The sequence below is a fragment of the Roseivivax sp. CAU 1753 genome (genome assembly GCF_054482575.1).
The window spans coordinates 110,949-165,183 of the sequence record NZ_JBTLRF010000004.1 but is presented as its reverse complement, the minus strand read 5'-3'; the positions used below and the strand labels follow the sequence as shown (position 1 = coordinate 165,183).

The window sequence follows — 54,235 nt, the reverse complement described above, 5'->3', positions numbered from 1 at the left end:
AGCCCTGCCTGGAACGCCCCCTCTGTCCCGGTGCCTGAGATCGTTATCCCTTCGGCGGACACGGGCCGGGCAATACCCGCCGCGCCTCTCTCCAGAGTTTTTGCCCGCGACGGTCCCTTGGGCCTGAGAGTTTCCGGGGCGGTTGCTCCTTCGGCACCGGCATCTCTGCCGGTTCTCCCATCGCGTGCGATATGGTTAATCGAGTGGTGCCGCCTCTGCAAGCGAGGCAGACGGCCCGTCGATGCCAAGAACCCGCGACAAGGGCGCGTTGTCCAGCACCAGGTCGTCCAGCGTCACCTCGTCGAGCGCGCCATAGAAGGCCTCGGCGGCGGCGGCCAGGGTGTGGCGCAACCGGCAGACATCGATCAGCGGGCAAGTATTGGTCACCGAGTCGAAGCATTCCGCCAGCGGCGCGCGCGCCTCGAAGGCGCGAAACAGCGGGCCCAGCGGGATCAGGTGCGGCGGTCGCGCCAGCTTGAGTCCGCCATGCCGCCCGCGCCGCGTTTCCAGATAGCCCAGCTGCGCCAGCTGGTTCACGATCTGGCCAAGGTGATGTTCGGACGCATTGCAGGTGCGCGCAATCTCGGCCTTGGTGACAAGGTGCGGCGCGTGAACCGCGCAATACATCAGGACGCGCGCCGCTATATTCGTTCGCTTGGTGACGCGCATCGGTCCGCCTTCCGGATGACGCAGAGGTTTTGCACACCTGTCCTGCGATGGGCGACAGGTTATTGATTTTTGCCATCATGCCCGCACATAGGGGGGGATGACCACACCTTTCTTTTTTGGATACGGGTCTCTGGTGAACCAGAGAACCCATGAAAACCGCCCGGCGCACCTTGCCACGGCGCGTGGCTGGCATCGTGCCTGGGTCGCCGTGGACGCGCATCCGCTGGCCATTCTGACCGCTGTGCGGGCACCGGAGGCGCAGATCGACGGGCTGATCGCGGCGGTGCCCGGTCATGACTGGGGCGCGCTGGACCTGCGTGAAAAGGCGTATGACCGGATCGAGGCCACCGCCGAGATAGCACATCCGGTGGACGAACTGCATTCCATCGCGATCTATTCGGTGCCCGAAACGCGCCGCGTCGTTCCGCATGGCGACAGTCCGATTCTGCTCAGCTATCTCGACGTGGTGCTGCAAGGCTATCTCGAGGCGTTCGGCGAAGACGGCGCGAGACGCTTCTTCGAGACGACCGAGAACTGGGACACCCCGATCCTGAACGACCGCGCGCAGCCGCGCTATTCGCGCGCGCAATCCCTGAGCGCGAAAGACATCGCCTGGATCGATGCGGAACTCGCGGCGCGGGGGCTTCGGGCAAAGGCCTGACCGGGTCTTCGGGCACGGGTTCTGGGGCACGGGTTCTGGGCACGGGGCCGATCCGCGTGCCAGGCGCTGACCTGCCCCGGACCCGAACCGGGGTCTCGCCGGTTGCCTCAGCCGGACCGGGCGCGCACCACCTGCATCAGCGGCATCACGTCGGCCATTTCCGGACCGCGATCCATGCCGGTCACCGCGCGGCGCAGCGGCATGAACAGCCCCTTGCCCTTGCGTCCGGTCTTGGCCTTGACCGCCTGCGTCCAGCTTGACCAGGTGTCCGCGTCATAGGGCGGGTCCGGCAGCAGCGTCATGGCCTCGGCCACAAATGCCGCATCTTCGGCGTCGATCCGGGGTTCGGCGCCTTGCGAAAACAGCGTCCACCACCCTGGCAGATCCGCCCGGGTGGAGATGTTGTCGCGCGTCACCTGCCAGAACAGCTCGGCCTTGTCGTCCGGCACGCCCAGCGCGCGGATCTCATCGGCCATCTCGGCATAGGGCAGCCCGTGCAACTTGCGCGCGGTCAGCGGATAGAGGTCGTTGACGTCAAACTTCGTGGGGGCCGCGCCGAATTGCGACAGCGCAAAGCCCTCGGCGATCTCGTCCAGCGACAGGCGCAGCTCGATGGGTTGCGACGACCCGAGCCGCGCCATCAGCGACAACAGCGCCTCGGGCTCGATTCCCGCCGCGCGCAGGTCCTTCAGCGCCAGCGTGCCCAGCCGTTTCGACAGGCTTTCGCCCTGCGGTCCGGTCAGCAGCGAATGATGCGCAAAGACCGGATGGCCCGACCCGAGCGCGGCCATGATCTGGATCTGCGTCGCGGTATTGGTGACGTGGTCCGACCCGCGCACCACATGGGTGACGCCGAATTCGACGTCATCGACCACCGAGGCCAGGGTATAAAGAAACTGCCCGTCGCCCTTGATCAGCACCGGGTCCGACACCGAGGCGGCGTCAATCGAGATCGGCCCGAGGATGCCGTCCTCCCATTCGATCCGCTCCTGGTCGAGCTTGAAGCGCCAATGGCCGTTGCCCCGTTCGTCGCGCAGGCGGGCCTTGTCGGCCTCGGACAAGGCCAGTGCCGCGCGGTCATAGACCGGCGGGCGCCCCATGTTCATCTGCTTCTTGCGCTTGAGATCCAGTTCGACCGGCGTTTCGAAACACTCGTAAAACCGGCCCTTTTTGCGCAGCGCATCGGCGGCGGCGTGGTACTGGTCGAGCCGTTCGGACTGCCGTTCGACCCGGTCCCAGCCCAAGCCCAGCCAGTCGAGGTCGCGCTTGATGCCGTCGACATATTCCTCTTTCGACCGCTCCGGATCGGTGTCGTCGATGCGCAGGATGAAGGTGCCGCCCTCCTGCTTCGCGATCAGCCAGTTCATCAGCGCGGTGCGCAGATTGCCCACGTGGATATAGCCTGTGGGCGACGGGGCAAAGCGGGTCACGGTCATCGGGGGGTCCTCGGTCTGGATTGGCGGATCGTCTTTCACAAAGCCCCGCACTTGTCCATATGGCCCCCCTTGCAGCTTCGGTCCGACGCGGCCAGCTTGGGACCGGGCGCGACAGACCCGCCCGTCCCAGACCCGACCGCCACAGACCCGGTGCCCCGATGCGCGCCTTCATCGCCCTGCCGATCCCCGCCTCCGATGCCGAGGTCCTCGAGGCGATGGCCGACCGCCTGGATGTGGGCCGCGCGGTGCCCAGCGAGAACGCGCATCTGACGCTGGCCTTTCTGGGCGACGCGGAAGAGGCGCTGCTGCGCGAGGTGGCGGATGCGCTCGAGACCCTGTCGCCGCCGGAATTCACCTTCGACCTCGCCGGGATCAGGAGTTTCGGGCGGGCGCTGGCGCTGCAGGCGCATGGCGGTGCCGCGCTGATCGACCTGCAGGCGCGGGTCAGATCCCGGCTCCACGGTGCGGGCCTCGCGCTTGAGCGGCGGCGCTTTCGCCCGCATGTGACCTTCGCGCGGCTGCCCGAGCGTCTGACGCTCGAGGACGAGGCCAGGCTCGCGGCGTTTCTTGCGCGCGAGAACACCATGGCGCTGCGCGGCATTCCGGCCCGCGAGGTGGTGCTTTACGAGTCGATCCTGACCCGTGACGGCGCGGTGTATGTACCGCTGGCGGAGTTCGCGCTGTCCTAGCTGGGACGCACCGGCCAGCGCGTCGCAAGATCGTCCAGCCCGGCGCGGATCAGTTCGGCCAGCACTTCCTCGTCGATATCGGCCAGCCTGTTCACGTAAAGGCAGGACTTGCCGGTCTTATGCTTGCCGAGGCGCGACAGGATCGCGCTGAAATCGGTGTAGCCCGGCAGGATATAGATCGACAGCGCGGCTTTGCGCGGCGAAAACCCTGTCGCCAGAAACCGCCCCGACCGACCGCTGTCATACGTGTAATCGTAGGTGCCATAGCCGATCATGGTGCCGCCCCACATCACCGGCGACCACCCGGTCACGTCGCGAAACAGCGCATCGAGACGCTTGCCATCGGCCCTGCGCCGCTCGGGCGTGACCCGATCAAGAAAGGCCGTGACAGAGGCGTCGTTGGGCTGGGTCTTGTTGTCGGTCATGACTGCGCCATCCTGCACCGGGACCCCGGTTTGTCCCAAGCACAAGTTTTACATGGGGGTGCTTTCCTCTGGGGGGCCGAGGGGCCATATCCCCCGCATGACAGAGATCAGCCTGACCGAGATGGAGGCGCTTGCCCGCCAGACCATCGAAACCCTGCCCGCGCCCTTCGCCAAGGGGGCGGCGGGCATCGTGCTGCGGGTCGAGGACTGGCCCGATCCGGACATGCTGCGCGATCTGGGTATCACCGATGCACGCGAGTTGACCGGGCTGTATGACGGTATTCCGATGACCGAGAAAAGCTTCTCTGACCCCGCCCCCTGGCCGGACACGGTCTGGCTGTTCCGGCAGCCGATCCTGGCGGAATGGCACGACCGGCGCAACGTGGAGATCGCCGACCTGGTGGCGCATGTCACGGTGCATGAACTGGCGCATCACTTTGGCTGGTCCGACGATGATATCGCGACGATCGACCGGTGGTGGGAATAGCACAGGGCCCGGTGAGGCCCCGGATCGGGTCCGGGGCACGGGGCGGCCCCGCAGGGCGCGACGCAACGCGCGTGGGCCGAGGTTCAGGGCTGCCGGGCGGCGCCGATTGCGTCCCAGAGCGCCCTGGCGGTTGCCGCGGTATCGAAATCGCGTTGCGCCCGCGCCCGCGCGGCAACGCCGATTCGCTGTCTCAATCCGGCATCCACGCAAAGCCTGCGTGCCGCATCACCGATGGCATCCACGTCGCGCTGAGCCACCAGAAGCCCGTCCTCGCCATCTGCGATCATGTCCGCGGTGCCACCGATGCGCGAGCAGATGACCGGCAGGCCCGCGGCCATCGCTTCCATCACCGCGACCGGCGCGGCCTCGCCATGGCCGAAACTGGTCAGCACGAAGACATCGGCCGCCTGCAGGGCGTCCCGCACCGCGTCCTGTGACAGCGGCCCCACCATCGCCACATGGTCCTGCAGGCCAAGCCGCGCGATCTCGGCACGGATGGCGCCTTCCGCCGGGCCCGACCCCGCGATGGTGTAGCGCAGCGCGTGTCCCTCATCGACAAGCCGCCGCAGCGCCTGCAGGAAAAATACGTGCCCCTTCACCGGGTTGAGCCGTGAGACCGACAGGAATTCAACCGGTGCACCATCGGGCCGGTCAGTGCGATCCGCGGCAAAGCGCGCCGTCTCGACCCCCATGGTGATCACCGGGACATGCCGCCCCGGCGCCACCGCCAGAACCTCGTCTCGCAGCGGGCGCGTGACCGTCGTCACCAAGGTGGCATCCGCAAATTTTGCTGCATGATCAAAGCCGTACACGTCGAGATTGCCGTGGACGGTGATGCTGTAATCCGGCCCCCCGAGCAAGCGCGCCAGCGCCCCCAGATGCGCGGCATCGGCGCAGGAATGGATGTGCACATGGTCGATCCCCTGCGCGTCGCAGGCCGCACAGAGATCCGCCGCCGAGGGCAGCAGCGCCGCCACCCGCACGCGATCCTTCACCCCGCCCCGTTCGAGCCGACGCAGGTAGGACAGCGCCGTCGCCACCTGCCGGGGGCGGCGCGCCAGCCAGCCGGCAGCTGCCGTCGCGCGGGGCGGGAAGACGTAATGCGTTTCGGCGCGGGCGGCCTCGGCGAAGGCGTGGGGGCATTCCTCGGGCGCGGGCCTGCGCGATGAAAACAGCCGCACATCGACGCCCAGCGCGCGCAGCGCCTGCACCTCGCGCCAGAAAAACGCGTGGGTCTGGGTCGGAAAGGCGGGCACGAAATAGCCAAGGCGCGGTGGTGTCGTCATGGGGCGTTCCTGCCAGAGATTTGCGCCAAGACTATGACCGCCGCGCGGCGTCAGGGTCGCTGCGCGCGCTTGCCGTCGCGCCAGCGGTTGACGATGGGATAGCGCCGGTCGAGCCAGAAGGCCCGCCGCGTCAGCCGCGTGCCCGGCGCGGACTGGAAGCGCTTGTATTCGCTGATATACACCAGATGCTCGACCCGCACCGCGTCGTCCCGCGAAAAGCCCGCCGCGACGCAATCCTCGATCGAGCCTTCGTCGTCCACGAGGATCTGCAGGATCGCGTCGAGCACCGGGTAGTCGGGCAGCGAATCGCTGTCCTTCTGGTCTTCGCGCAACTCGGCCGAGGGCGGCTTGGTGATGATCCGGTCGGGGATGACCGCGCCGTCCGGGCCCATCATCCAGGGGCGGTGATTGGCGTTGCGCCAGCGGCAGGTCTCGAAGACGCGGGTCTTGTAGAGATCCTTGATCGGGTTGTAGCCGCCCGCCATGTCGCCGTAGATCGTGGCATAGCCGACGGCGACCTCGGACTTGTTGCCGGTGGTCAGCAGCATCTCGCCGAACTTGTTGGACAGCGCCATCAGCAGAAGGCCGCGCAGGCGGGACTGGATGTTCTCTTCGGTGACATCCGGCTCGGTGCCCTCGAACAGGGGGGCGAGCGTGGCCTCGATGGCGGCGCGCCCCGGACCGATCGGCACAAAATCGTAGCGGCAGCCCAGCGCTTCGGCGACGGCCCGAGCATCCTCGAGCGAATGCTCGGACGTGTATTCCGACGGCAGCATCACGCAGCGGACGTTTTCGGGGCCAAGCGCATCAACGGCGATCGCCGCGACGATGGCCGAATCGATCCCCCCCGACAGGCCCAGCAGCGCCTTGCCGAAGCCGGTCTTGCGCATATAATCGCGCACGCTTTCGACCATGGCGCGGTAATCCTGCTCCCAGGCGTCGGGATGGGGCACGAAACGGCCCTTGTCGGCGCGCCAGCCGTCGGGGGTGCGGGTCAGGGTGACGTGGGCGATCTCTTCGTCGAAGACCGGCAGCTGCACCGCCATCTCGCCGCCCGGGTTGAGGATGAACGAGCCGCCGTCGAAGACCTGATCGTCCTGACCGCCCACCATGTTGAGGTAGATCAGCGGCAGGCCGGTCTCGACGGTGCGGGCGACCATGTGGTTGAGCCGGATTTCGTACTTGTCGCGGTGGTAGGGCGATCCGTTGGGCACCAACAGAAACTCGGCGCCGGTCTCCTGCAGCGCCTCGGCGACGTCCTCGTACCAGGCGTCTTCGCAGATTGGGCTGCCGATGCGGACATCGCCGATGGCATAGGGTCCGGTCAGCGGGCCGGGGGTGTAAAGCCGGACCTCGTCGAACACCGCCTTGTAGGGCAGGTTGTGCTTTTGCACCGCGGTGTGGATCTCGCCGTCCTTCAGGATGAGATAGGCGTTGTAAAGGTCGGTGCCTTCCAGCCACGGCGACCCGATGGCGATGGCCGGGCCGTCGGCGCATTCCACAGCCAGTGCGCGCACCTCTTCGATGGCGGCGGCATGAAAGGCCGGACGGCGGACAAGGTCCTGGGTGTTGTAGCCGGTGATGAACATCTCAGGGAAGGCCACGAGGTCGCTGCCCGCGTCCCGGCCCTGTTCCCAGGCGGCACGGGCCCTGGCGCGGTTCCCCGCGAGGTCGCCGACAACCGGGTTGAGTTGCGCCAGCGTCAGTTGGAATGTGTCCGCCATGAGATATGGGCCCTTGTCCAGTCCTGCCGGTGACATAGCAGATCATCGCCCGAGGGGAAGCCGGAGGAACAGAGGCCCGGGCATGCGCGAAGATGCGGGGCTTCCGCCGATTGGGCGAAAGGCGTTGTGTCGCTGCGGTTGGTTGACTAATTTCACACGAACACCCGCGGGGATGCGGCCAACAAGGGCGGGACAGGGCAGGATGACGTTCAACGCACGCAAGACATGGATGGGCACCGCGCTGGGCGCGCTGCTGCTGGCATGGCCGATCGGCGGACAGGCCCAGGACGGCGAGGTCATCTCGAAGCAATACGACGATGGCGGCGTCTACGAGGGCACCTTCAAGGATGGCCTCCAGCACGGCACCGGCACCTACACGCTGCCCAATGGCTATGAATATACCGGCGACTGGGTCGCGGGCGAAATTCGCGGGCGCGGTGTGGCGCGCTTTCCCAACGGCTCGATCTACGACGGCGATTTCGAGGCTGGCAAACCCGACGGCGTGGGCCGCATCGTGTTCGCCGATGGCGGCACCTACGAGGGCACCTGGGTCGACGGCAAGATCACCGGCCAGGGCATCGCGGTCTATGCCAACGGCGTGCGCTACGAAGGCTCGTTCCGCAACGCGCTGCATCACGGGCGCGGCACGATGACCTCGCCGGGCGGCTATGTCTACGAGGGCGACTGGATCAATGGCACCAAGGAAGGCCGCGGCAAGATCACCTATCCCGACGGCTCGGTCTACGAGGGCCGTGTCGCCGACGGCCAGCGTGACGGCGAGGGCACGCTGATCATGACCGACGGGCTGGTCTACGAGGGCATGTGGGACGACGGCCAGATCGACGGCAAGGGCAAGCTGACCCAGCCCAACGGCGACATCTACGAGGGCGAACTGGTCGCGGGCCGCCGCGAGGGCCAGGGCCGCGTGACCTATGCCAATGGCGATGTTTACGAAGGCGCGTTCGTCGCCGATCAGCGCGAGGGTCAGGGCACTTTCCGGGGGGCGGACGGCTATGTCTATACCGGCAACTGGGTCGCGGGCGAAATCGAGGGCCAGGGCCGCGTGACCTATCCCGACGGGTCGGTCTACGAGGGCCAGTTCCGCGGCGATCTGGCCAATGGCAAGGGCAAGATCACCTATCCCGACGGCTCGATCTACGAAGGCGACTGGGTCGATGGCGTGATCGAAGGACAGGGCCGCGCGGTCTATGCCAACGGCCTGATCTACGAAGGCGGTTTCCAGAACGCCAAGAACCACGGCATCGGCGTGATGACCTATCCCGACGGCTACCGCTATGACGGCGAATGGGTCGAGGGCGAGCGCGAAGGCCAGGGCGAGGCGACCTATCCCGACGGCACGGTCTATACCGGCGCGTTTCTCGACGGGCAGCGCCACGGCGAAGGCCGCATCGTGATGCCGGACGGCTTTCAATATGTCGGCGGCTGGGTCAATGGCGAGATCGAGGGCCAGGGCGTCGCGACCTATGCCAATGGCGACGTCTACGAGGGCACCTTCGTCGGCGGCAAGCGCCAGGGTGAAGGCACCATGCGCTATGCCACCGGACAGCAGGCGCGCGGCGAATGGATCAACGGCGCGCTGACCGGCGGCACCGCCACCACCACGTCGCCGGACGCCGAGGAAGAGACACCCGCACCGCCAGCCGCGCCCGAAAACTGAGCCCGCCCGCCTGTCACGGAACCGCAGCGCCCGCCGCCACGTTTCCCTGTCTCACAACAAGGAGCATGACAAATGGGACTGGCGACCGGAGACCGCGTGGAATGGGACTGGGGCGATGGCACCGCCAAGGGCGAAATCGTCGAGCGGTTTACCCAGGATGTGACCCGCACCATCAAGGGCACCGAAGTGAGCCGCGATGCGTCGGTCAACGAGCCCGCTTTCCTGATCGAACAGGACGACGGCGACCGCGTGCTGAAATCCGTCACCGAAATCAGGAGGGCGTGAACGCGGTGAAATGCCGGACGCGGGCGGCGGATCTGTGGCCTACTGCGGCGTGATACCCCACACCCCCACCGCCGCGCCCCAGGGAGACGCATCATGCCGACCGAAAGACTGACGTTCGAGGGCCCGTCGGGCGCAACCCTGGCGGGCAGGCTTGATCTGCCGGACGGGCCGCATCTGGCGACGGCGCTGTTTGCCCATTGTTTTACCTGCGGCAAGGACATCGCCGCCGCGCGCCGGATCGCCGGGCGACTGGCCGCCGAAGGCATCGCGGTCTTGCGCTTCGACTTCACCGGGCTGGGCCATTCCGGGGGCGAGTTCGAACACACGTCCTTCACCTCGAATGTCGGCGATCTGGTTGCCGCCGCCGAGGTGCTGGCAGACCGCGGCATGGCCCCGTCGCTGCTGATCGGGCATTCGCTGGGCGGGGCGGCAGTGCTCAAGGCGGCACCGCGGATCGCGTCGGCCAAGGCCATCGTGACCATCGCGGCCCCCTTCGACCCCGAACACGTGACCCACAACTTCTCGGCGTCCCTCGACCGGATCGAGCAGGACGGCGTCGCCGAGGTCGACCTTGGCGGGCGACCGTTCCGCATCGGGCGGGATTTCATCCGGGACGTGGCCGCCACCGAGCTTGCGCCGATCCTCGGCAATCTCAAGCGCGCGCTTCTGGTCATGCATGCGCCGCGCGACGCCCAGGTCGGCATCGCCAATGCCACGCAGATCTTCACGGCGGCACGGCACCCGAAAAGCTTCGTGACGCTGGACGGGGCGGACCATCTGATCTCGCGCCCCGAAGACGCGGAATACGCAGCCTCGGTCATCGCCGCGTGGGCCTCGCGCTACCTCGATCTGCCGGTCCCCGCACCGCCCCCGGACGCGCCCGAAGGCATCGTGCGCGTGTCCGAAAACGACGCCTCGGGTTTTCTGCAGGACATCATCGTCGGGCGGCATCACATTGTCGCCGATGAGCCGACATCGGTCGGTGGCACCGACCTGGGCTTTACCCCCTACAACCTTCTGGCGGCTGCGCTCGGGGCCTGCACGGCGATGACGATTCGCATGTATGCCCGGCGCAAGGGCATCGATCTGGTGCATGTGGAGGTCGATGTGCATCATGACAAGGTCCATGCCGAGGACGCGGCGGCCGGTGCGCAGAAGGTCGATCATTTCTACCGGACGATCCGGCTCGAGGGCGACCTCGATGACGAAACGCGCGACAAGCTGAAAGCCATCGCCGACAAGTGCCCGGTGCACCGCACGCTGGAACAAAGCGCCGAGATCCGCACCGAACTGGCGGCGGCGGATTGACCGGCTTGCGAATCCGGGGCCTGGGCGAGATCGCCTTCCGCTGTCGCGACCTCGCCGCGATGCGGACTGCTACGGCGGCGTGCTGGGTGCTGCCCCGCTGGCAGACGGGCACCGCCCGATGCGGAATCGGTTCAGACCACCTCGCCCTTCGAAAGCCGGTCGAGGAACGCGTCGGCCTCGCGCAGCACGGTCTCCTTGCGGTCGTCCTTCATCCGGTCCCACGTCGCGTACATCTGACCCATGCGCGGGTTTTCCGCGAAGCGCTCGCGGTGCCGGTCCATGAAGTGCCAGTAAAGCAGGTTGAACGGGCAGGCCCCCTCGCCCGTCTTGGTCTTGGCCGAGTAGTGGCAATCCCTGCAATAATCTGACATCCGGTCGATATAGGACCCTGACGACACGTAGGGCTTCGACGCGACCACGCCGCCATCGGCGAACTGGCTCATCCCGACCGTATTCGGGGCCGTGACCCACTCGAAGGCGTCGAAATAGACCCGCATGTACCACTCCTCGACCTCTGCCGGGTCGATACCGGCCAGCAGCGCGAAATTGCCCGTGACCATCAGCCGCTGGATGTGGTGCGCATAGGCCTCTTGCCGCGTCTCCTCGACGGCCTTGGACAGGCAGCGCATCTTCGTCTCCCCGCCCCAGTAAAGCGCGGGCAGGCCCCTTTGATGATTGAGCGCGTTGCGGCGCGGGTAATCCGGCCCCTCGCGGAAATAGATCGCGCGCATGTATTCGCGCCAGCCGATCACCTGCCGGATGAACCCCTCGGCGGCATTGATCGGCACGTCGCCGGCCTGCCACGCCTCCGCGACCGCATCGCAGACCTCGCGCGGGTCCAGAAGCCCGATATTCATGTAGCCCGAGATCACCCCGTGATAGAGGAACTTCTCGTCGCTCATCATGGCGTCCTGGAAATCGCCGAATCGGGGCAGCGCATGCTTGACGAAATGGGTCAGCGCGCGGCGCGCCTGGCCCTGATCGGTGGCGAACCAGAACGGTCGCAGGTCGCCGAAAGCGTCGCCGAACCTCTCCTCGACCAGCGTCAACACCGCTTCGACGGTGTCATCCGGGGTGAACTGCATCGGACCGTTGAAATCGATCTCGTCCGGCGCGGGCTTGCGGTTGTCGTGGTCGTAATTCCACTGCCCGCCCGCAGGCTTGTCACCCTCCATGAGATAGCCGGTCTGTTTGCGCATCTCGCGGTAGAAATACTCCATCCGCAGGGACTTGCGGCCCTTGGCCCACTCCTCGAACCAGCCCAGGTCGGTCAGGAAGCGGGTGTCGCGCAACTGCCGCACCGTCAGGTTCATTTCGTTCAGAAGCGCAATCAGCCGGAACTCGCCCGGCTGGGTCGCGATGACCTCTTTCGCCCCGGTTTCCTCCGCCCGCCGCATCAGCTCGCCCGGGATGGACCCAGCATTGTCGGCGTCATCGAGCCGCGTGTAGCGCACATTCCAACCGGCATCGCGCAACCGCGCCGCGAACTTGCGCATCGCCGCGAAGATCAGGGCGATCTTCTTGGGGTGGTGCTGCACGTAGGACGCCTCGTCGGCAACCTCGGCCATCACCACGATATCGCTGTCCCTGTCGGCCTCGCGCAGCGCCGAAAGCTCTTCTGACAACTGGTCGCCCAGCACGAGGACGAGGCGGCTCACCACGGGATCTCCTTGAAGGCATAGTCGAAGAACAGCCCCGAATGCTCGGGCTCCAGCGTCGCGAACAGATCGCACAGCCGCTGCGCTGCATGCTCGGGCGTGACGGTCGGATGGCTGTCGGCGTATTTCGCGGTGAACGCCGTCTCGACCGTGCCGGGGTGCAGCGCCACGCAGGCCAACTGCTTGTGCGAGCGGGCAAATTCGATTGCCGCCGTGTGTACCACCTGGTTCACCGCCGCCTTGGCCGTCCGGTAGGAATACCAGCCCCCCAGCCGGTTGTCGCCGATCGAGCCGACCCGCGCCGACAGCACCGCCATCACCGCGCGCTCGCGCCGGGGCACCAGCCCGATCGCGTGCTTGAGCACCAGCGCCGGACCGATCGCGTTCAGCCGGAACTGATCCTGCATCGCCTTTGCATCGAGATCGCGGATCGATTTCTCGGGCACGGCGCCGTCGATCTCGAGCGCGCCGGTCGCGCAGAACACCAGGTCAAACGGTCCCTCCAGCGCGCCCAGATGCGCCGCGACCGAGGCCTCGTCGGTCACATCGAGCCCGCCCTCCGACCGCGACACCCCGGTGACCGCGACGCCGCGCGCTTCCAGTTCCCGCGCCACAGCAGAGCCTATTCCGCCCGACGCGCCGATGATCAATGCATGTTTCATCACCGATGACCTAGAGACCGCGACCGCCGCTTCAAGCCATCCTGCCGAAACTCCCGACGCGCCGCCTGATCCCGCCACGCCGGGCGCGCCGCCGGGCAGGATGCCGGCCCCCCGCAACTTCACCTTTCTGAAAAAACGCAAATCCCGCACTCTGCCTCAGGCGAAAGGGTCGTCCGGATAGTCCACGCCCATCAGGTAAAGCCCCTGCGGCGGCGCCACCGGTCCGCAGGCCGCCCTGTCCCGCGCCGCCAGCGCGCGCGCCACATCGTCCGGCGCCCAGGCCCCGGTCCCGACCTGCACCAGCGTGCCGACGAAGGACCGCACCTGGTTGTGCAGGAACGACCGTGCCCGCAGGCGGAACTGCACCTCTGGCCCGGCATCGGTTTCGACCATGGCGATCTGCAGCGCGTCCAGCGTCTTTACCGGGCTTTTCGCCTGGCACATGGTCGACCGGAAGGTGGTGAAGTCGTGATGCCCGATCAGGGCCCCTGCCCCGTCGCGCATGGCCTCAACGTCCAGCCTGCGCGACACCTGCCAGACGTGTCCGGCCTCCAGCGTGGCCCGCGCGCGCCGGTTCAGCACCCGGAAGAGATAGCGCCGTTCGCGGGCCGAAAACCGGGCGTGCCAGTCCCCGCTGACCTCTGCCGCCGCGAGGATGGCCACCGGGGCGGGCTTGAGATGGTAGTTCAGTGCCTCCTGCAGACGGAACGGATCCCAGGGCTTCGCGAGGTCCGCATGTGCGACCTGCCCGCGCGCGTGCACGCCCGCATCGGTGCGCCCGGCGGCGGCAATGGCATGTGCACCGGGCTCAAGCCGTGCCAGCGCCGTCTCGATCGCCGCCTGCACCGAGGGCTGTTCCTTCTGGCGCTGCCAGCCCGAAAACGGCGCACCGTCATATTCGACTTTGAAAGCATATCGCGGCATGACCGGGGCGATAGAGAATGTGCGGCACCCCGGCAAGGCCCTGCCCACTGGCAGAGCCACGCCCGACCGCCTATCTTGACATGACAGGGCAGCAAGGTCGGGAACAGGCGTGATCATCGGAGAGATTGCAGACAGGCTCACACGGGGCGTGGAAAGCGTTGGCGACACGCTGTCGGGGGCCTTCTTCGAACCGGTGATCCGGCTCGGCGTGACCGGGCTCGCGCGGTCGGGCAAGACCGTGTTCATCACCTCGCTGGTGGCCAACCTGATGGAACGCGGGCGCATGACGCAGCTGTCCGCCGCCGCCGAGGGTCGCATCACGGCGGCCTATCTGCAGCCTCAGCCCGACGATACCCTGCCGCGCTTCGACTTCGAGACGCATCTGGCGGCGCTGACCGCGAAGACCCCGCACTGGCCCGACAGCACCCGCGCCATCTCCGAGTTGCGGCTGTCGCTCAAGGTCAAGCCCACCGGGCTTCTGGGCGGGCTGCAGGGCCCGCGCACGATCCATCTCGACATCGTCGACTATCCCGGTGAATGGCTTCTCGATCTGGCATTGCTCGACACGTCCTTTTCCGAATGGTCGACCGAAACGCTGGCCCGGATCGACACCCGCGACAGCGCCGCCGATTTCCGCGCGACGCTTCAGGGCGAGGACAGCGCGGCCGCGCTGGACGAGCTGCGCGCGCAGGCTCTGGCCCAAAGCTTTACCGCCTACCTGCACGCCGCCCGGGCCGAGGGCTATTCCGACTGCACCCCGGGCCGGTTCCTGCTGCCGGGCGACCTGGCCGGCTCACCGGTGCTGACCTTCGCGCCGCTGCCGCCCAATCCGGGCGCACCGCGCAAGTCGCTCTGGCGCGAATTCGAACGCCGCTTCGAGGCCTACAAGGCCCGCGTCGTGAAGCCGTTCTTCCGCGATCACTTCGCCCGGATCGACCGGCAGGTCGTGCTGGTCGACGCGCTGGGCGCAATCCACAAGGGCCCCGAGGCGCTGAACGATCTGCGCCGCACCATGGCCGATATCCTCGGTGCCTTCCGCCCCGGCCGGAACGCCTTTCTGACCCAGCTTCTGATGGGCAAGCGGGTCGAACGAATCCTCTTCGCCGCCACCAAGGCCGACCACCTGCACCACACCCAGCACGACAGGCTGGCCGCCCTGATGAAGGCGATGACCCGCGAAGCCTCGGACCGCGCCGAGTTCGCCGGGGCCAAGACCCGCGCCATGGCCATCGCCAGCCTGCGCGCCACGGTCGAGGAAACCCGCGACGTCAAGGGCGAACAGCTTGACGTCGTGCGGGGCCGCCTGCTCGGGACCGGTCGCGAAGCGGCGCTCTGGCCCGGCGATTTGCCGCAGGATCCGCGCCACCTCTTGAACGGCAACACCACCGACTGGCTGGCGGGCGATTATGGCATCATGTCCTTCGCCCCTGCCCCCCTGTCGCTGCGCCCCGGCGACGGACCGCCGCATATCCGTCTCGACCGGGCCGCCGAATTCCTGATCGGAGACCGCCTGTGAGCGACCGCAAACGCCCCGTCCTGATCGAGCTTGATGCGGATGCGCCCCCGGCCCCGGGTCCCGCCGACGCGCCGCCGGTGCCGGATCACGGTCTGGATGCCCCGCCCACGGGCGCGGCCATGACCACCGCCGCCACCCTGGCCGCGCGCCGCCCGTCGCGTCTGGCGCGCTGGTTCTGGTCGCTTGCGGGGCTCATCCTGACCACGGTCATCTCGGTTGCCGCGTGGAACTTCGCCACCGGGCTGGTGGCCGCCAACCCGATCCTCGGCTGGGCCGTCGCGGGTCTCTTCGCGCTGTTCCTGCTGGTCACCCTGCTGATCGTGATCAAGGAATTGTCCGCCTTCGCGCGGCTCAGGCGGCTCGATGTGCTGCAACGCGCCGCCGATCACGCGCTGGCCGAGAACAGCCTCGAGGCCGCGCGCGATGTGACCGGGCGCCTGTCCGCGCTCTACGCCGCGCGCGAGGACACCAGATGGGGCCGCGAGAGACTGGCCGAACGCCAGGCCGAGGTGTTCGATGCCGAGGCGCTGTTCGATCTGGCCGAGCGTGAACTGCTGGGCCCGCTCGATGCGCGCGCCACCGCCGAGGTGCAGGCGGCGGCGCGGCAGGTCGCCGCGGTCACGGCACTGGTGCCGCTGGCCTTTGCCGATGTCGCCGCGGCGCTGTCGTCGAACCTGCGCATGATCCGCCGCATCGCCGAGATCTATGGCGGCCGGTCCGGCACGCTGGGATCGTGGCGACTGACCCGCGCGGTGTTCTCGCACCTGGTGGCGACCGGTGCCGTGGCGGTGGGCGACGACATGCTCGAGCCGATCCTGGGCGGCGGCCTGCTGGCCAAGCTGTCGCGCCGCTTTGGCGAAGGTCTGGTCAACGGCGCGCTGACCGCCCGGGTCGGCGTCGCCGCGATGGAGGTCTGCCGCCCGCTGCCGTTCTCGGGCAAGCGCCGCCCCTCGGTGCGCCGCATCGTCACCACGTCGCTGACCGGGCTTTTCGACCGCTCCGGCGACAAGACCGCACCCTGAGGGGAAGCGCCGCCGCCGCGCCGTCATATTCGGCGGGGGCGGCGGGCACGTCGGGTGCCGCGGTCGGTGCGACCTGCCCGGTGGCGGCGTCGGGGCTGGCGGCATCCTCCGGCGCGCCGCTGCCCACCAGACCCAGCACCACCACCAGCAGCACCACCGCCCCGACCACCAAGGCGATACCGCCCCAAAGGCGGCGCGGCGGGTCTGCGGCGCGCAGCGGGTCGCGCCTGTGATCGGTATCCGGACTGCTCTGGCCGTGATCGATTTCGTCGCGATGCGACATTGGACCTCTCCCTTGGATGATGGCATCTGCACTGGTCGTGCCGGCAACGCGGGCGGGAATTGCACCGGCACCGGGGAGCAGGATGCCATCTTGTGCCCGCGGGTCACGCGTCACCTCAAAAGCCGCCGCATCCGGCTGACAGCTGCCAGATCGCGCCGCGGCCACGGGCCGGGAATCGCCGTTCCAAATGCCTGGTGCAGGATCGTGGGCAAACCCGCGCCGATGCCGACCGGGGTCGCGCTGCAACCTGCCGATGCCGGGGCAGAGCACCTTCGCCCCGTCGCCCGTCGCCCGGGGTCGGGCGGGATGGGCGGCACGGACCCGCATGGCCCACAGGGTCGGGTATACCTGTCTCGACAGAACGGCGCTGTCGCGGCATGATACCGGGGTCCGGTCGGGTTTTTTTCGACCGTCACACACTTTTTGACTGACGTTTCATCTGTTGTTTCCACCCCTTGTTTTTAAGGGAAATCCTCATGTTTCTTGCGTTTTCCGACTATACCCTTCAGGACATCTGCAGCGCCGCCGGGCTGCTTGGCGTGGCGACCTACATCGCCAACTACTCGATGCTGTCGCTGCGCATCCTGTCGAGCGAAAGCACCCTGTACTTCGTCATCAACACCACCGCCGCCACGTTGGTGATGATCAGCCTCAGCCAGGATTTCAACATGGCCGCGGCGCTGATCCAGGGCTTCTTCATCGTGCTCGGCACCGTCGCGATCTCGATCCGCCTGCACCGCCACATTCGCAAGCGGATCAACGCCCGGTTGGGACGGGCGCATACCGCGCATGTGCACCCCTCGGGCTAGCGGTCCGGCGGCACTGGACCATCTTTCCCGGCTTGCCTATAACGCCGGACAAGATGACCCGGTACATGACGCTCAATCGAATTACATGCCCGGCGCCGTAGACACGGTTCGCCGGGACAAAGGCGTCTGCCCTGCCGCGCCGCCCCTCGCCCCCATCGCAAGACCACCTGATTCCGAGGACGCCACATATGTGCGCCGAGACCGTGACCGATCAGCCTGACTACAAAGACACGCTGAACCTGCCCAAGACCGACTTTCCCATGCGCGCGGGTCTGCCCAAGCGCGAACCTGACTGGCTGGCCCGCTGGGAAGCCATCGGCATCTACGACCGGCTGCGCGACAAGGCCGCCGACGTTGCGGGCACCGATGCCGCGCGCCAGCCTTTCACGCTGCATGACGGCCCGCCCTATGCCAACGGGCACCTGCATATCGGCCACGCGCTCAACAAGATCCTCAAGGACATGACCGTGCGCGCACAGCAGATGATGGGGCGTGACGCGCGCTACATCCCCGGCTGGGATTGCCACGGCCTGCCGATCGAGTGGAAAATCGAGGAACAGTACCGCGCCAAGGGGCGCGACAAGGACAAGGTCGACATCGTCGATTTCCGCCAGGAGTGCCGCAAGTTCGCCGAGGGCTGGATCGACATCCAGCGCGACGAGTTCAAGCGGCTGGGCGTCACCGGCACCTGGGACAAGCCGTACCTGACGATGGACTTCCGCGCCGAGCGCATCATCGCCGAGGACTTCCAGACCTTCCTGATGAACGGCACGCTTTACCAGGGCTCGAAGCCGGTGATGTGGTCGCCGGTCGAGAAGACCGCGCTGGCCGAGGCCGAGATCGAGTATCACGAACACCAGAGCCACACCATCTGGGTGCCGTTCGAGGTGGTGCATGGCGGGCATGTGACCATGGCCGAGGGCGAGGATGACGACTACGCCGGGGCCGATTCGAACCTTGTGGCCGATGCGATCCACGGCGCCAAGGTGGTGATCTGGACCACGACGCCCTGGACCATCCCGTCGAACAAGGCGGTGGCCTACAACCCCGCCATCTCCTACGGGCTTTATGAGGTCACGCGCACCCCCGATGAATGCTGGGCGGCGCCGGGCGACCGCTATCTGCTGGCCGACACGCTGGCCGAGGACGTGCTGACGCGCGCGCGGCTCGAACCCGGGGCCTGGACGCGTGTGCGCACCGTCACGGCGGACGAGCTGTCGACGCTGCGGCTGGCGCATCCGCTGCGCGGTGCCGACGGGGCTGGTGGCTTCTGGGACTACGATGTGCCGATGATCGACGGCGGACATGTCACCGACGAGGCGGGCACCGGTTTCGTGCACACCGCGCCGAGCCACGGCGCCGACGACTACGAATGCTTCCTCAGGCGGGGCTGGCTGGACCGGATGACGCACAATGTCGGCGAGGAGTCCGAGTTTTTGCCGCATGTGCCGTTCTTCGCCGGGCTGCGCGTGTTCAACCACAAGGGCCGCGAAGACAAGGCCAACAAGGCGGTGATCGACAAGCTGGTCGAGGTTGGCGGATTACTCGCGCGGGGGCGGCAGAAGCACTCCTATCCGCATTCCTGGCGCTCGAAGGCCCCGATCATCTTCCGCAACACGCCGCAGTGGTTCGCCGCCATCGACCGCCCCGTCGGCGACGGGCAGGACGATCTGGGCACCACCATCCGGACGCGCGCGCTGACCGCCATCGACCAGGTGAAATGGACGCCGCAGACCGGGCGCAACCGGCTCTATTCGATGATCGAGGCACGGCCCGACTGGGTGCTGTCGCGCCAGCGCGCCTGGGGCGTGCCGCTGACCTGCTTCACCCGCAAGGGCGCGCTGCCCACCGATCCGGACTTCCTGTTGCGCGACGACGCGGTCAATGCCCGCATCCTTGCGGCGTTCGAGGCGGAAGGGGCCGATGCCTGGTACAAGCCCGGCGCGAAAGAGCGGTTCCTCGGCAACGATCACGACCCTGCCGAATGGGATCAGGTCTTCGACATCCTCGATGTGTGGTTCGATTCGGGCTCGACGCATTCGTTCGTGCTGCGCGACCGCGACGACGGCTCCGAGGACGGGATCGCCGATCTCTACCTCGAAGGCACCGACCAGCATCGCGGCTGGTTCCATTCCTCGCTCTTGCAAAGCTGCGGCACCCGGGGGCGCGCGCCCTATCGCGGCGTGCTGACCCATGGCTTCACGCTCGACGAGAAGGGCAACAAGATGTCCAAGTCGGTGGGCAACACCGTGGCCCCCGAGGACGTGACCCGGCAATACGGTGCGGATATCCTGCGGCTCTGGGTGGCGCAGTCGGATTATACCGCCGATCTGCGCATCGGTCCCGAGATCCTGAAAGGCGTCGCCGACAGCTATCGGCGGTTGCGCAACACGATGCGCTTCATGCTGGGCGCGCTGGCGCATTTCGACGAAGGCGATCGGGTCGATCCGGTCGACATGCCCGAATTGGAACGCTGGGTGCTGCACCGACTGTCCGAGTTGGACGAGAAGGTGCGCACGGGCTACGCCGCCTATGACTATCAGGGTGTGTTCCAGGCGCTGTTCAACTTCGCCACGGTGGACATGTCGGCGTTCTATTTCGACATCCGCAAGGACGCGCTTTACTGCGACGGCGATACCGCGCGGCGGCGGGCGGCGCGCACCGTGCTGGACATCCTGTTCCAGCGGCTGACCACGTGGCTGGCCCCGGTGCTGGTCTTCACGATGGAGGAGGTCTGGCTCGAACGGTTCCCCGGCGACGACACCTCGGTGCATCTGCAGGACATGCCCGAAACCCCCGCGGACTGGCGCGACGATGCGTTGGCGGCGAAATGGGCCGAAATCCGGCGGGTCCGGCGCGTGGTCACCGCGGCGCTGGAAGTGCAGCGCACCGGGAAGGTTATCGGGGCCTCGCTCGAGGCGGCCCCCGTCGTCCATGTGGACAGCGACACCGCACGGGCGGCGCTGGGATCGGTGAGCTTCGAGGATATCTGCATCACCTCGGATGTGACGATCACCGGCGATCCCGCCCCGGACGACGCCTACCGCCTGCCCGAGACGTCGGGTGTCGCGGTGGTCTTCGCCAAGGCCGAAGGGACCAAGTGCCAGCGCTGCTGGAAGATCCTGCCCGACGTGGGCAACCACTCGCATGACGCGACCTGCGCCCGCTGTGACACCGCGCTGAGTTGAGCGCCGGACCCAAGGATTTTAATTAAAATCCTTGGGCTCAATAATCTTGATCAAGATTATTGGGCGGCGACCTCCGGACACTGGACAAGCGCGCCCAGAGACAGGACCATCGCCCCATGAGCGACACAGACACCGCCCCCGCCTATCAGGTCCTGGCCCGGAAGTACCGGCCCGAGACCTTCGCCGATCTCGTCGGTCAGGACGCCATGGTGCGCACCCTGAAGAACGCCTTTGCCGCCGACCGCATCGCGCAGGCCTTCATCATGACCGGCATCCGGGGCACCGGGAAGACCACCACCGCGCGGATCATCGCCAAGGGCATCAACTGCATCGGCCCCGACGGGCGAAGCGGCCCGACGACCGAACCCTGCGGGGCCTGCGAGCATTGCGTCGCGATCATGGAAGGCCGTCATGTGGACGTGCTGGAAATGGACGCCGCATCGAACACCGGCGTTGGCGACGTGCGCGAGATCATCGATTCGGTGCACTACCGGGCGGCCTCGGCGCGCTACAAGATCTACATCATCGACGAGGTTCACATGCTGTCGACCAGCGCGTTCAACGCGCTGTTGAAGACGCTGGAAGAACCCCCCGCCCACGTGAAATTCATCTTCGCCACCACCGAGATCCGCAAGGTGCCGGTCACCGTGCTGTCACGCTGTCAGCGCTTCGACCTGCGCCGCATTGAACCCGAGGTGATGATCGCGCTGTTGCGACGGATCGCCAGAGGAGAGGCCGCCCTGATCACCGACGACGCGCTGGCGCTGATCACCCGCGCCGCCGAAGGGTCGGCCCGGGACGCCACCTCGCTGCTCGATCAGGCGATCAGTCACGGTGCCGGAGAGACCACCGCCGAACAGGTCCGCGCCATGCTGGGTCTGGCCGACCGGGGCCGTGTGCTCGACCTGTTCGAGACGATCATGCGCGGCGATGCGGCAGCGGCCCTGACCGAACTGTCGTCGCAATATGCCGACGGGGCCGATCCGATGGCGATCCTGCGCGATCTGGCCGAGATCACACACTGGATCTCGGTGGTGAAGATCACCCCCGAGGCCGCCGAGGACCCGACCATATCGCCCGAGGAACGCTCTCGCGGGCAGTCGCTGTCGCAGACGCTGGGGATGCGACCGCTGACGCGTATGTGGCAGATGCTGCTGAAAGCGCTCGACGAAGTGGCCGCCGCCCCGAACGCGATGATGGCCGCCGAGATGGCGGTGATCCGGCTGACCCATGTGGCTGAACTGCCCTCGCCCGAGGATCTGGTGCGCAAGCTGCAATCCGAAGCCCCGCCGCAAGCGCCGTCTCCTGCGCCCGGCGGCGGCGGCGGCGGTGGCGGCGGTGCCCATGCCCCGCAGGCATCGGCACCCCCTGCGCAGGGCGTCCCTGCCGCCGCCCATGGCGGGCCCGCGGGACCATCGGCACAGCTCGGCAGCGCGCTGCGGGCGGTGGCGCCGGATGCGGCCCTGTCGCGCTATCCCAGCTTCGAGCATGTGCTGGAGCTGATCCGAGCCAATCGCGACGTGAAGCTGCTGATCGAGGTCGAGACCGGCGTCCGCCTTGCCGCCTATCAGCCGGGCCGCATCGAGTTTACCCCCGCCGCCAATGCCGCCTCCGATCTCGCGCAGCGTCTGGGGGCGGCGCTGACCCGTTGGACCGGCAATCGCTGGGCCGTCACGCTGGTCAATGACTGTGCCGCCGCGACCATCGCCGAGACCCGCGATGCCGACGCACAGGCGCTGCGGGCCAGCGCCGAAAGCCACACCATGGTGCGCGCGGTGATGGATGCGTTTCCCAAGGCGCGCATCCTCAAGGTCACCACCCCCGAGGAAGAGGCGCTCGAGGCGCAGGCCGAAGCCCTGCCCGAGGTCGAGGACGAATGGGACCCTTTCGAGGACGACTGACCTTGTGGGCGGGCCTTCGGGTTCGTATCTCACAGAGAACCACCGACATGCAGGAGATGAGAGATGTTAAAAGGACTTGGCGGGCTCGGCGACATGGGCAAGATGATGAAGGCCGCGCAGGAAATGCAGACCAAGATGACCGCTCTGCAGGAAGAAATGCACAGCATCATGGTCGAAGGTCAGGCCGGCGCGGGGCTGGTCAAGGCGACCTGCTCGGCCAAGGGCGAGCTCAAGACGCTTGATATCGATCCGTCGATCTTCAATGGCGACGACAAGGAAGTGGTCGAGGACCTGATCCTCGCGGCGATCAAGGACGCGCAGGCCAAGGCGCAGGAACGCAGCCAGCAGGAAATGGGCAAACTGGCCGAAAGCATGGGGCTGCCCAAGGACATGAATCTGCCGTTCTGAGCGGGTCAGACCGGTGGCGGACCGCTCCGAGATCGACTCGCTGATCGACCTGATGGCCAAGCTTCCGGGGCTTGGGCCGCGTTCGGCGCGGCGCGCGGTGCTGCACCTGATCCGCAAGCGCGGGCTGCTGTTGCAGCCTCTGGCCGAGAGCATGGCCGAGGTGTCGAAAACCGCGCGGGAATGCCTGAACTGCGGCAATATCGGCATGTCCGATATCTGCGAGATTTGCGCCGATGACCGCCGCGCCACGGGGCTGTTGTGCATCGTCGAGGATGTCGCAGACCTTTGGGCGATGGAGCGCGCGGGCGTATTTTCCGGGCGCTACCACGTGCTCGGCGGGACGCTGTCGGCGCTGGACGCGATCGGGCCGGACGACCTGCGCATCCCGCGGCTTCTGGACCGGGTGAGCAGCGAGGAAATCACCGAGGTGATCCTTGCGCTGAACGCCACAATCGACGGGCAGACCACGGCGCATTACATCGCCGACCAGCTCGAGGGCCGCGTGGCGCTGTCGTCGCTGGCCCAGGGCGTGCCCATCGGCGGAGAGCTGGATTACCTCGACGACGGTACGATCAGCGCGGCCCTGAACGCGCGCAAACGGCTGTAACGGTCCCGGTCGGGTGGCGGCCTCTGCGACAGCGCGGAAACCTGCGCCCCCCCGCCCCGCACCCGATGCGGGGCCTCGTTGCGGCCACGGAAGCCATGCCGGGAACGACACAAGCCGTTGCCACCCGGGCATTGCCGTGAGGTATCGGCGCACGTGATGGGCCCCGATGTCGGCCTGCGCGCCGGATTCCGGGATGCCGCGCACTGCACGACCCGTCGCGGGCGACAGGGGGCGATGCCACAAAAACGCCGGTCGGTGGCTGCCACTCGAACCCGTCCGGGAATGCGTGGCAGCGACCTCTTATTCCGTCGTTTTCCCGTCGAAATGCTCGTGGGATGAGTCCGCGTCCGCCTTGGTTGCGTGAACTGTGCCGTCCAGGTGCTCTGGCGGCCCGTAAATGGTGTAAAGCCGGAGCGGCTCCGAGCCGGTATTGACCACATTGTGTTTGGCTCCGGCGGGCACGATCACGCCGTCATCAGCCTTGACCTTGTTGACGACGTCGTCGATCCGCACCTCTCCGGTACCAGTCTCGAAGCGGAAGAACTGGTCGCGGTCGTCATGGATCTCTTCGCCGATCTCCTCACCGGGCTTCAGCGCCATCAGCACCAGCTGAAGGTTCTGACCCGTATAGAGAACCTGGCGGAAATTATCGTTGTCCTCGGTCAGTTTTTCTATGTTGTCGGCAAAGCCCTGCATGGCGGGTCTCCTCTGGATTGCGATCGGTGCCCAATGGCACGGAGCATCTTTGATATGCGTCGACACATACCCGGCTCAGGGTATTAAATGAGCCTTCCAGGCACAATTTGCAAAGGCGGGAGATCAGATGACCGATCCCGCGGACACAGAACACAGGACGACCATCCTCGAGCTTCCCGAGGCCGTGGGCGCGTGTGACAGCTTCGAGGGCCTCCAGAAAGCCTTTTACGATATGAGGATGGTCGGCTTCGGCCGGTATGACATCCGTCGTCTGGGTCACAGGAGGCGCTGAAGGAAAAGCCGGGTGACAGATACCGGCAGGCATCCGAACTGGCCGACGATCCGGGTGCCCCCCGCGCGGCATTCGTATCCGAAGACGCGATCGGCGTACTGCGCCGGTATCGGCAACAGGTCGGCCAAAAATGTGACAAAACCGCAAGGGTTTTGCCAAGGGTTTGTGTCACAAGAATTTTCAATGTCTTTAGTGGGCAGACCACCAGCGCCAAAAACGGCCTTTTTTGGCGCAATGGTTCTGACAGGGGGTTTATGTCCGGTGTGCGGGACAAAGCACCATTTCGCTGCGGTTGCGCCAATGTCGCCTATTGCGAAACGGGAACCAGTTGAAGCTTTCCCTTCTGCACCATCACTCCTTTAACGTAGACTGTCCTTCAAGATGCTTTCCCAAGCCTGCAACCATTGCGTCCATCAGAGGCTTGTAGTCCGCAAAATACTGTGGCGGCGCGTGCATCGAAGTCTTTGAAGGCTTAAGGAACGCAGGGCCGACGCGAAGCGCATGTGGAAGGCGTGGTATCATGAGGTGACACAAGAAGCCCTGCACCAGCAAAGCGAACGCGAAATGGTTTCCGGGCTTCTTGCCCTTCTTGCTGATCCTGTATGCGTTCACAGGAAGGATGATGCCCGAGACAACCTCCTGTGAAAATCCCCCGTCAGTGGGCGGGCGTTTATCGTAGAGCCTCTTGATGGAACAAGAACAGGATTTCAGCGTATTTTCCCGGCCGCCTAATAAAAGGGCTAAGAGCCGTGCCCTGTCGCGCACACTAACCCTTGCATTCGCATACATACTATTGCCCGTCACGCTCGCCCTCCAGCAGACCGACGCAAGGCACTGGGCAAGGTGATTTGGCGAAAACTCATACCTGACGCCGAGGCCGTCGGCTTTAATCTGCTTGTCCCACGCCTTGAGGGCGTTGGTAAGTGGGCTATCGAAATTCTTGTTGAAATTAGCTTCGCATTCCCGGCAGAGCAATTTTGCCTTGCCGGTGTTCTGACTTAACCCGATCTTACCTTTGCCTTTTGGTATGCTGATAAGTTGCCCGTTATTGCGCCTTGAAATAGCTTTGAAGAACCCATCGGGAATTGAATGCGACGCGCATAGCTCACAATCTCTTTGGCAAAACGCGCAAATCGGCATTTGTCGGCTTTCGATATCAGGGCTCGGGTCGGACGTTTTCGCATACCATGAGTGGGAGGTCGCAAAAGGTTAACTTTCGTATCATTTGAGCGCGCCTTAAAGCCGACTTTGGTACCGGTTGCAGCATCCGTTGGTCTAGGGCTCGTTCCGGACCTTCTCCGCACCGCAGGATGTGCCAAAACTCAACCGTTTCTGTCATCGGCGGAATCGACCGTTTTTGTCCGCGCCACAAAGCGTGCCACTGGCTCAGGCACGGCAAACTTGAGGGTTCTCCGCAAGTCGCCCCCCCATTACCCCGGCACCGCAAACCAGAACACCCGCGCCGGGGCGCGGGTGTGTTGTGTGACGCTCGGGTGGCGAAAGTCGGGATCAGCGCTTGGCTTTGCCGTGACCCTCGTCCTCATCGTCGTCGTCATCGTCATTGCCGCCATCGGGCAGGTTGAAGAAGGATTCCGCGTCGGCGTAGTCGCTGTCGGGCTTTTCCTTTTCGTCGTCGCGCGGATCGGAGAGCGAGAACGTCTCGAGCCCCTCCATGTTCGACGGCAGGCGCTGTTCGGTATCCATGCCCAGCGACTGCTCGGTCGAGACCAGCTTGCGGCGCTCGTCGTCGTTCATCACCTGGTCCACACCCTTGGAGGCCTTGGCCACCGCCGCGTCCAGTTCGGACTGGCGGCAGAGGCCAAGAGCCACGGGGTCGATGGGTTGCAGGCTCGAGATGTTCCAATGCGTGCGTTCGCGGATCGACTGGATCGTCGGCTTGGTGGTGCCCACCAGCTTGGAGATCTGGCCATCCGACAATTCCGGGTGGAACTTCACCAGCCACAGGATCGAGGCGGGCCGGTCCTGACGCTTGGACAGCGGCGTGTAGCGCGGGCCGCGCCGCTTGTCTTCGTCAACCGCGGCGGGGTTGTGCTTGAGCTTGAGCGATTGCGCCGGGTCCTTCTCGGCGCGATCGATGTCGTCCTGCGTCAGCTGATTGTTGGTCACCGGGTCGAAGCCCTTGACGCCGGTGGCCACGTCGCCATCGGCAATGCCCTGGATCTCAAGCTCGTGCATGTCGGTGAAATCGGCGATCTGCTTGAAGGTCAGGGTTGTGTTATCCACAAGCCAGACCGCGGTGGCCTTGGGGTGCAACAGCTTGGCCATGAAACTCTCCTTACCATATCTTCTTCGGCTGACCGGGCCTGGACCCAGCCGCGTCCCGGCTGGCCGGGACAGTCACCATTGTCGGGAAACTTGGCTGCTATATAGTCACGACATGCGAAAGTGGAAAGAGAAAATCAGTCTCGCTTGTCTGGCGGTGTTCGCGGCGTCGGCGGCTCCTGCCGAGGGCGAGATCGCCGGCGCGTTCGACTATTACGTGCTGGCCATGAGCTGGTCGCCGACCTGGTGCGCGCTGGAAGGCGATATGCGCCGGTCGCCGCAATGCGACGCGGACCGGGATGCGGGCTGGATCCTGCACGGGCTCTGGCCGCAGAACGAGACCGGCTGGCCGTCCTATTGCCACACGCCGCACGCGCCGCCGAGCCGTGCGATGACGGCGGACATGGCCGACGTCATGGGCACGTCTGGTCTGGCCTGGTACCAGTGGAAGAAGCACGGCACCTGCTCGGGGCTGACCGCCGAGGCCTATTACGCAACCGCGGAAGAGGCGTTCGACGCGGTGGTCCTGCCGGATGTCTTCACCCGCCTGACGGTCCCCGTGACCCTGCCCGCGTCGGTGGTGGAGGCGGCGTTTCTGAAAGACAACCCGCAGCTTGAGCCGGACATGCTGACGATCACCTGCCGCGAAGGCCGCATCCAGGAGGCGCGGTTGTGCCTGTCGAAGACGCTGGAGCCGGTGCCCTGCGGGCGCGACGTGGTCCGCGATTGCGAGCTGAGCGACGCGCTGCTCGATCCGGTGCGCTGACGGCACGCCGCGCAAGTGCCCCGCTGCCCCTGTTATCGCAGCGCCGGTCGACGATGGATGAGGCACCCGCCGCGACCGTGGAGGCATGGTCCGGGCGTCGGCAAGCGGACGCGGACGGCAAGGGGGCGCTGCCCCCTCTTCGGCCCGAGGGCCGAATTCACCCCCGGCGTATTTCGTGAAATGGAAAGGCAGGGGGGCGCGAGGGGCACGCGATCGGTGTTCCGGTGGTGCGACGGTCGGTGCCTATTGCGAGCGGCAGGCCAGGGCGGCACTGGCGGCGGCGCGGGACCAGGGGCCGCGCGTCCCGGCGGTCAGGCCGGTGCCATCATAGGTGACAGCGACGAGTGTCGACCAATCGCCCCGGGCGAGGATCAGTGCGGGCGGTGTCGCACAGGTTGCGACACCGCCGATGATGTCGTCCCAGCCAATGCGGTGGTTGCTGACACCGCCCAGAGCCGCGATCTCGACCAGCGCGACGCCTTCGATGTGGACCAGCCGCAGTGTTTTCGCGAGATGCGGGCGGTCCACGTAGGCGATCTCGATCCGGCCATCGCCATCGAGGTCGGCGACCCCCGCGGGGGCAAGCCAGCGCCGCGTCTGGCCGATGAAGGCACCGGTGGCGAGATGCGCGAGCTGGGTGCCGTCCCAGCGCCAGATCGCCAGCCGCGCGCCGAGGTCGGCATGGGTCTCGACCGCGATCACCTCGGGCTTGCCGTCGCCGTCCACATCCGCGAGGCGCGGCGCGGTGTCCTCGAAAACCATCGGCGCGGCCCAGTGGGCGGTGACCTGGCGTCCGTCGGACAGCGTCACCACCAGGTCCTCATGCTCGACCGCGTCACCGAGCACGCCGTGATCGTAGCGTGTCGTCGGACCGTCATAGCGCGCGGCCACGATCTCGGACCCGGCGGCACCGGTGGCCTGCGCCGCGGCAAGCATCGCGAGGATCAGTGCGCCGCGCATTCAGATCTGCTTTTCGGGCATCTGCACCTTCAGGCCGTCAAGCGCGTCAGAGACCTTGAGCTGGCAGGTCAGCCGCGAGCGTACCGGATCGGGCGAGAACGCGAAGTCGAGCATGTCTTCCTCCATGTCGTCCTTGGCGGGCAGCTTGTCGACCCAGTCGGGATCCACGTAGACATGGCAGGTGGAACAGGCGCAGGCACCGCCGCAATCGGCCTCGATGCCGGGAATGCCGTTGTCGCGCGCGCCCTCCATCACGGTCAGGCCATTCTTCACGTCGACCACATGTTCTGTGCCGTTATGCTCGATATAGGTGATCTTCGCCATTCATCGCTCTCCTGGGACTGCTGTCCCGTCTACCTAGGGGAGGCTCTGGCAAGGATAAAGGGGGGAGTCGTCACGGGATTGCCTGCGACGGCAAATGTTCTATATTCGTTCTCATGCAGATCCTGTCCTCTTCCGCCCATACCGACTGGCCGCGCCCGCCGTCCTGCCTGACCGCAGAGCGTCTGGGCGTGCCACCGCAGGGCGCGCGCATCGCCGTGGCGGGGCTGGTGATTCTGCGGCAGCGGCCCGGCACCGCGAAAGGGGTGATCTTTCTGACGCTGGAGGACGAGACCGGGGTGGTCAATGTCATCGTCTGGCGCGCCATGTACGAACGCTTTCGCCGCGCGGTGATCTCGGGGCGGATGCTGCGGGTGACCGGGCGGCTGCAGCGCGAGAACAGCGTGACCCATGTCATCGCCGAGCAGATCGAGGATATCTCGGCCATGCTCGACCGATTGCTGACCCCGTCCGAGGCGCTTTCGCGAGGCGGCGAAACAGGGTAGACTTGCCGCAACAGAGGCAGAGCAGAGGCCCGTCCATCCCATGATCCGCATCGCGGCGCCTGTCGCCTGTCTTGCGCTTGCCGTGGCCTGCACGCCGCTGGGCGACGCACCCGAAAAGGATGTCCGACCGGGCTTCAACACGATGGGGCTTGGCGACGACGATTCCCGCCCCGATCCCGCCGGCGGCTGCTATGCCACCGAGCGGACGCCGGCCGCCTATGTCGAGGTTCCAAGCCAGGTTCTGGTGGTCCCGGCCGAGGTCGATGCGGACGGCACCGTGACCCGCGCGCCGATCTATCGCAACACCACCGTGTCCGAACTGGTCCGCCCGGGGGCGGAACTGCGCTTTCCGGCACCCTGCCCGCCGGTCTTCACGCCCGAGTTCATCGGCACGCTGCAACGGGCACTACTGGCGCGGAACTTCTACGGCGGCGCGGTGACCGAGCGCATGGACCCGCCAACGCGGGCGGCGATCCGGGCGTATCAGACAGCCCGGGGTCTGGACAGCGACAAGCTGGCGCTGGAGACGGCCAAGAGCCTTGGGCTGATCGCCATCGATCTGCCGGAGCTTGAGGCCCTGTGACACAAGGGCTGGCCGGACAGGCGGGCCATAACACGCGGTCGGGACAGGAAGCGCAGGGTCGGGACATGAAAAAAGGGGCGCATCACGCGCCCCTTTTCCGATCCCAGTCCGGCAGTCCGGCAGGATCACTGTTCGAGGCCGAGCGCCACGAAACGCGGGTCGCCTGCCCGCCGCACCAGAAGCAGGATGGACTTGCGCCCGGCGTCGCGCGCCTCGGTGATGCGCGCTTCGAGGTCGGCAATCTCGGTCACCGGGGCGCGGCCTGCCTCGGTGATGACATCGCCCGCCCGCATGCCTTTTTCGAAAGCCTCGGTGGCCTCGTCCACGGCGGTCACGACCAGGCCGGACGCACCGGCATCGAAGCCGTATTCCTCGGCCAGTTCGGGTGTCGGCGGCGTCAGCGTCAGGCCCAGGATGTCCGAGGATGACGGCGTCGCGGGTTCGGCCTCGGGCGGGGTGTCGCTGTCGGCGGATTCCGCGTCCTCGCGGCGGCCCAGCGTCACCATCAGCGTTTCGGTGGCCCCGTCGCGGTTGACCACCACGCGCACGGTCTTGCCGACGGCGGTGTTGCCAACCTGGCGGACCAGGCCGCGCGTGTCGATCACGTCGCGCCCGTCGAACTTCATGATGACATCGCCGGACAACATGCCCGAGTCCTTCGCCGGGCCTTCCGGCACGTCGGTGACAAGCGCGCCCTTGGTCGAGGGGAGACCCATCGCCTCGGCCACGTCATCGGTCACGTCCTGGATGCGCACGCCAAGCCAGCCGCGCCGGGTTTCACCGAATTCCTGTAGCTGGTCGACCACGCGGGTGACCACGTTCGACGCCATCGAGAAGCCGATGCCGATGGAGCCGCCTGTGGGCGACAGGATCGCGGTGTTCACGCCGATGACCTCGCCGTCCATGTTGAACAGCGGACCGCCGGAATTGCCGCGATTGATGGCGGCATCGGTCTGGATGTAGTCGTCATAGGTGCCCGAAAGCGCCCGGTTGCGCGCCGAGACGATACCTGCCGAGACCGAGAAGCCCTGCCCCAGCGGATTTCCCATCGCCATGACCCAGTCGCCGACGCGGGCGACATCGCTGTCGCCGAAGCTGACGAAGGGCAGCGCCATGTCGGCCTCGACCTTGAGCAGCGCGATGTCGGTGTTGGGGTCGGTGCCGATCACCTTGGCGGGCAGTTCCAGACCGGAAAAGAACTCGATCAGGATTTCGTCCGCACCTTCGATCACGTGATTGTTGGTGACCACGAAGCCGTCCTCGGAGATCACGAAGCCCGAGCCCAGCGCCGAAGACCGGCGCGGCCGGTCGCCTTCGCCGTTGCGGTCCTGGAACTCGCGGAAGAAGTCCTCGAACGGAGACCCTTCGGGCACGATGCCCTGCGGTCCGGTGCGCCCCGCGACGGTGGTCTCGGTGGTGATGTTGACGACCGACGGGCTGATCCGCTCGGCCAGGTCGGCAAAGCTGCGCGGCGCGTTGCCCTGCGCACTGACGAGGACGGATTGCGCGACGATCAGGACGATCGAGAGGCTGGCAAGCCAGAACAGGCGCAGGGCCGGTCGCGGATCCCGGATCCGGGCGATGGTATGGGCGGTCAAGTGGGGCTCCCTTTCGGTCTTGGACCGGCATTAAACAGCCGATCTGATATCTCTGGGCACAAGATAGGCGGATTTCTCAAGGTCTCAAAGGTCGATCGTACCGGTCAAGGGGATGTGACTTGGGAAATTCCGCGCGCAACACGGCAAGTGACCGCCACGGGGCGTCACGGGGCACCACGTCGGCCCTTGCGCGCGGCGGATAACCGCATCTTGAGGCGGGTCAGCGCCATGCTGGTGCGCGGCAGGAAGACATAGCTGATCAGGATCACGTTGACCGAGATCAGGAGCACGCTTCGCGCCATCGGCGGCACCGCCCCGGGCAGAATAATGTCGGCAAGGTAATCGAGCAGTCCGCCGAGCACGACGATCCAGAAGATCAGGATCAGGACCACCTCGATCTTGCTGACGTGCGACCGGGGGTGCAGCAGGCGCGCCAGATCGTCGAAGGTCGTGTGTTTCGAGCTTTCCTGCGGATGCCGGTCCAGTTCCGCCAGAAACTGGATGCGCAGCGTGCTGCGTTCCCAGCGTTCCAGGTTCCTGCGCGAGTCGAAGGCAAAGACGGTGACCAGCTCGCAGGTGGTCTCGCCTTCCGACAGGCTGTTCTGTTCGCCGAGATAGCCGGGGATCGTGCGCCGCCTGCTGCAGCCGTGCAAGCGCTGCGGTGATGTCGTCCTTCAGCGCGGGCCGGAAGCGTCGGACGATGACGGACAGAACCGGACGCGCATCCTTGGTCATGGGCAGAATTCTTCCTGGTCGCAATGCAATGTCGGGTCCGGGCGGGCCAGCGCCGGGTGCGCAGGGGGCGAAAGCCCCGCGGCGACCAGGCTGGTCAGAGCGCCAGCCAAAGCACGATGACGCCCGTCACGCATGTCAGCAAGCCCAGCGCCCGGCGCTGGTCCAGCGGCATCGCCGACAGCGCCTCGAGCACACGTTCCACAAGCGAAGGGGCCAGCGCATAGGCCAGCCCCTCCACGATCAGCACTCCGGCAAGCATCACCAGAAGCGTTTCGGCCTGCATGGGTCAGTTCCCCACGGCAGCGCCGTCGTCTTCGTTCGCGGCGTCGTCTTCGTTCACGGCGTCGTCCGACCGCTGGCGGATGTCCTGCTCGGCCTCTTCGTTGCTGCGTTCGATCTGGTCGCGCGCGCTGTCCGGAAGGTCCGGAGACAACTCGGACGCGGGGGCCAGCTGGCGCAGCGCGTCGACATCGGTGTTCGACGACGCGACCGCCGAAAGACCCTCGGCCCGGATCGCTTCGAACAAGGGCCCGACAAATTCGCTGTCGGGCGAGATGACCAGCGTCGAGTTGCTGCTGTTCATCGACGTCTCGAGTGCCGAGAGCGACCGGTAGAACGAGAAGAACTCGGGGTTGTCGCCGAAGGCTTCGGCATAGACCCGGTTCCGCACGGCGTCCGCTTCACCGCGCACGATGTCGGCTTCGCGGTTGGCTTGCGACGTGGTCTCGACCACGGTCCGGTCGGCTGCGGCGCGGACCCGCTGGGCCGCCTCGTTACCGCGTGCGATCTCGTCCGCCGCTTCGCGTTCGCGCTCGGCCCGCATCCGGGCGAAGGTCGCATCGAGGTTCTGCTGCGGCAGGTTGGTCTGCTTCAGCCGCACATCGACGATTTCAAGGCCAAGGCTGTCGGCCTGGGTCCGTGCCTGTGCCCGGATCCGCACCGCGAGGCTGCGGCGATCTTCCGACAGGATGGTGTCGGAGGTGACCTGATCGGCACCCAGAACTTCGCGGATCTGCGCGTTCAGGATCGACGACAGCCGGTCCTCTGCGGCGCGGATGCCGCCCACGCCGACGGCCTGCCGGAACTGCACCACATCGGCGATGCGGTAGCGCGCAAAGGCATCGACCACGAGGCGGCGGTCATCCGAGGGCGTGACCTCGATGGTGTCGGTATCGAGCGACAGGATGCGGTCGTCGTATTTCACCACTTCCTGGATGAAGGGCACCTTGAAGCCGATGCCCGGCTCTTCGCGGACCTGCTTGATCTGGCCGAATTGCAGGACCAGCGCCTTTTCGCGTTCATCGACGATGAACAGCGCCGACAGCGTGCCCACCACGATCAGAACGACGACACCGATCAATATGTTGATCTTATTCATCAGTTCGACCCTCCGGTCTGGGTGCGTCCACGGTTCAGCTCATTGAGCGGCAGATAGGGCAACACGCCCTGGCCACTGTCCGGGCTGGCCTCGTCGAGCACGATCTTGTCGATCGCGCCGAGGGTGCGCTCGATCGTCTCGAGGTAGAGACGACGTTGCGTGACCTCGGGGGCCTGGTTGAACTCCTGCGCGACCGAGATGAAGCGCGACGCCTCACCGATGGCTTCGTTGACCACGCGGGCACGGTAGCCCTCGGCCTGTTCGAGCGTCTGCGCCGCCTGGCCGCGGGCCTCGGCGAGGACACGGTTGGCATAGGCGTCGGCCTGCCGCTGAAGCCGGTCGCGTTCCTGTTCGGCGGCCTGCACCTCGCGGAAGGCGTCGATCACCTCGGCGGGCGGATCGGCCTGGTCGAGGTTGACACGGACCACGTTGATGCCCGAATCGTACTCGTCCAGCGTTTCCTGGATGTTCTGCAGCGCGGTATCGGCGATCACGCCCCGGTCCCGGTTGAGGATCGGTGCGAGGTTCGACGCCGCGATGATTTCGCGCATCACCGATTCCGACACCGCCTGAACGGTCAGCTGCGGGTCACGGATGTTGAACAGCAGTTTCGCGGGATCCTTGATGTTCCAGACGACCTGGAACTCGATATCCACGATGTTGGCATCGGTTGTCAGCATCAGCCCGTCGCCATCGCGACCGCGACGCTGGCCGATGTTCTCGGTGCGCTCGGAGGTGACGTTGATCACATCGTAGGTGACGAACGGCCAGGGCGCGATGTTCAGGCCCGGCGATCCGGTCGAGGAATACTTGCCGAGGAACAACTCGACCGACTGCTCTTCCGGCTTGACGGTGTAGAAGCTGGAGAACAGCCAGACACCGGCGGCCACCAGCACCGCGATGACCGCCGTGCCGCGACTGAAGCCGGAGCCGCGACCGCCGCCGCCACCACCGCCGCCGCCGGTCTTGCCATCGTCCTTGCCGCCCATCAGGACGCGCAGGCGTTCCTGCCCCTTGCGCACGAGTTCGTCGATTTCGGGCATCTGGTTGTTGTCGGGACGCCGTCCGCCGCCGCCACCGCCGCCTTGCGGGCGCTGCGAACCGTTGTCGCCGCCCCCTTGCCCGCCGCCGCCCCATGGGCCGCCGCTATTGCCTGCCATGTGGTGTCTTCCCTTCGTCAAAGCAGTCTACATTGGTCTAAAACTGGTAGGCCGGACCCGCAATTCAAGCTGTGCGCGTCGGCTTACGCATTGTAACGATCTCTTCGGACATGGTGGGATGCACCGCGCAGGTCCGGTCGAAATCCTCTTTCGTCGCACCCATCTTGATCGCGATGCCCGCAAGCTGGATCATTTCGCCCGCGTTCGGTGCGACGATGTGACAGCCCAGGATCTTGCGATTTTCCTTCGAGACGATCAGCTTCATCAACACCCGGTCCGGCTTGCCGATGAAGGCCGAGTGCATCGGGCGGAACGAGGTGCAGTAGATCTCGACCTCCTCCTGCTCGGTGGCGTCGGCCTCGGACATGCCGACAGAGCCAAGCTCGGGCTGGGTGAAGACCGCCGAGGGGATCAGGTCGTGATCCACCGGGGTCGGGTTGCCCTTGAACACCGTCTCGACGAAGGCCATGCCCTCGCGGATCGCCACGGGCGTCAGGCTGACGCGGTCGGTCACGTCGCCGATGGCGTAGATCGAGGGCACGGCGGTCTGGCTGTAGTCGTCGACCAGGACGGCACCGCCGCGACCGAGCTTCACGCCGACCTCCTGCAGGCCCATGTCGTCGCTGTTGGGCTTGCGTCCGGTGGCAAACAGCACCGCATCGAAGATCTTTTCGCGCCCATTGGTGGCCTTGACCCAGATCGGGCCCTTGCGGGTCTCGTCCGCCGCCCCGTCACTGCCGCCATCCATGCCGCTGTCGCCCACGACCGCGCCCGCGTCCTTGACCGGCGCGCCCATGCCGTGCGTCGCCGCGTCGTCGTAGTCGCCCGGCTCGGCGCAGCGCATCTCGACGATATTGGAGCCGGTGTGGATCTCGATGCCACGCGCCTCCATCGCCTCGGCGATCAGGCCGCGCGCCTCGTCGTCGAAGCCGTTGAGCACCTGTGCCCCGCGCACGTAGAGCGACACCTCGACGCCGAGACCCGCGAGGATGTTCGCCATCTCGCAGGCGATGTAGCCGCCGCCGATGATCAGGATCGACTTTGGCAACTCGGTCATCAGGAAGACATCGTCGGACACCATGCCAAGCTGGGCATTGGGCAGATCCGGGCGCACCGGGCGGCCACCCGTGGCCACGAGGATGTGCTTGGCGGTCTTCTCGGTGCCGTCGGACAGGGACACGGTGTGCGGATCCTTGATCGTGGCGCGTATGTCGAACCGCTCGACGCCGGTACCGTCGAGCAGCGACTTGTAGACCCCCTCGAGGCGGTCGAGTTCGGTGTGCAGGCGATCGGAAAAGACCGACCAGTCGAAGTCGCCCTGCTGCATCGACCAGCCGTAGCCTTGCGCATTCTCGGCGGCGTCGGAAAACTCGGAGGCGAAGACCATCAGCTTTTTCGGCACGCAGCCGCGGATGACGCAGGTGCCGCCATAGCGGCTGTCCTCGGCCAGGGCCACCCTGGCGTCCGCCTCGCTGGCGGCCACGCGCGCGGCCCGCACGCCGCCGGAGCCACCGCCGATCACGAACAGATCATAGTCGAAATCGCTCATGTCTTACCTCGATGCTGTTTGCTGCCCGTAGACCACACGGGGCCGCGGATGGCCAGACGGTAAGGGCAAGGATCGGGCCGCCGCGGCGCGTGGCCCGCCAATGCGCCATACCGGCAGGTCCGCAGACGGCGGGGCCGGTTGCGCAGCGGGGGCTCTGCCCCCGCACCCCCGGAGTATTTCCGGTCCGATCGTGACAGGTGCGCGCGGATGGGCGGCGCTGCGGGACGCGGCGTCAGATATCGCTGAACAGGTTGTCGTCCTCGACGAAGTCCAGCCGCGTTTCACTGACGGTGCCTTCGTTGATATCGCGCATCTCGCAGCGCCCGTCGCCATAGCCGATGATGACCTTGTCGCAGATGTCGATGAACAGACCGTTCTCGACCACGCCGGGCATCTGGTTCAGAACCAGCGCCATCTGCCGCGCATTGCCGATGCGGCCGAGATGCAGGTCGATGATGTAATTGCCCTCGTCGGTGATGAAGGGGCGGTCGCCGGTCATGCGCAGCGAGGACTTGCGCCCCATCACATCCATCGAGATCAGCAACTCCTCGATCAGGGTCTGGGTGGTCTGCCAGCCGAAGGGCACCACCTCGACCGGGAGGGGGAAATGGCCGAGGGTCGAGACCTCCTTGGCGGCGTCAGCGATTACCACCATCTGGTCCGAGGCGGTGGCGACGATCTTTTCCTGCAGCAGCGCGCCGCCGCCGCCCTTGATCAGGTTGAGCTCGGGATCGAATTCATCCGCGCCGTCGATGGTCAGGTCGAGCCAGCGCGCCTCGTCGAGCGAGATCACCTCGATGCCGACATCGCGGGCCAGTTCGGCGGTGCGCGACGAGGTCGGAACGCCGCGGATCCGGAGCCCGTCCTCGCGCACCATTTCGCCCAGGCAGCGCACCAGCCAGGCGGCGGTCGAGCCGGTGCCGAGGCCCACGCGCATGCCGTCCTCGACCAGGTCGGCGGCGGTCTTGGCGGCGACATACTTGGCCTTGTCGATCGGCGACAACTCTCCGGACATGGGCATCCCCTTTGGTGGCGGCGCGGTCCTTATAGGCGCAGACGCCATGCGGTGCGAGGGGCAAATGCGCGGCTTTGGCCGCGGTTCTGCCCGAGATGCCGTTTTTGAACGCCGGCGCGCGCGGTGTCTTGCTAGGGTGGCCCCGAATCGGGACGTGGAAGTGGATGTGCCGCGATGTTTCTGTCTGTCTTCGAGATGTTCAAGGTCGGCATCGGGCCATCCTCGTCGCACACCATGGGGCCGATGGTGGCGGCGGCGCGTTTCCTGCAGGCCATGCGGGCATCCGGCTACAAGTTCAGCGGGGTGCGCGGATCCTTGCACGGCTCGCTGGCCTTTACCGGCGTCGGGCATGCCACCGACCGCGCGGTGATCCTGGGCCTCGCGGGGTTTGCGCCGGAAACCTATGATCGCGACCGCGCCGGGGCCGAACTTGCACGCATTGCGCAGGACCGGCGTCTGACCCCGGAGGGACTGCCGCCGCTTGCCTTCGATCCGGACCGGGATCTGCGCTTCGACTATGACACAGCCCTGCCCGGGCACGCCAATGGCATGCGGCTCGAGGCGGTGGATGCGCAGGGCGACGTGCTGCTGCAGGAGGTCTATTATTCCGTCGGCGGCGGCTTCGTGCTGACCGAGGCGGAACTGGCCGAGGGGCGCGACACCGATGACGGGCCGCCGGTGCCCTATCCGTTCAAGACCGCCGCTCAGATGCTTGAGATGGCGCGCGCCTCGGGGCTGAGCATCGCGCAGATGAAGCGCGCCAACGAGCTGTCCCGCCGCCATGCCGGGGCGCTGGACACCGGGATTGCCCGGATCTGGGAGGTCATGGCAGCGTGCATGGATCGCGGTCTCGAGGCCACGGGGCACCTGCCGGGCGGGCTCAATGTGCGCCGCAGGGCTGGCGCGATCCGCACCGCGCTGGAGGGCGAGAGGGGCATGAACCTGACCGCGCCGCATACCATCAACGACTGGATCTCGGTCTATGCCATGGCGGTCAACGAGGAAAACGCCGCCGGGGGCCAGGTGGTGACCGCGCCCACCAACGGGGCGGCGGGCGTGGTTCCCGCGACGATCCGCTACTGGCTCGATCATGTGCCGAACGCGGACCGCGCGCGGCTGCCGGATTTCCTGCTGACCGCGGCGGCCATCGGCGGTCTGGTGAAATACAACGCCTCGATCTCGGGGGCGGAAGCGGGCTGTCAGGCCGAGGTGGGCGCGGCGGCGGCGATGGCGGCGGCGGGGTTCTGCGCGGTCATGGGCGGCACCCCCGAGCAGGTCGAGAACGCCGCGGAGATCGCGCTCGAGCATCATCTGGGCATGACCTGCGACCCGGTGCGGGGCCTCGTGCAGGTGCCCTGCATCGAACGCAACGGTCTGGGCGCGATCAAGGCGATCTCGGCGGCATCTCTGGCGCTGCGCGGCGATGGCGCGCATCTGGTGCCGCTGGACGCCTGCATCGAGACCATGCGTCAGGTCGGCGTCGACATGTCCGAGAAATACAAGGAGACCTCGCTCGGGGGGCTGGCCGTCAACGTCCCCAATTGCTGATTGCCGACGCCGATCGCGCGCCATACCGTCGGGCGAGCCACTCGCCGCGTCACCACCCCGAGGATCCGCATGCCCCCCGACAGCGACACCATCGCCACCTGGCGCGACCATTACTGCGACATGCTGCTGATCCGACGCTTCGAGGAAAAGGCGGGCCAGCTTTACGGGATGGGGCGGATCGGCGGTTTCTGTCATCTGTGCATCGGCCTGGAAGCGGTGATCGTCGGCTGTGCGACCGCGACCCGAGAGGGCGACGCGCGCATCGCATCCTACCGCTGTCACGGGCACATGCTGGCCGCAGGGATGGACCCCGGTCGCATCCTGGCCGAGATGACGGGCGCGGCCACCGGCTATTCCGGCGGCAAGGGCGGGTCGATGCACATGGCGTCGCCCGGGCATGGCTTTTTCGGCGGGCATGGCATTCCCGGCGGACATGTGCCGATCGGGGCCGGGCTGGCCTTTGCCCAGCGCTATGACAAGACCGGCGGCATCACCCTTTGCGCCCTGGGCGACGGGGCTGCGCATCAGGGCCAGGTTACCGAGACCTACGATCTGGCGGTGCGCCTGGGGCTGCCGATCCTCTTCGTGATCGAGAACAACCGGACCGCGCCGGGGGTGGCCCCCGTCCCCGGGGGGCAAGGCCTGCTGGATCGCGCCGCGGCGCATGGCATCCCGGGTCGCGGCGTGGACGGGATGGACGTGGTGGCGGTGGCCGAGGCTGCCTGCGCGGCGGCGGCTGAGGTGCGCGCGGGGTTGGGGCCAAGGGTGCTCGAGGCGACGATAATCCGCTTTCAGGGACACGCAATGGCCAGCGCCGACAAGGCGCTGTCCGCTGCGCAGATGCGCAAGGCCCGCACCATGCGCGACCCGATCGCGGCCCTGAAACAGCGTCTGCTCGGGGCGGGCTTGTCCGAGGACACGCTGAAAGCGATCGATATCGCGGTGAAGGAGACGGTCGGCGATGCTGCCGAAATGGCACGTGTCGCCCCAGCGCCCGATGCGACGGGCCTGCGCGCCGCCATGACGGCAGAGGGTTGATCGGGATGGGCCATATCCGCATGCCCGAGGTGGTACCCGGCCTGACCGAGGCGCGGCTGGTGTGCTGGCTGGTGGCGCCGGGTGATCTGGTCGAAGACGGCGATCTGCTTGCCGAGATCGCGACCGACAGGGCGGTGTTCGAGATCGAAGCGCCCGGTCCCGGACGCATCGGCGCGCTGCTGGTCGCGGAAGGCACGCGGGCCGTCGCGGTCGGCACCGCCATCGCGACGCTGCAAAAGGACGACGCGGGCGAGACGGCGGACCGCCCCGGCGCGGAGGCGTCTGCCGCCCGTTCCGACCCCCGCCCTGCCCCCCGCCCTGCCGCCGCGCTTTCCAGCCCCCCTGCCACCGGTGCCGCCACCGGGCCGCTTGTGCCGAACGACTGGCCCGAGGGCACGGCAACCCGGCAGATGTCGGTCCGCGACGCCCTCTGCGCGGCGCTGGACGAAGAAATGCGCCTCGACCCGTCGGTCTTTGTGATCGGCGACGGGGTTGCGGCGAAGCAGGGGTCCTTCACCGTGACGCAGGGGCTGATCGACAGTTTCGGGGACAGGCGCGTGGTCGATGCGCCCCCGGTCGCGACCGCCCTGGCCGGTCTGGCCGTCGGGGCGGCGTTCGCCGGTCTGCGGCCCGTTGTCAGCTTCCCGTCCTTCGGGCTGGCGTTGCAGGCCATCGACCAGATCGTCAATTCCGCGGCCAAGTCGGACGACATGACCGACGGGACGCTGTCGGTACCGGTGGTGTTTCGCGGCCCCCATGGCGGTGGCGCGCAATCCGGTGCCCAGCGCGCGCAGGACGTCGCTGCGTGGTTCGCCCATGTACCGGGGCTTAAGGTGGCGATGCCCTATGCCGCATCCGACGCCAAGGGCCTGCTGAAAGCCGCGATCCGCGATCCGGGCCCGGTGGTCCTGCTGGAAAACGAAAGCCTCTATGGCCGGCTGTCCGAGGTGCCCGACAGCGAGGGTCGGCTGGTACCGCTGGGCCGCGCACGGGTCTGGCGCAGCGGTACCGATGTGACGCTGGTTAGCTTCGGGATCGGCATGGTGGCCACGCTCGAAGCGGCCGATCTTCTGGCCCGCGACGGTATCGCCGCCGAGGTGATCGACCTGCGCAGCCTGCGTCCGCTGGATACAGCGACCCTGATCGCCAGCGTGCGCGACACCGGGCGCTGCGTGACCGTCGAACAGGGCTGGCCGCAGGGCGGCATTGGCCAGCAGGTCGCGGCGGCACTGATGGCCGGGGCGTTCGACCGGCTCAAGGCTCCGGTGTGCAACGTCGCCGCGCTGGACATGCCGCGCCCCTATGCGGCAGGGCTGGAGGCCGCCGCCCTGCCCGCCGCCCGCGACATCGTGGCCGCGGTGACGGCCATGCTGACCCGATGAGCACGGTCGAGGTTCTGGGCCGCGATGTGGCCCGCGAGGCGTATCGCATTCGCACCGAAGGACGTGTCGCGCTGGTGCCCGAATGCCTCATGGGTGGCCTGCGCCCGGGCGACCGCCCGTCGCATCAGGACGCCTACGAATGGATCGCGGCGCATCGACAGGCCTTGTCCGCAGCGGTCGCGACCTTGACGGAGGGGGGCACGCCGAAACCGCCCTATGACCTCGTCACCCTGGACGAGACCGGCGCCTGACGCGTTGCGGCAAGCGGTGTCCCGGGTGGTCCGAATTCAGGGGACCGGATTCTAGGTGGTATGCGCGAGCAACTGGTCCATGCTGATCGAGGGTTGCGCGCAGCCTGCCTCGCCGACGATGCGCGCAGGCACTCCGGCCACGGTCTTGCAGGATGGCACTTCTTCCAGCACGACCGAGCCTGCCGCGATGCGCGAGCAGTCGCCGACGCGGATATTGCCCAGCACTTTCGCGCCCGCGCCGATAAGGACGCCATCGCCGATCTTGGGATGACGGTCTTCCTCTTCCTTGCCGGTCCCGCCAAGGGTCACCGAATGCAGCATCGACACGTTGTTGCCGACCACCGCCGTCTCGCCGATGACGATGGAGTGGGCGTGGTCGATCATGATGCCGCGCCCGATGCGCGCATTGGGGTGAATGTCGACGCCGAACACCTCGGAGCACCGCATCTGGAACAGATACGCCAGATCGCGGCGGCCCTGACGATATAGCCAGTTGGCCACGCGGTAGGCCTGGATCGCCTGGAAGCCCTTGAAGAACAACAGCGGCTGGAGAAACCGGTGGCAGGCCGGATCGCGTTCGTAGACCGCAACGATATCGGCCCGCGCGGCCAGCGCCAGTTCCGGGTCGGCGCCGTAGGCCTCGTCGCAAATCTCGCGCAGGATCTGCTCGGAGATTTCGCCCGATGTCAGCTTGACCGCGGTGCGATAGCTGAGCGCCCGTTCGATGGTGGGGTGATGCAGCACCGAATAATGAATCATGCCGCCCAGAAGCGGCTCTTCGGCGACGGCCTTTTCGGCCTCGTCCATGATGCGTGCCCAGACCGGGTCCAGCACGGACAGACTGCTTTTCGTCTTGGCCATTTCCGCCTCCTTTGACGCGTCGAGTGTATCAGATAGGCTGCGCGAGACGAAACGCAAAGCCCTCTGAAGTGACGAAACGGTGGATGATGACGCAGAGACCCGCTGGAGGTCGCTGATCGAGGCGCGCCTTCTGGCCCTGGACGAAGACGACCGGCTGGGCCAGGGCGGCCAGTCGGTGGTGACGCTCGACCAGCAATCGGTGGGGCGTCTGAGCCGGATGGATGCGTTGCAATCGCAGGCCATGGCCAAGGCCACGCAGGCGCGCCGCGATGGGCAACGCCGGGCGCTGCAGCAGGCGCTTGCGCGGCTGGTCGAGGGCGCGTTCGGATATTGCGATGCCTGCGGCGACGAGATCGCCGAAAAACGGCTCATGCTCGATCCGACGGCAAGGCGGTGCGTTGCCTGCGCCCGGTAACGAGCGTCGCGGGATGGCGCGCGGTCAGCTTCGAGGCTGCCGCGCCCGCGCCGGTACGGATCGACCGATCCGGCGCGGGGCTGTCCTTAGGCGTTTACGACCAGCCGTGCCGCCGGCCCGGGCCCGAACCGTGCCGAGATCTGCGCCACGTCGATCCTCACCGGCCCATTCGCAAGGTCCGTCGCACGTGCCTGCGCCGCATAGGTCCACGCCGGGCTGGCAACCGTCGCCTCGCGCAGGACGGTCGCGCCCCGCATCACCCGCACCAGGTAGGCTTCGGTCTCCTCGGCCAGTGGCGGCTCCGCCAGTTCCCAGTCGTCGCCATCGATCCGGGTGCGGCGCACCCAGCTGAGCTGCAGACTGCCCGCCGCCTCGACGCCGCGCAGGTGCACCGGGCTGTAGGGGCGCAGGCCGACGCCGTCGAAGGCCAGCGTCCGGTGCACGTAGGTCGGATCGTCGATGCTTCTGCTGGATGGCCCGATGCGGAAGTGGATCGCCTGACGTCGCTGACTGGCGCTCATCTCGATCTGTTCCGGCGTGCCGTTCAGGCGCACCACGACCGATCCCGCGGGCCAGACATCCGGCATCACCCCGTCGGTCCCGGCCTGTCCGCGCAACAGGGTCGACACAAGCCAGCTTTGCTGGGTCAGCATCTCGGCGTCGCGGAACTGCAGGACTTCCCAGTTGCCGGGTCCGCCGTCGCCGATGGCCAGCACGTTGGCCCCGCCCAGCAGCGCCTCGTCCGACACCGACTGCAACGCCCCGGAGTAAAGCCGGATGCGCAGCGGTTCGGCCCGATGCAGACGTCCCGATGGCGCTGCGAAAAGCGCACTTTCCGTTTCGCCCACCACCGAGTGGCCGGTGATGACGCTGTTCAGGCTGTAATCCGCATCGCTCGGCGCGGAATAGACCGCGACGCTGCCGGGCCAGGGCGTGGCATAGGCGGCGAAATGCGGCGCGTGTGGCACCTCGTCGCCGGTCAGCAGCGGCAGGTCCAGAAACAGCGGTGTCACCGGCGCGGCGGGCACATAGCGGGTCAACTGGCCCGGCACGTCCGAGGTGGCGGCGGGGATGTAGATGTCATCCTCCATCCGCACCGCCTCGATAAGCTGGCGGTCGGTCACCTCGACCCGATCGATGCGTGCATGAACCGGCCCGCCCTTGCCCGGAAGCGCGACCACGTCGCCCGCGCGCACCTGCAACGCCGAGGGCGGCAGCGCGAATTTAAGCGTATCGCGAGCGATCCGCGCCTCTGACAGCCAGCGCTCCGCGATCTGCCGTCCCTCGGCACGGGTCAGCGTCAACGCAACCTCGCTGTCGGCCACAGCATGGGTGCGGTCGTCGGGCAGCACAGCCTCTTCGGCGACGGTGTCGTGATCGCCTTCGGCCTCGTAGAAATGCAGACGCACACGGCCCGACAGATCGACCTCGTTGGCGCGGGTCTGGATCAGCGCGCCCTCGACATCGTCGTGTTCGGCCAGCAATTCAGGATCGACGGGCACCACATCGCGGCCTTCGCGCATGCGGAAGACCAGCACGCCGTCCCGCTCGATCGCGTCGAACCCGTAGCTGAGCATCAGCGGCTGCAAGGCGCGCCGCCCGTCGGCGATATCCGGCACCAGATAGCCGCGGACCATGCCGACAAGATCGCTCACGTCGTAGTCGGTCAACCCGACCCGGTCGCAGATCGCCGCCACCACCGTGGCCAGCCGCTGCGTCGACAGCCGCCCCGTGATCCAGTGGCCCCGGCGGTAGTTGTCGCCATCGGCCCAAAGCTCGGTCAACGCGGGAAACCACGGGTAGGGGCGCGCGTCCCAGGCCCAGACGAACGCGCGGGACATGTCGATCATCGGGGCTTCGTAAACGCCCGACACCGGGTTGTTGACCGGATCGCTCCAGTGCAGATGCGTCGCCCGCAGGTACTGGCGCTGGATATCCTCGTCCGGTTGCCCGTTCGACCCGCGCGGCAGCGCGCTTTCGGATGACTTCGGATCGAGAAAGACGTTGGGCTGGTTGGTGCCCTTGTCGACCGCGGGACAGCCCAGTTCGGTGAACCAGAAAGGCTTGGACTGCGCGATCCACTCGGTCGGAGCGATTTGCCGCACGCCGCCGATGCGGTTGTGGTGCGAGTTTTCCCACCAGCCGCGCAGGTCCTTGTAGCGAAACACCCAATCCTCGCCATAGCCGGTATCGACAATGGGCGTGCGGCGCTGCGCCGCGATCGCCTCGGGGCTGGAATAATACCAGTCGAAGCCTTCCCCGCCTTCGACATTGGCGTCGAGGTAATCGAGGTTGTGGATCCGACCGTAATCCGCGTCGGCATGGTCGCGCCCGTCGCGCCAGTCGGATAGGGGCATGTAGTTGTCGATGCCGATGAAATCGATCTCCGGGTCGGCCCAGAGCGGATCGAGGTGGAAATAGACGTCGCCTGATCCGTCATTCGGACGGTAGCCGAAATATTCGGACCAGTCGGCGGCGTAGCTCAGCTTGACGTCCGGGCCGAGGATGCTGCGCACCTCGCCCACCAGCATCCGCAGCGCCGCAACGAAGGGAAAGCCCTGATCGTCGCGGATCTGGGTCAGACCGCGCAACTCCGATCCGATGCAGAACGCATCGACCCCGCCCGCCGCCTTGGTCAGCGCGGCGTAATGCAGGATGAAGCGGGAAAAGGACCACTCTTCCGGGCCGCTATAGCTCACGCTCTGGCCCGAGATCTGGAAGTCCGACGCCTTGGCCGTGCCGACGAAGGCCGCCACTTCGGCCTGCGCCGCGCTGGTCCTGTCGCTCGACCCGTCCTGACCCGGGGCCTGCGCCAGCGTGATGCGCCCGCGCCAGGGCAGCGGCGGCTGGGCATCGCGGCCATAGGGGTCGGGCAGCTGGTTGTTCTCAAGCTGCTCCATCAGGATGAACGGATAGAACATCACCGCCTTGCCGTCTTCGCGCATCCGGGTGATCGCCTCGATCACCGAACGGTCGGCGGGCGTGCCGCCATAGACCGGCTTGTCGTCGATGCGCGGTACCTGCAACGCGCTCGACCGGTTGAGCCCGGCCACTTTCCAGGGCATGCCGCCTGCCTCGTCGGTCTTCTGCTCGACCTTGGGGCGCACGGAACACTCTGCGCAGCGCAGGTCATTGCCGAACCAGCTGACCACAAGAGAAACAGCGTTGCAATTCGGGGCCTGATCCTCAAGCGCCCCGAGAGACTGAATGAAATCGGGTACTTCAGAGGCGGTGTTGACGTTGATCGCAGCGGATGAACTGCCGCCGCCGCCGCCGTAATACTGCTTGGATGTTGCCAGCGTGTATTCCCCGGTGCCGGGCAACATCGCGACGCCCTGCAACAACTCGGGCATGTCGTCGGCGGCCTGATTGACGCGCAGCACCTCGAAGGACAGCTGCGGCACCCGGTTGCCGTAATCCGCCAGCTTGAAATCCTCGAGCACGACATAGGCGGTGCCGCGATAGGCGGGCACCTGGCCTTCGCCCTCGACCGCCTCCATCTTGGGATCGGGAAGCTGGTCGCGACTGCCGGGATAGACCCGCATGTTGATGTCGTTGGCCGAGATCTCGACACCATCGGCCCAGACCCGAGACACGCCCGCGATCTCGCCCTCGCACAGCGCCAGCGCCATATTGACGCTGTAGTGATAGGTGGTGATCTCGGGCGATGCGGGCGCGCCCTTGCCGCCGTCGTCACCGCCTTCGGTCGTCGTGCTTTCCTTGAAATGCGTGGTCCAGATGACCTGACCGCCGACGCGCACCCGCCCGTAGACCTGCGCAATCGCGCGGCCCTCGCCCGAGTTCGACAGATGGAAACGCTCGACCCGACCGGTCTCGATGCTCTCCGACCCCTGCCCCATCAGGCTCTGGTCGATGGCGCGGCCCAGCGTGGCCCCGGCAAAGCGACCCCAGGCCACCATGGACAGCCCCAAAAAAGAGCCGCCGATGGACCCGCCGAACGCGGCCCCCGCCGCCGAAAGTAGGATCGTTGCCATCAGATGCGCCCCTCGGGTGTGTCGGGAAAGGAAAAGCGCGCCACGATGCGCCGCGCCCAGGGCCGGGTCAGGGCCGATTCGATGACGCCGTGGCCGGAATAGGCGTGGATGAACCATGCCTGCGGCTCTGGTGCCGAAACGATGCCGAGATGCTTGGCGACCGACCCTTCGCGCATGCGGAACAGGATCACCTCGCCGGGCATCGGGACACCGCCTGTCACCGGTCGCAAATGGCGCAGGCCTGCTGCCCAGAGCGCCTCTTCACCCTGCGGTTCGGACCAGTCCATGCTATAGGCGGGCACCGCCTCGGGTTCAGCGCCGAAGACGTCGCGCCAGACACCCCGCACCAGCCCGAGGCAATCGCTGCCGACCCCGGCACGCGATGCCTGGTGCCGGTACGGCGTGCCGATCCAGCCGCGCGCGGCCTCGACGATGTGGGTCGCGGTGCTCATCTGCGGCTTCCTCCGGACTTGTTCGACACGTTGAGCGGATGCACGACCAGGAAGTCATCCCCCGGAATATCCGGAAACCCCTGAAAGTTCAGAAGGTTGGCAAACTTGTCCCGGCAGGTGTCGAAGCGTTTGTCGCAGCCCGCCACGATCCGCACCCGGTCCCCCGGCGCGAGATCGGCGCGAAACGGTTCCCACAGGTCGATGCGGCGCGCGTCGGCCTCGGTCGCATCGCGCTTGATCCAGCGGCTCAGCCCCTTGGCGGCACCGTCAAGCACATCCGCGCGTCCGCGCTGGAACCACCCGGCCTCGAACTGCGGCAGGGGCGGAAAACGCAGGATGCGGTTGTTGTCACATTCGATCAGTGGCCCTTGCCAGGCAAACGCCGGTTGCATCAGATCGAAGCCGCAGGTCGCATCCCCCAACACCGCCGTGCAGGGGCGCTGATAGATCCTGCCCACCGGGCGGTTGAGTTTGTCCGACAGGCCCCTGAGTTCGGCCTGAAACGCGCCACCCGCGCGGCGGATCTCGCCGATGTGGCCACGAAACAGAATCTGCCGGGCATCGACATCCTGCCAGTTGACCAGCCAGGCCACGACCTCGGCGTCGTCATAGCGCCCGGCCTCGATGTCGACCTCGGACAGCGCCGCATCGGACAGCGCGCCCATGGCTTCGGAATTGTCGACCGACAGGCCGGTGCCCTGTTCCAGCGCCCGCGCGGTCAACCCGCTTTCGGCCTTGAAGACCAACCCGTCGAAGGCAAGATCCAGATCGTGATCGGTAAACCCCAGCCGCAGCCCGTCGCTGCGGATCACCTCCCAGCAGCGCACCACATTGGTGATACCGGTGCCGAGATGGGCATAGAGCGCGTCTGCAGCGGCAGTCATACCCGCACCTCCACCACCGGCACGCTGGGCACTTCCCCGGCCTGGAAGCTGGCGACGCTGGTCTGGATCGCACTTGCATCGAACCGCACCGGAACGTCGAATTCATAGCCCGCCGTGATCGCGATGCCGGTGGTCGGCGGCTCGGCGAAGGTGACCAGGCCGGTGTCCTCATCCACCTCGAAGGCCACGCCCGGGCGCAATTCGGTGTCGTGCAGGCCGACCCGCACCGTGCCCGCGACCGGCTTGGTGATGGGTCGCGCGTAGCTGCCCTCGCCCGACCGATAGGTCTTGATCAGCGGAAATTGCAGCGTGACGCCGTCGCCGTAGCCGATGATCTGATCCTCGAAATGCGGCGCACGCGACGGGACAGAGGATTTGAAATCCGACCAGTCCTTCCACCGGAACGCGTAAAGCTGACCGCGCCGCGCCTCGAAGAACGCCACCAGTTCCGCGATATCGTCGAGCGACCGCAACCCCACGCCCGCATCATAGCGGCGGCGCGATTGCGACCAGGGGGTGTTGCGCTCCTCATAGCCGTTGGCAAGCGTCACGATCTCGGTCTTGCGCTCTGGCCCGCCGACCGAACCGAAGCTCAACCGTGCGGGGAATCTGACGTCGTGGAATTCCATGGCCCTGTCCTTCCTGTTGTCTCAGCGTGTCTCAGCGATTGCGCCCGCCGCGCGACAGCGCCCGGCTCATCTGTGCGGCGATCTGGCTTTGGCTGCGCTGGAAGCCCTGCACATCGGGGGTCGAGATGTTCATGGTGACATGCACGCTGCCGCCACCGCCGCCGCCCGCCCGCACGCCCAGCTTGCCGTCGGCACCGCGTGCCAGCGGCATGATCGCCTCGGGTCCGGCCTCGCCCATCAGGCCCATGCCGCCGCGCATCGGAAAGGTCGTGGGGCCCGAGACGACGCCGCCATTGGCGAACGGCATCACCCGGCCCTGCGCGAAGGACCCGCCATTGGCGAAGGGCGTGTATTGCCCAAACACGCTGTTCACACCGGACGAGATCATCCCTCCCAGATGGTCCGCCACGGGGTTGATCGCCGCCTTGTAGGCGGTGTCGATCATCGCCTGCGCCACCTCGTTCAGCGCCGAGGTCAGGCTCATGCCGTCCAGCACCACACCGTCGATCGCCGAGGACAGGCCGCTCGACAGCGCCGATTGCAGCCGCCGCACGCCGCCGCCGGTTTCGGCAAACGTCTCGTGGATGCGCTTCATCTCGGCGTTGAAACCCGCCGCCATGCTGGCAGCCCCCGTGAGCGACGCATCGAGCGCGTCGATCTCTGCCTCAAGTCCGTCGAGTTCACTCATGTTCCGCTCCTGTCCGTATCATCGGGAAAGACCGCCATCAGTGCATCGAGGCGCGTGCGTCCCATCGGTTTCGGCCCCGCGCCCTCGCCCAGCATCAGCCGCAGCTCGGCCGGCGTCAGCGCCCAGAATTCCGCCGGCCTGAGCCCGAGCCTTGTCAGCCCGGCGCGCATCAGGTCCGGCCAGTCGAACTGCGCCGCGTTCATTCGGCCCCCGGCGCGGCGAAGGCGCGGGCCAGCAGCATCGCCGCCGCCCGTGCCGCCGCCACCGGCCCGCCCGCGATATCCGCATGGGCCAGCGCCTCGGGGCGCACGTCCCAGCCACCGCCGCGCAGCCCTGCCACGATTAGCGCCAGCACGTCGCGGCTGGCAAAGCGTCCCGCCTCGAACCGCTCGACCAGCGCCACCAGGCTGTCGGCCTGAAGCCGCGCCTCAAGCTCGGCCAGCGCCCCAAGCGTCAGGCGCATGATCCGCGCCTCGCCGTCGATCACGATCTCGACCTCTCCACGCCAGGGGTTCTCCATCGGCTCAGCTCGCCGCGGCGACGAAGTTGACGACACCGGCAGACGCCATCGAGACCTCGTAGGTTGCCTCGCCGTCATGGGTGCCCGCATATTCCAGGCTCGTGACCTGGAACGGCCCGGTCACCGTGCCGAAATCCGGGATCACCACCTGGAAATTGGGCGTCTCCGCGGAAAAAAAGATCTGCCGCGCGCGCTCGTCAGTATCCGCATCGCGAAAGATGCCCGACCCCGAGATCGCGGCAGAGCGCACGCCCGCCCCGCCCAGAAGCTCGCGCCAGCCGCCCTGACTGTCGAGAGAGGTCACATCGACCTGCTCGGCGTTGAAGCTGATCCGCGTCGCGCGCAGGCCCGCCATGGTGTGGAACTGGCCATCGCCAGTCAGATCCACCTTGATCAGAAGGTCCTTGCCGTTTTGGGCAACCATGTCCGTCACTCCGTTCTAGGGGTTCATTCGTCATCCACGCGGGCGCGGAAGATCATCTCGATCCGGCGAATATCGCCGGACCGGCGTTTGGCGTCGGCCTTCAGGAAGTTGAGGCTGACCAGCCGCCCGCGCGTCATCGACAGCGCCGCACCATCCAGCGCGTCGCAGATGGCCGCCGCCGCGCGCTTGGCGCTGCGAAATCCCGCCGCGTCGGTCGCGACCTGCACCGATACGTCGTGCCAGGCCCCGCGCACGCCCGCATCGCTTGCGTCGCGCACCTTCTCGGGTCCGAGCGAGACATAAAGCTCGGGCAAGGGCCCCGCGGGCAGCGCGTCGTAGACATGCCCGCCCACTTCCAGCGCGAGGCCGGGATCGTTGACCAGCGTCGTGTAAAGCGCCTCTTGCAGCGCATCCGACAGGGCATAGCTCATGGCGTCACCTCTTCCTCGACGGTGCAGACCAGGTAGCGCGCGGTAGGGCCGTCCTCCTGCACCGCCAGCACATCGAAAAGCCGCGTGCCGCTGCGAAACCTGTCGCCCGCGCGGGGCCGTCCGCTGTGCCCCTCGGGCATCGCGCGCACCCGCACCCGGTAGCCCGCCCGCGCCACGGTGCCCGCATCGATGCGCGCCTCGCGACCCGATCGGGGCGTCATCTCGCCCCAGAGCGTGCCCAGCGCGGACCAGCTCGTCGCCCGCCCGCCCGCACCGTCGGGCGCGGCGGATGCACGTTCCAGCACAAGCTGCCGGTTGAGACGCGGCGCGCTCATGCGCCAAAGCCCATGCGCACCGGGCGATAGCGCGCCAGCAGGCTGGTGACGCCGAACGGCATGCAGCCCTCGGCCAGCGACGTCGCATCGCGGTATTCGTAGTAATGCGCGGCCAGCAGCAGCACCGCTTGCGCAAGATCGCCGGGCAGATCCCCGAAATCGGCCACGTATCCGGCGGTGAACCGCAGCTCCGCCACCCCGCCTGCGGGGATCGACGGGAGCGCGCTGGCGTTCGCGCGCAGGCACGGCACCTGGCTGTCGCGCTCCAGCCGGTAGGCGGTGGGGGCGACCACGCTGGTCGTGCCATGCCGGTCGATCAGCGTCACGCTGTTGATGGATTGGACCGGCGCGGTCCCGAGGCCTTGCGCATCCGGCGCCGCCCAACGGGTCACGCCCAGCAGGAAATCGCGCGACAGCAGCGTCTTCGACGTGCGCCCCTCGATCACCGCGATGGCCGCGCGCAGAAAGCCGGTCAGGACTGCGTCTTGCACATCATCCTCGGCAAAGCCCGAGCCCATCCTCAGATGCCGCTTCAGCCCCTCCACGGGAAGTGCCGCATCGGGCACGATTGTCTCTTCGGTCAGCATCATGGGTGTTCGTCTCCGCTGTGCGTTCCGGGCCGGGTTACCGGCACACCAAAGGCGGGCGGCGGGGTCTGGTCCGCCGCCCGGATCACATCGTGCGTCAGGCTGCGGCGCAGACCAGAAGCTTGATCGCCGCGAAGTCCGACACATCGCCGCCGACGCGCTTGGTCGCGTAGAACAGCACATGCGGCTTGGCGCTGAAGGGATCGCGCAGGATGCGCAGGTCCGGACGCTCGGCGATGGTGTAGCCCGCGCCGAAATCACCGAAGGCGATGGGCGTCGCGCCGGCACCGATGTCCGGCATGTCCTCGGCGATCACCACGCGATAGCCCAGCAGGCGGGCGGGCTCTCCGCTGGCGAACCCGTCCGACCAGAGGTGGCGGCCATCCGCGTCCTTGAGCTTGCGCAGGGAACCGGCGGTCTTCGAGTTCATCACGAAGGCCGCGTTGGCGCGGTATTCCGCCCCCAGCGCGTAGACCAGCGTGATCAGCGCGTCGCCGTCGCCGATATCGCCCGCCGACCCGGTCGCCACCGTGCCGACCGATCCCCAGGTCCAGGCATCGTTGTCGACCTGCGGATGCGACAGGATGCCCTTGGGCTTGTCCGCGCCATCGCCGCTGATGAAGGCCGCGGCCTCGGCACGGCTGAACTTGTCGGCAACGCGCCCGGCCAGCCAACCCTCGACGTCGAAGGCCGCATCGTCGAGCAGGCGCTGAGACGCCTTGGGCATCGCGTTCAGTTCATACAGCGGGATCGAGATCCGCTCGATGGTGGGCGTACCGCTTTCGGTGGTGCCCGAGGTCTCGTCGGCCCAGCCGGCACCCGCATCGTTGCGGTCGATCAGCACGTCATAGGACGTGGCCTCGACATTGACGACGCTGGCCACCGCACGGATGGACCCGGCGCCCGCCAGAACCGAGGCGATGTTCTCGGAGGTCTGCGGATCGACGAGGTAGCCGCCGTCCGAATTGACCGCCGTGGACATGGCCTTGCCCTCCAGCTCGAGACCGCGCAGCGCGTCGTCATCACCGGTGCGCAGATAGGCGTTGAACGCCTTCTGATGAGGGGCTTCGAGATCACCGGCGCTGGCGAGTGCAGGACGGGATGCCTTAATGGCGGATTTTCGATCAAGCATGGTCAGTCGCTCTTCCTGTGCTTTGAGTTGTCCATAGAGGTCGGCCCGCATGGCCTTGATGTCCTGGGCAAACCCCGCCATCGCGGTGCCCACCTGGACGACCGGAGACGCATCTTCCCCGGTCCGAGACGTGTTCTCGGCTTTTGTCATGTGCTGTTTGGTCCCGTTTCGTCCCGGCGCGCGTCAGCCGCCCGCCATGTCAAGGCGCAGATCCGTGATGGTCTGTGCCAGTTCACGCCAGGCCGCGTCGTCGGGGTGGTCCCCCTTGCCCGCAACCCGCGCACTGGGCAGCATCGGGAAGGTCACAAGCGACACCTCCCAAAGCTCCAGTTCCGTAAGGACCCGCTGGCCCTTGTCATTCTTGGTGGCCCTGAGCGTCCGGTAACCGATCGACAGCCCGTCGATGGCCCCCGCCTCGATCAGCGCCGCCGCCTCCTTGGCCCGCGCCACGCCGTCCAGCAGGCGGCCCTTGACCCATAGACCGGTGGCGTCCTCGCGCACCTCGTCCCAGATGCCGATGGGCTGGGCCGGGTCGTGCTGCCACAACAGCTTGACGCCGCGCCCCTCCTGCCCGAGCCGGGCCAGCGAGGTGGCATAGGCCCCCCTGGCCACCACGTCGCCGCCCTGATCGCAGGCGCCGAACCGTGACGCATAGCCCTCGATCGTCATGCCGTTCTTGACCGTCACGTCGGCCTCGAACCGGCAAAGCTTGTGTTCCAGTTCCATGTCTCTCTCCCGTTCCCGAAGCTCAGGGGGTGACGCTCAGGATGCCTTGCACACCCTGCGCGCAGATTGTCGCCATCACGCCGTAAACGGCGAGCCACAGGCGGCGTTCGAGCCGTTCCATCAGCGCCTCGATCCGGTCGAGCCGCGCGGCCAGGTTGCGGAACTGCATGTCCGACAGGCGTTCATGGGCTTCCAGCTTGAGACCCGGCGCGCAGGCGAACCGCTCGGCGGTGATGCGTTGTTCACCCATGCGCATCCTCCGCGATCGGCGGCAGCCCCAGCAGACGGCGCTTTTCTTCCGGGGTCAGGAAATCCGCGCCCGCCACCCGCGCCCATTGCTGATCCCGCTCGCCTGCCAGCGCCGACACCTGATCGAGGTCGGGCTTCAGCTCCAGCGCCTCTCCGGAATGCTGCGACAGCCAGGTGCCAAGCGTCGCCGCCACCCGTGTGGCCAATGGCAGCACGGTCA

58 protein-coding genes and 1 riboswitch (1 of these 59 running past the window's edge) are annotated in these 54,235 nt (G+C 66.9%); of the genes, 21 read left to right on the top strand and 37 right to left on the bottom strand.

What is annotated here, in order from left to right:
• Window positions 1-100: 100 nt before the first annotated feature.
• A riboswitch (glycine riboswitch) is annotated at window positions 101-190 on the bottom strand.
• A gap of 5 nt (window positions 191-195) precedes the next feature.
• On the bottom strand, window positions 196-669 hold the full coding sequence (locus ACXYMN_RS10565; protein WP_459013592.1) for an Rrf2 family transcriptional regulator: 474 nt from the start codon (window positions 667-669) through the stop codon (window positions 196-198).
• 133 nt (window positions 670-802) lie between these two features.
• Between ACXYMN_RS10565 and ACXYMN_RS10560 the strand changes: the two genes are divergently transcribed.
• Window positions 803-1,330, top strand: coding sequence for a gamma-glutamylcyclotransferase (locus ACXYMN_RS10560; protein ID WP_459013590.1), 528 nt, complete (start codon window positions 803-805; stop codon window positions 1,328-1,330).
• 107 nt (window positions 1,331-1,437) lie between these two features.
• Here ACXYMN_RS10560 and gltX read toward each other — a convergent pair whose 3' ends face one another.
• Window positions 1,438-2,766, bottom strand: a complete 1,329-nt coding sequence (gene gltX, locus ACXYMN_RS10555) for a glutamate--tRNA ligase (RefSeq protein WP_459013589.1) — start codon at window positions 2,764-2,766, stop codon at window positions 1,438-1,440.
• A gap of 158 nt (window positions 2,767-2,924) precedes the next feature.
• On the opposite strand from gltX, the gene thpR reads away from it, so the two are divergent.
• Window positions 2,925-3,455, top strand: coding sequence for an RNA 2',3'-cyclic phosphodiesterase (gene thpR, locus ACXYMN_RS10550; protein WP_459013588.1), 531 nt, complete (start codon window positions 2,925-2,927; stop codon window positions 3,453-3,455).
• Here the strand turns inward: thpR and ACXYMN_RS10545 are convergent.
• Complete coding sequence (locus ACXYMN_RS10545; RefSeq protein ID WP_459013587.1) at window positions 3,452-3,880, bottom strand: DUF1801 domain-containing protein; 429 nt, start codon at window positions 3,878-3,880, stop codon at window positions 3,452-3,454. The genes thpR and ACXYMN_RS10545 overlap by 4 nt on opposite strands.
• Window positions 3,881-3,977: 97 nt before the next feature.
• On the opposite strand from ACXYMN_RS10545, the gene ACXYMN_RS10540 reads away from it, so the two are divergent.
• Complete coding sequence (locus ACXYMN_RS10540; protein WP_459013586.1) at window positions 3,978-4,367, top strand: metallopeptidase family protein; 390 nt, start codon at window positions 3,978-3,980, stop codon at window positions 4,365-4,367.
• A gap of 83 nt (window positions 4,368-4,450) precedes the next feature.
• Here ACXYMN_RS10540 and ACXYMN_RS10535 read toward each other — a convergent pair whose 3' ends face one another.
• Window positions 4,451-5,653: a glycosyltransferase gene (locus ACXYMN_RS10535; RefSeq protein WP_459013585.1), complete on the bottom strand. Its 1,203-nt coding sequence runs from the start codon at window positions 5,651-5,653 to the stop codon at window positions 4,451-4,453.
• Between the two features lie 50 nt (window positions 5,654-5,703).
• The gene (locus tag ACXYMN_RS10530) at window positions 5,704-7,377 is read right to left on the bottom strand and encodes an NAD+ synthase (RefSeq protein WP_459013583.1); all 1,674 of its coding nucleotides are present in this window, start codon (window positions 7,375-7,377) and stop codon (window positions 5,704-5,706) included.
• A gap of 229 nt (window positions 7,378-7,606) precedes the next feature.
• Here ACXYMN_RS10530 and ACXYMN_RS10525 point away from each other — a divergent pair, with 229 nt between their 5' ends.
• The 3 genes from ACXYMN_RS10525 to ACXYMN_RS10515 all read left to right on the top strand — a co-directional run bounded on the left by ACXYMN_RS10525 (window position 7,607) and on the right by ACXYMN_RS10515 (window position 10,648).
• Complete coding sequence (locus tag ACXYMN_RS10525) at window positions 7,607-9,055, top strand: MORN repeat-containing protein (RefSeq protein WP_459013809.1); 1,449 nt, start codon at window positions 7,607-7,609, stop codon at window positions 9,053-9,055.
• A 72-nt stretch (window positions 9,056-9,127) separates the two neighbouring features.
• Window positions 9,128-9,340 (top strand): hypervirulence associated TUDOR domain-containing protein, encoded by a 213-nt coding sequence (locus ACXYMN_RS10520; protein WP_459013582.1) that lies wholly within the window; start codon window positions 9,128-9,130, stop codon window positions 9,338-9,340.
• Between the two features lie 93 nt (window positions 9,341-9,433).
• On the top strand, window positions 9,434-10,648 hold the full coding sequence (locus ACXYMN_RS10515) for a bifunctional alpha/beta hydrolase/OsmC family protein (protein ID WP_459013581.1): 1,215 nt from the start codon (window positions 9,434-9,436) through the stop codon (window positions 10,646-10,648).
• A 131-nt stretch (window positions 10,649-10,779) separates the two neighbouring features.
• Here ACXYMN_RS10515 and ACXYMN_RS10510 read toward each other — a convergent pair whose 3' ends face one another.
• From ACXYMN_RS10510 to truA, 3 genes are all read right to left on the bottom strand, one after another.
• On the bottom strand, window positions 10,780-12,309 hold the full coding sequence (locus ACXYMN_RS10510) for a cryptochrome/photolyase family protein (protein ID WP_459013579.1): 1,530 nt from the start codon (window positions 12,307-12,309) through the stop codon (window positions 10,780-10,782).
• On the bottom strand, window positions 12,303-12,968 hold the full coding sequence (locus ACXYMN_RS10505) for an SDR family NAD(P)-dependent oxidoreductase (RefSeq protein ID WP_459013578.1): 666 nt from the start codon (window positions 12,966-12,968) through the stop codon (window positions 12,303-12,305). Before ACXYMN_RS10505 ends, ACXYMN_RS10510 begins: the two co-directional genes overlap by 7 nt.
• A 156-nt stretch (window positions 12,969-13,124) precedes the next feature.
• Window positions 13,125-13,892, bottom strand: coding sequence for a tRNA pseudouridine(38-40) synthase TruA (gene truA / locus ACXYMN_RS10500; protein ID WP_459013577.1), 768 nt, complete (start codon window positions 13,890-13,892; stop codon window positions 13,125-13,127).
• Between the two features lie 109 nt (window positions 13,893-14,001).
• Here truA and ACXYMN_RS10495 point away from each other — a divergent pair, with 109 nt between their 5' ends.
• The gene (locus ACXYMN_RS10495) at window positions 14,002-15,408 is read left to right on the top strand and encodes a YcjX family GTP-binding protein (protein WP_459013576.1); all 1,407 of its coding nucleotides are present in this window, start codon (window positions 14,002-14,004) and stop codon (window positions 15,406-15,408) included.
• Window positions 15,405-16,430, top strand: coding sequence for a YcjF family protein (locus tag ACXYMN_RS10490; RefSeq protein ID WP_459013575.1), 1,026 nt, complete (start codon window positions 15,405-15,407; stop codon window positions 16,428-16,430). Before ACXYMN_RS10495 ends, ACXYMN_RS10490 begins: the two co-directional genes overlap by 4 nt.
• On the opposite strand, the gene ACXYMN_RS10485 is transcribed toward ACXYMN_RS10490, so the two are convergent.
• On the bottom strand, window positions 16,375-16,713 hold the full coding sequence (locus ACXYMN_RS10485; protein ID WP_459013574.1) for a hypothetical protein: 339 nt from the start codon (window positions 16,711-16,713) through the stop codon (window positions 16,375-16,377). The genes ACXYMN_RS10490 and ACXYMN_RS10485 overlap by 56 nt on opposite strands.
• 476 nt (window positions 16,714-17,189) lie before the next feature.
• Here ACXYMN_RS10485 and ACXYMN_RS10480 point away from each other — a divergent pair, with 476 nt between their 5' ends.
• From ACXYMN_RS10480 to recR, 5 genes are all read left to right on the top strand, one after another.
• Entirely contained in the window at window positions 17,190-17,522 is a 333-nt protein-coding gene (locus ACXYMN_RS10480; protein ID WP_459013573.1) for a CBU_0592 family membrane protein, read from the top strand.
• Between the two features lie 188 nt (window positions 17,523-17,710).
• A complete protein-coding gene (gene ileS / locus ACXYMN_RS10475) occupies window positions 17,711-20,710 on the top strand; it encodes an isoleucine--tRNA ligase (protein ID WP_459013572.1) in 3,000 nt (999 codons plus the stop codon).
• A gap of 116 nt (window positions 20,711-20,826) precedes the next feature.
• Entirely contained in the window at window positions 20,827-22,611 is a 1,785-nt protein-coding gene (locus ACXYMN_RS10470; protein WP_459013571.1) for a DNA polymerase III subunit gamma/tau, read from the top strand.
• A 63-nt stretch (window positions 22,612-22,674) separates the two neighbouring features.
• On the top strand, window positions 22,675-23,019 hold the full coding sequence (locus ACXYMN_RS10465; RefSeq protein ID WP_459013570.1) for a YbaB/EbfC family nucleoid-associated protein: 345 nt from the start codon (window positions 22,675-22,677) through the stop codon (window positions 23,017-23,019).
• A gap of 13 nt (window positions 23,020-23,032) precedes the next feature.
• Window positions 23,033-23,626, top strand: coding sequence for a recombination mediator RecR (recR, locus tag ACXYMN_RS10460; RefSeq protein WP_459013568.1), 594 nt, complete (start codon window positions 23,033-23,035; stop codon window positions 23,624-23,626).
• Between the two features lie 300 nt (window positions 23,627-23,926).
• On the opposite strand, the gene ACXYMN_RS10455 is transcribed toward recR, so the two are convergent.
• The 3 genes from ACXYMN_RS10455 to ACXYMN_RS10445 form a co-directional block, all read right to left on the bottom strand.
• Window positions 23,927-24,322, bottom strand: coding sequence for a cupin domain-containing protein (locus ACXYMN_RS10455; RefSeq protein ID WP_459013567.1), 396 nt, complete (start codon window positions 24,320-24,322; stop codon window positions 23,927-23,929).
• A gap of 643 nt (window positions 24,323-24,965) precedes the next feature.
• Entirely contained in the window at window positions 24,966-25,754 is a 789-nt protein-coding gene (locus tag ACXYMN_RS10450) for a hypothetical protein (RefSeq protein ID WP_459013565.1), read from the bottom strand.
• A 369-nt stretch (window positions 25,755-26,123) separates the two neighbouring features.
• Complete coding sequence (locus tag ACXYMN_RS10445; RefSeq protein ID WP_459013564.1) at window positions 26,124-26,900, bottom strand: DUF1013 domain-containing protein; 777 nt, start codon at window positions 26,898-26,900, stop codon at window positions 26,124-26,126.
• Window positions 26,901-27,012: 112 nt separating this feature from the next.
• Between ACXYMN_RS10445 and ACXYMN_RS10440 the strand changes: the two genes are divergently transcribed.
• Window positions 27,013-27,663: a ribonuclease T2 family protein gene (locus ACXYMN_RS10440; protein ID WP_459013562.1), complete on the top strand. Its 651-nt coding sequence runs from the start codon at window positions 27,013-27,015 to the stop codon at window positions 27,661-27,663.
• A gap of 243 nt (window positions 27,664-27,906) precedes the next feature.
• Here ACXYMN_RS10440 and ACXYMN_RS10435 read toward each other — a convergent pair whose 3' ends face one another.
• Window positions 27,907-28,623, bottom strand: a complete 717-nt coding sequence (locus tag ACXYMN_RS10435; protein WP_459013561.1) for an FG-GAP repeat domain-containing protein — start codon at window positions 28,621-28,623, stop codon at window positions 27,907-27,909.
• Window positions 28,624-28,947, bottom strand: a complete 324-nt coding sequence (locus tag ACXYMN_RS10430; protein WP_459013560.1) for a 2Fe-2S iron-sulfur cluster-binding protein — start codon at window positions 28,945-28,947, stop codon at window positions 28,624-28,626.
• Window positions 28,948-29,060: 113 nt separating this feature from the next.
• Between ACXYMN_RS10430 and ACXYMN_RS10425 the strand changes: the two genes are divergently transcribed.
• Window positions 29,061-29,450 carry an OB-fold nucleic acid binding domain-containing protein gene (locus ACXYMN_RS10425; RefSeq protein WP_459013559.1) on the top strand — a complete coding sequence of 130 codons (390 nt, stop codon included), beginning with the start codon at window positions 29,061-29,063 and terminating at the stop codon, window positions 29,448-29,450.
• 40 nt (window positions 29,451-29,490) lie between these two features.
• Window positions 29,491-30,033: a peptidoglycan-binding domain-containing protein gene (locus tag ACXYMN_RS10420; protein WP_459013558.1), complete on the top strand. Its 543-nt coding sequence runs from the start codon at window positions 29,491-29,493 to the stop codon at window positions 30,031-30,033.
• 125 nt (window positions 30,034-30,158) lie between these two features.
• Here ACXYMN_RS10420 and ACXYMN_RS10415 read toward each other — a convergent pair whose 3' ends face one another.
• The 7 genes from ACXYMN_RS10415 to rpiA form a co-directional block, all read right to left on the bottom strand.
• Window positions 30,159-31,631, bottom strand: a complete 1,473-nt coding sequence (locus tag ACXYMN_RS10415) for a Do family serine endopeptidase (protein ID WP_459013557.1) — start codon at window positions 31,629-31,631, stop codon at window positions 30,159-30,161.
• Between the two features lie 164 nt (window positions 31,632-31,795).
• Window positions 31,796-32,284, bottom strand: a complete 489-nt coding sequence (locus ACXYMN_RS10410; protein ID WP_459013555.1) for a hypothetical protein — start codon at window positions 32,282-32,284, stop codon at window positions 31,796-31,798.
• A 176-nt stretch (window positions 32,285-32,460) separates the two neighbouring features.
• Entirely contained in the window at window positions 32,461-32,649 is a 189-nt protein-coding gene (locus ACXYMN_RS10405) for a DUF2065 domain-containing protein (RefSeq protein ID WP_459013553.1), read from the bottom strand.
• A 3-nt stretch (window positions 32,650-32,652) separates the two neighbouring features.
• A complete protein-coding gene (gene hflC, locus ACXYMN_RS10400; RefSeq protein WP_459013552.1) occupies window positions 32,653-33,744 on the bottom strand; it encodes a protease modulator HflC in 1,092 nt (363 codons plus the stop codon).
• Window positions 33,744-34,904, bottom strand: a complete 1,161-nt coding sequence (gene hflK, locus ACXYMN_RS10395; RefSeq protein WP_459013551.1) for an FtsH protease activity modulator HflK — start codon at window positions 34,902-34,904, stop codon at window positions 33,744-33,746. The genes hflC and hflK overlap by 1 nt, the downstream gene beginning before the upstream one ends.
• Before the next feature lie 64 nt (window positions 34,905-34,968).
• Window positions 34,969-36,453 carry an FAD-dependent oxidoreductase gene (locus ACXYMN_RS10390; protein WP_459013550.1) on the bottom strand — a complete coding sequence of 495 codons (1,485 nt, stop codon included), beginning with the start codon at window positions 36,451-36,453 and terminating at the stop codon, window positions 34,969-34,971.
• A gap of 232 nt (window positions 36,454-36,685) precedes the next feature.
• A complete protein-coding gene (gene rpiA, locus ACXYMN_RS10385) occupies window positions 36,686-37,468 on the bottom strand; it encodes a ribose-5-phosphate isomerase RpiA (protein WP_459013549.1) in 783 nt (260 codons plus the stop codon).
• Window positions 37,469-37,642: 174 nt separating this feature from the next.
• On the opposite strand from rpiA, the gene ACXYMN_RS10380 reads away from it, so the two are divergent.
• The 4 genes from ACXYMN_RS10380 to ACXYMN_RS10365 all read left to right on the top strand — a co-directional run bounded on the left by ACXYMN_RS10380 (window position 37,643) and on the right by ACXYMN_RS10365 (window position 41,687).
• Entirely contained in the window at window positions 37,643-39,016 is a 1,374-nt protein-coding gene (locus tag ACXYMN_RS10380) for an L-serine ammonia-lyase (RefSeq protein ID WP_459013548.1), read from the top strand.
• Window positions 39,017-39,085: 69 nt separating this feature from the next.
• Window positions 39,086-40,054 carry a thiamine pyrophosphate-dependent enzyme gene (locus tag ACXYMN_RS10375; protein WP_459013546.1) on the top strand — a complete coding sequence of 323 codons (969 nt, stop codon included), beginning with the start codon at window positions 39,086-39,088 and terminating at the stop codon, window positions 40,052-40,054.
• A 5-nt stretch (window positions 40,055-40,059) separates the two neighbouring features.
• Entirely contained in the window at window positions 40,060-41,436 is a 1,377-nt protein-coding gene (locus ACXYMN_RS10370; protein WP_459013545.1) for a pyruvate dehydrogenase complex E1 component subunit beta, read from the top strand.
• Window positions 41,433-41,687 (top strand): hypothetical protein, encoded by a 255-nt coding sequence (locus ACXYMN_RS10365; RefSeq protein WP_459013544.1) that lies wholly within the window; start codon window positions 41,433-41,435, stop codon window positions 41,685-41,687. Before ACXYMN_RS10370 ends, ACXYMN_RS10365 begins: the two co-directional genes overlap by 4 nt.
• 51 nt (window positions 41,688-41,738) lie before the next feature.
• Here ACXYMN_RS10365 and cysE read toward each other — a convergent pair whose 3' ends face one another.
• A complete protein-coding gene (gene cysE / locus ACXYMN_RS10360; protein ID WP_459013543.1) occupies window positions 41,739-42,548 on the bottom strand; it encodes a serine O-acetyltransferase in 810 nt (269 codons plus the stop codon).
• Between the two features lie 79 nt (window positions 42,549-42,627).
• Between cysE and ACXYMN_RS10355 the strand changes: the two genes are divergently transcribed.
• Window positions 42,628-42,963 (top strand): TraR/DksA family transcriptional regulator, encoded by a 336-nt coding sequence (locus ACXYMN_RS10355; RefSeq protein ID WP_459013542.1) that lies wholly within the window; start codon window positions 42,628-42,630, stop codon window positions 42,961-42,963.
• 86 nt (window positions 42,964-43,049) lie between these two features.
• Here ACXYMN_RS10355 and ACXYMN_RS10350 read toward each other — a convergent pair whose 3' ends face one another.
• The 15 genes from ACXYMN_RS10350 to ACXYMN_RS10280 form a co-directional block, all read right to left on the bottom strand.
• A complete protein-coding gene (locus ACXYMN_RS10350) occupies window positions 43,050-46,958 on the bottom strand; it encodes a baseplate multidomain protein megatron (protein ID WP_459013541.1) in 3,909 nt (1,302 codons plus the stop codon).
• Window positions 46,958-47,410 (bottom strand): NlpC/P60 family protein, encoded by a 453-nt coding sequence (locus tag ACXYMN_RS10345; RefSeq protein WP_459013540.1) that lies wholly within the window; start codon window positions 47,408-47,410, stop codon window positions 46,958-46,960. Before ACXYMN_RS10345 ends, ACXYMN_RS10350 begins: the two co-directional genes overlap by 1 nt.
• The gene (locus ACXYMN_RS10340) at window positions 47,407-48,294 is read right to left on the bottom strand and encodes a DUF2163 domain-containing protein (RefSeq protein WP_459013539.1); all 888 of its coding nucleotides are present in this window, start codon (window positions 48,292-48,294) and stop codon (window positions 47,407-47,409) included. The genes ACXYMN_RS10345 and ACXYMN_RS10340 overlap by 4 nt, the downstream gene beginning before the upstream one ends.
• On the bottom strand, window positions 48,291-48,923 hold the full coding sequence (locus ACXYMN_RS10335; RefSeq protein WP_459013538.1) for a phage distal tail protein, Rcc01695 family: 633 nt from the start codon (window positions 48,921-48,923) through the stop codon (window positions 48,291-48,293). The genes ACXYMN_RS10340 and ACXYMN_RS10335 overlap by 4 nt, the downstream gene beginning before the upstream one ends.
• A 31-nt stretch (window positions 48,924-48,954) precedes the next feature.
• On the bottom strand, window positions 48,955-49,611 hold the full coding sequence (locus ACXYMN_RS10330) for a phage tail tape measure protein (protein WP_459013537.1): 657 nt from the start codon (window positions 49,609-49,611) through the stop codon (window positions 48,955-48,957).
• The gene (locus ACXYMN_RS10325) at window positions 49,608-49,814 is read right to left on the bottom strand and encodes a rcc01693 family protein (RefSeq protein WP_459013536.1); all 207 of its coding nucleotides are present in this window, start codon (window positions 49,812-49,814) and stop codon (window positions 49,608-49,610) included. Before ACXYMN_RS10325 ends, ACXYMN_RS10330 begins: the two co-directional genes overlap by 4 nt.
• Window positions 49,811-50,131 carry a gene transfer agent family protein gene (locus ACXYMN_RS10320; protein ID WP_459013535.1) on the bottom strand — a complete coding sequence of 107 codons (321 nt, stop codon included), beginning with the start codon at window positions 50,129-50,131 and terminating at the stop codon, window positions 49,811-49,813. Before ACXYMN_RS10320 ends, ACXYMN_RS10325 begins: the two co-directional genes overlap by 4 nt.
• A gap of 4 nt (window positions 50,132-50,135) precedes the next feature.
• Window positions 50,136-50,555, bottom strand: coding sequence for a phage major tail protein, TP901-1 family (locus ACXYMN_RS10315; protein ID WP_459013534.1), 420 nt, complete (start codon window positions 50,553-50,555; stop codon window positions 50,136-50,138).
• A 23-nt stretch (window positions 50,556-50,578) separates the two neighbouring features.
• Entirely contained in the window at window positions 50,579-50,986 is a 408-nt protein-coding gene (locus ACXYMN_RS10310) for a DUF3168 domain-containing protein (RefSeq protein WP_459013533.1), read from the bottom strand.
• Window positions 50,983-51,321, bottom strand: a complete 339-nt coding sequence (locus tag ACXYMN_RS10305) for a head-tail adaptor protein (RefSeq protein WP_459013532.1) — start codon at window positions 51,319-51,321, stop codon at window positions 50,983-50,985. The genes ACXYMN_RS10310 and ACXYMN_RS10305 overlap by 4 nt, the downstream gene beginning before the upstream one ends.
• Window positions 51,318-51,911 (bottom strand): head-tail connector protein, encoded by a 594-nt coding sequence (locus ACXYMN_RS10300; protein ID WP_459013531.1) that lies wholly within the window; start codon window positions 51,909-51,911, stop codon window positions 51,318-51,320. The genes ACXYMN_RS10305 and ACXYMN_RS10300 overlap by 4 nt, the downstream gene beginning before the upstream one ends.
• A 94-nt stretch (window positions 51,912-52,005) precedes the next feature.
• Window positions 52,006-53,190 carry a phage major capsid protein gene (locus ACXYMN_RS10295; protein WP_459013530.1) on the bottom strand — a complete coding sequence of 395 codons (1,185 nt, stop codon included), beginning with the start codon at window positions 53,188-53,190 and terminating at the stop codon, window positions 52,006-52,008.
• Window positions 53,191-53,223: 33 nt separating this feature from the next.
• A complete protein-coding gene (locus tag ACXYMN_RS10290) occupies window positions 53,224-53,766 on the bottom strand; it encodes an HK97 family phage prohead protease (protein ID WP_459013529.1) in 543 nt (180 codons plus the stop codon).
• A gap of 22 nt (window positions 53,767-53,788) precedes the next feature.
• Window positions 53,789-54,016 carry a GTA head formation protein, RCAP_rcc01685 family gene (locus ACXYMN_RS10285; protein WP_459013528.1) on the bottom strand — a complete coding sequence of 76 codons (228 nt, stop codon included), beginning with the start codon at window positions 54,014-54,016 and terminating at the stop codon, window positions 53,789-53,791.
• Window positions 54,009-54,235, bottom strand: partial view of a phage portal protein gene (locus tag ACXYMN_RS10280; protein WP_459013527.1) — the end only. Its footprint extends 958 nt past the window's final position; 227 of the gene's 1,185 nt are visible here — the last part of the coding sequence; its start codon lies off the right edge, out of view; it ends in the stop codon at window positions 54,009-54,011. The genes ACXYMN_RS10285 and ACXYMN_RS10280 overlap by 8 nt, the downstream gene beginning before the upstream one ends.

Bases quoted from the DNA above. Each gene is read 5' to 3' on its own strand.
- ACXYMN_RS10565 (WP_459013592.1), bottom strand. From the start codon at position 669: ATGCGCGTCACCAAGCGAACGAATATAGCGGCGCGCGTCCTGATGTAT.
- gltX (WP_459013589.1), bottom strand. From the start codon at position 2,766: ATGACCGTGACCCGCTTTGCCCCGTCGCCCACAGGCTATATCCACGTG.
- thpR (WP_459013588.1), top strand. From the start codon at position 2,925: ATGCGCGCCTTCATCGCCCTGCCGATCCCCGCCTCCGATGCCGAGGTC.
- ACXYMN_RS10545 (WP_459013587.1), bottom strand. From the start codon at position 3,880: ATGACCGACAACAAGACCCAGCCCAACGACGCCTCTGTCACGGCCTTT.
- ACXYMN_RS10540 (WP_459013586.1), top strand. From the start codon at position 3,978: ATGACAGAGATCAGCCTGACCGAGATGGAGGCGCTTGCCCGCCAGACC.
- ACXYMN_RS10535 (WP_459013585.1), bottom strand. From the start codon at position 5,653: ATGACGACACCACCGCGCCTTGGCTATTTCGTGCCCGCCTTTCCGACC.
- ACXYMN_RS10530 (WP_459013583.1), bottom strand. From the start codon at position 7,377: ATGGCGGACACATTCCAACTGACGCTGGCGCAACTCAACCCGGTTGTC.
- ACXYMN_RS10525 (WP_459013809.1), top strand. From the start codon at position 7,607: ATGGGCACCGCGCTGGGCGCGCTGCTGCTGGCATGGCCGATCGGCGGA.
- ACXYMN_RS10520 (WP_459013582.1), top strand. From the start codon at position 9,128: ATGGGACTGGCGACCGGAGACCGCGTGGAATGGGACTGGGGCGATGGC.
- ACXYMN_RS10515 (WP_459013581.1), top strand. From the start codon at position 9,434: ATGCCGACCGAAAGACTGACGTTCGAGGGCCCGTCGGGCGCAACCCTG.
- ACXYMN_RS10505 (WP_459013578.1), bottom strand. From the start codon at position 12,968: ATGAAACATGCATTGATCATCGGCGCGTCGGGCGGAATAGGCTCTGCT.
- truA (WP_459013577.1), bottom strand. From the start codon at position 13,892: ATGCCGCGATATGCTTTCAAAGTCGAATATGACGGTGCGCCGTTTTCG.
- ACXYMN_RS10485 (WP_459013574.1), bottom strand. From the start codon at position 16,713: ATGTCGCATCGCGACGAAATCGATCACGGCCAGAGCAGTCCGGATACC.
- ACXYMN_RS10480 (WP_459013573.1), top strand. From the start codon at position 17,190: ATGTTTCTTGCGTTTTCCGACTATACCCTTCAGGACATCTGCAGCGCC.
- ileS (WP_459013572.1), top strand. From the start codon at position 17,711: ATGTGCGCCGAGACCGTGACCGATCAGCCTGACTACAAAGACACGCTG.
- ACXYMN_RS10470 (WP_459013571.1), top strand. From the start codon at position 20,827: ATGAGCGACACAGACACCGCCCCCGCCTATCAGGTCCTGGCCCGGAAG.
- ACXYMN_RS10465 (WP_459013570.1), top strand. From the start codon at position 22,675: ATGTTAAAAGGACTTGGCGGGCTCGGCGACATGGGCAAGATGATGAAG.
- ACXYMN_RS10455 (WP_459013567.1), bottom strand. From the start codon at position 24,322: ATGCAGGGCTTTGCCGACAACATAGAAAAACTGACCGAGGACAACGAT.
- ACXYMN_RS10450 (WP_459013565.1), bottom strand. From the start codon at position 25,754: ATGCCGATTTGCGCGTTTTGCCAAAGAGATTGTGAGCTATGCGCGTCG.
- ACXYMN_RS10445 (WP_459013564.1), bottom strand. From the start codon at position 26,900: ATGGCCAAGCTGTTGCACCCCAAGGCCACCGCGGTCTGGCTTGTGGAT.
- ACXYMN_RS10440 (WP_459013562.1), top strand. From the start codon at position 27,013: ATGCGAAAGTGGAAAGAGAAAATCAGTCTCGCTTGTCTGGCGGTGTTC.
- ACXYMN_RS10435 (WP_459013561.1), bottom strand. From the start codon at position 28,623: ATGCGCGGCGCACTGATCCTCGCGATGCTTGCCGCGGCGCAGGCCACC.
- ACXYMN_RS10430 (WP_459013560.1), bottom strand. From the start codon at position 28,947: ATGGCGAAGATCACCTATATCGAGCATAACGGCACAGAACATGTGGTC.
- ACXYMN_RS10425 (WP_459013559.1), top strand. From the start codon at position 29,061: ATGCAGATCCTGTCCTCTTCCGCCCATACCGACTGGCCGCGCCCGCCG.
- ACXYMN_RS10420 (WP_459013558.1), top strand. From the start codon at position 29,491: ATGATCCGCATCGCGGCGCCTGTCGCCTGTCTTGCGCTTGCCGTGGCC.
- ACXYMN_RS10405 (WP_459013553.1), bottom strand. From the start codon at position 32,649: ATGCAGGCCGAAACGCTTCTGGTGATGCTTGCCGGAGTGCTGATCGTG.
- hflC (WP_459013552.1), bottom strand. From the start codon at position 33,744: ATGAATAAGATCAACATATTGATCGGTGTCGTCGTTCTGATCGTGGTG.
- hflK (WP_459013551.1), bottom strand. From the start codon at position 34,904: ATGGCAGGCAATAGCGGCGGCCCATGGGGCGGCGGCGGGCAAGGGGGC.
- ACXYMN_RS10390 (WP_459013550.1), bottom strand. From the start codon at position 36,453: ATGAGCGATTTCGACTATGATCTGTTCGTGATCGGCGGTGGCTCCGGC.
- rpiA (WP_459013549.1), bottom strand. From the start codon at position 37,468: ATGTCCGGAGAGTTGTCGCCGATCGACAAGGCCAAGTATGTCGCCGCC.
- ACXYMN_RS10380 (WP_459013548.1), top strand. From the start codon at position 37,643: ATGTTTCTGTCTGTCTTCGAGATGTTCAAGGTCGGCATCGGGCCATCC.
- ACXYMN_RS10375 (WP_459013546.1), top strand. From the start codon at position 39,086: ATGCCCCCCGACAGCGACACCATCGCCACCTGGCGCGACCATTACTGC.
- ACXYMN_RS10370 (WP_459013545.1), top strand. From the start codon at position 40,060: ATGGGCCATATCCGCATGCCCGAGGTGGTACCCGGCCTGACCGAGGCG.
- ACXYMN_RS10365 (WP_459013544.1), top strand. From the start codon at position 41,433: ATGAGCACGGTCGAGGTTCTGGGCCGCGATGTGGCCCGCGAGGCGTAT.
- cysE (WP_459013543.1), bottom strand. From the start codon at position 42,548: ATGGCCAAGACGAAAAGCAGTCTGTCCGTGCTGGACCCGGTCTGGGCA.
- ACXYMN_RS10350 (WP_459013541.1), bottom strand. From the start codon at position 46,958: ATGGCAACGATCCTACTTTCGGCGGCGGGGGCCGCGTTCGGCGGGTCC.
- ACXYMN_RS10345 (WP_459013540.1), bottom strand. From the start codon at position 47,410: ATGAGCACCGCGACCCACATCGTCGAGGCCGCGCGCGGCTGGATCGGC.
- ACXYMN_RS10340 (WP_459013539.1), bottom strand. From the start codon at position 48,294: ATGACTGCCGCTGCAGACGCGCTCTATGCCCATCTCGGCACCGGTATC.
- ACXYMN_RS10335 (WP_459013538.1), bottom strand. From the start codon at position 48,923: ATGGAATTCCACGACGTCAGATTCCCCGCACGGTTGAGCTTCGGTTCG.
- ACXYMN_RS10330 (WP_459013537.1), bottom strand. From the start codon at position 49,611: ATGAGTGAACTCGACGGACTTGAGGCAGAGATCGACGCGCTCGATGCG.
- ACXYMN_RS10325 (WP_459013536.1), bottom strand. From the start codon at position 49,814: ATGAACGCGGCGCAGTTCGACTGGCCGGACCTGATGCGCGCCGGGCTG.
- ACXYMN_RS10320 (WP_459013535.1), bottom strand. From the start codon at position 50,131: ATGGAGAACCCCTGGCGTGGAGAGGTCGAGATCGTGATCGACGGCGAG.
- ACXYMN_RS10315 (WP_459013534.1), bottom strand. From the start codon at position 50,555: ATGGTTGCCCAAAACGGCAAGGACCTTCTGATCAAGGTGGATCTGACT.
- ACXYMN_RS10310 (WP_459013533.1), bottom strand. From the start codon at position 50,986: ATGAGCTATGCCCTGTCGGATGCGCTGCAAGAGGCGCTTTACACGACG.
- ACXYMN_RS10305 (WP_459013532.1), bottom strand. From the start codon at position 51,321: ATGAGCGCGCCGCGTCTCAACCGGCAGCTTGTGCTGGAACGTGCATCC.
- ACXYMN_RS10300 (WP_459013531.1), bottom strand. From the start codon at position 51,911: ATGATGCTGACCGAAGAGACAATCGTGCCCGATGCGGCACTTCCCGTG.
- ACXYMN_RS10295 (WP_459013530.1), bottom strand. From the start codon at position 53,190: ATGACAAAAGCCGAGAACACGTCTCGGACCGGGGAAGATGCGTCTCCG.
- ACXYMN_RS10290 (WP_459013529.1), bottom strand. From the start codon at position 53,766: ATGGAACTGGAACACAAGCTTTGCCGGTTCGAGGCCGACGTGACGGTC.
- ACXYMN_RS10285 (WP_459013528.1), bottom strand. From the start codon at position 54,016: ATGGGTGAACAACGCATCACCGCCGAGCGGTTCGCCTGCGCGCCGGGT.